The sequence below is a fragment of the Kitasatospora xanthocidica genome (genome assembly GCF_014656195.1).
GTDB classification, from domain to species: Bacteria; Actinomycetota; Actinomycetes; order Streptomycetales; family Streptomycetaceae; genus Kitasatospora; species Kitasatospora xanthocidica.
Window position 1 is genome coordinate 1 of record NZ_BNBY01000021.1, and the last position, 57671, is coordinate 57671.

Here is a 57671-nt window from a genome sequence, read left to right on the forward strand (position 1 = left end):
CCGGGCCCGGGGAGCGCTCCCCGGGCCCGGCCTCCGTTCGGTCAGCCGAGGGCGGGGATGTCGTGGGTGGCGCAGTGGATGCCGCCCCCACCGGCGGCGATCGCGTCGATCTTGACCGGGACGATCTCCCGGCCCGGGAAGTACTGCTTCATGATCTGCTGCGCCCGCTCGTCGGCCCGGGCGTCGCCGAACTTCGGCAGGTAGACGCCCTTGGTGCCGATGTAGAAGTTCATGTACGAGGAGACGAAGGCGTCACCGCGCCCGGTGATCCTGTCCGGGTCCGGCTGCTGGAGCTCCACCACCTGCAGCTTCCTGCCGGTCGCGTCGGTGGCGTCCTTCAGGACCGAGCGGGCCTGGTCGGCCGAGCGGGACCAGACGTCCGGCGGGGTGCCCGGGAAGGCCTGGTCGAGCAGCACCACGCCGGGGGCGACGAAGCGGGTCAGGCAGTCGACGTGGGCGTCGGTGATGTCCTTGCCCTTGACGCCCGCCAGCCAGATCACCTTGGTCACGCCGAGCACCTTCCTGAGCTCCGCCTCGACCTGGTCCCGGCTCATGCCCGGGTTGCGGTTGTCGTTGACGACCGAGCTCTCGGTCACCATCAGGGTGCCCTGGCCGTCGGTCTCGAAGGAGCCGCCCTCGGCGACCAGCCGGGTCTCGATCCGCTCCACGCCGTACTTCGCCAGCACCGTCCGGGCGACCTTGGAGTCGTTGCCGCGCTGCTGCTTGCCGCCCCAGCCGTTGAAGTTGAAGTCGACGCCCTTGACCTTGCCGCCTTCCTCGACGAAGACCGGCAGGGTGTCCCGGGCCCACAGGTCGTCGACGGCGATCGGCACGACCTCGACGGCCGAGCCGCAGGCCTTCTGCGCGGCGTCCTTCTGCTCGGGGCGGGCCATCAGGACGACCGGCTCGCGCGCCGCGATGGCCTGGGCCAGGCCGGCCACGTCCCGGCGGACGTCCGCGAGCTGGTCGCCCCAGACGGACTCGGAGGCGGGCCAGGACATCACCGTGCGCAGGTGCTTGTCCCACTCGGCGCCGAAGCGGCGCGGGCCGGGGGTGCCGCCGGGCTGGGGCGGCACGGCGCCCTCCGGGTCCTCGATGCCGGTCGGGTCGCAGGCGGTGAGGCCGAGGGTGAGGGCGCCGACACCGAGGCCGGCACCGGCGAGGGAGCGCAGCAGGGTACGGCGGGGCAGGGCGTTGGTCATCCGGGAACTCCAGCTGAGGGTCTGGGCGGTGGACAGGATGTGCGGGGTGTTCAGGGCAGCGGCTCGTGCATGGTCGAGCAGTGGATGCCGCCGCCCCCGGCCATCAGGCGGTCGACGTCGAGCTGCACCACCTCGCGGCCGGGGAACGCCGCGGCGAGCGCGTCCCGGGCCGCGGCGTCCTTGTGGGCGTCGCCGAACTGGGCGGTGATGACGCCGCCGTTGACGAGGTGGAAGTTGAGGTAGGAGTCGACGAACTTGGAGCTGCGGGAGCGGACGGTGTCCGGGCCGTGCACGGGGACGACCTGGAGCCTGCGCCCCCGGGCGTCGGTGGCGGCGGAGAGGATCGCGAACTGCTCGCGGGCGTCCCGCGCCCAGGCGTCGTTGCGGTCGGGCGGCGGCAGCTGCACCATCACCACGCCGGGGCGGATGAAGCGGGAGGTGACGTCCACGTGGTCGTCGGTGATGTCCTGGCCCTTGATGCCCGGCAGCCAGATCATGGTGTCGGCGCCGTAGGCCTCCAGGACGGCCTCCTCGATCTCGTCCCGGCTCATGCCGCGGTTGCGGTTCTTGTTGACCAGGCTGCTCTCGGTGGCCATCACCGTGCCGTCGCCGTCGGTCTCGATCGCGCCGCCCTCGCCGACGAAGTCCGCGTAGCTGTGGCGCAGGCCCCGCCGGGTGGCGATCAGCTCGGCGGCCCGGGCGTCGTCGTGGTGCACCTGCTTGTTGCCCCAGCCGTTGAAGTTGAGGACGACGGCGTCCAGGCCGCCGTAGCCGTCCCGGCGGAAGACCGGCGCGATGTCGCGCATCCAGAGGTCGTCGGTGGGGACGGCGGTGATCACCTCCACCCGGGGGCCGCACCGGTCCTGGGCCTTGCCCGCGGTCCAGTCGTCGGGGGCGCACATGACCACCGGCTCGAACTCGGCGATCGTCCGGGCGATCAGGGCGATGTCCTCCTGGACGCCGCCCAGCCGCAGGCCCCACACGCCCCGGCGGGAGGGCCAGGACATCCAGGTCCGCGCGTGCGGGACGTCGTCCGCCGGCACCCAGGGGTACGGCTCGGTGGAACGGTCATCGCGGTAGTGGGTCATGAGGGCCTCCAGATCGTGCGACGGTGCCGGGAGGGGTGCATGGCCGCCAGGTCCACTCTTCGCGCCGGGGCAGACCGGCGCACCACGGGGGAGGGACCGGCGGGAGCGCCCCGCCTGCCCGTTCAGGCTCGCACTGACTGAAAAGTCAGTCAAACTCGCGGGCGTGGCGTCACGCATCCTCGACCCCGAGGGTGCGGAGCGTGACGCCGACCGGCGCAAGCGTGGGGATTCCGTGCGGATTCCGCGTGACCGGGAACCGGTCCTGGCCGCCGAAAACGCGGGATCCGGCCCAGGAGGCGGACCCGGCTCAGGAGCCGAGCCGGGCCACCTCGGCGTCGATCGCGTCGGCCAGCAGCGTCCGGGCGTGCGCCAGCGGGAGGCTGCCGCTGAGCCAGCGGGTGCTCAGCCCCTCCAGCAGCGCGGTCAGCCGCTCCGCCGCACCGGCCAGCGCGACCGCCGAGGACATCGGCCGCACCACGCCGAGCAGTTCGGCGATCTCCTGCACCCAGATCCGGGTGGCCCGCGCCAGGTCCTCGCGCAGCGTCTCGTCGAACACCGCGCTCGCCCGCAGCTCACCCCAGGCGGTGCTGTTCTCCCGCACCTCGACGGTGTCCTGGAGCTCCAGCAGCAGCGTCTGCTCCAGCTCCTCACGCGGAGTCGGCGGCGGCGCGTCGGCGGGGCGCTCGGTCGTGTAGCGCTCCGCCCGGTCGTTGATGAACTCCAGGGTCTGACGGAGGATCCCCGTACGGTCCTTGAAGTGGTAGTAGATGAGCGCGGTCGACACACCCGCCTCGGCCGCGAGCTCTTCCACCCGCAGCCCGCGCACGCCGCGCCGGGCGATCACCCGTGCCGCTGCTTCCAGGATCGACGTTTTACGACTGGCCACGATCGACCACCTTACCCGGGCACCCCGGCACGATCGGCACCGCGTCTGAGGACCCGGTCAGCCGGGGCGCGTGGAGACGGCGGCCGGACGGGGTGTCGGTGGCCCGGCGGACGGGAAGATCCCCGCTGCCCGTACGGTGCCCCTGCCCCTGCCCCTGCTGCGATCGGATGCCCGGCCTTGGACTCCCTGCTGCTCTCCCGCCGCGACCTCGACTTCCTGCTGCACGACTGGCTGGACGTCACCGCGCTGACCAGGCGCGCCCGCTTCGCCGACCACGACCGGTCCACCTTCGACGCGGTGCTGGACCTCAGCGAGACCGTCGCGACCCGGCACTTCGCCCCGCACAACAAGAAGAACGACGCCGAGGAGCCGCGCTTCGACGGCGAGCGGGTGCACCTCGTCCCGGAGGTGGCGCAGGCCCTGGCGGTGCACGCCGAGGCCGGCTTCATCGGCGCGGCCATGGACGAGGAGATCGGCGGGCAGCAGCTGCCCCACGTGGTCGCCAACGCCTGCCGGGCCTGGTTCCAGGCCGCGAACATCGCCACCGCCTCGTACCCGCTGCTCACCGTCGGCAACGCCAACCTGCTGCTGGCGCACGGCAGCCGGGAGCAGGTCGACACCTATGTGCGGCCGATGGTCGAGGGCCGCTTCTTCGGCACCATGTGCCTGTCCGAGCCGCAGGCCGGCTCCTCGCTGGCGGACATCACCACCCGGGCGGTGCCGCAGCCGGACGGCGGCTTCCGGCTCTTCGGCACCAAGACCTGGATCTCCGGCGGCGACCACGAGCTCGGCGAGAACATCGTCCACCTGGTGCTGGCGAAGATCCCCGGCGGTCCGGCGGGGGTGAAGGGCATCTCGCTCTTCATCGTGCCCAAGTTCCTGGTCCGCCCGGACGGCACGGCGGGGGAGCGCAACGACGTGGTGCTCGCCGGCCTCAACCACAAGATGGGCTACCGCGGCACCACCAACGCCCTGCTCAACTTCGGCGAGGGCCGGCACACCCCCGGCGGCGCCCCGGGCGCGGTGGGCCACCTGGTCGGCGAGGCCCACCACGGGCTCGCGTACATGTTCCACATGATGAACGAGGCCCGGATCGGCGTCGGCCAGGGCGCCACCGCCCTCGGCTACACCGGCTACCTGCACGCCCTCGACTACGCCCGCACCCGCCCGCAGGGCCGCCCGCTCGGGGGCAAGGACCCGGCCGCGCCGCAGGTGCCGATCATCGAGCACCCGGACGTGCGCCGGATGCTGCTCGCGCAGAAGAGCTACGTGGAGGGCGCGCTCGCCCTCGGCCTGTACTGCAGCCGGCTGCTCGACGAGGAGGCCACCGCCGAGCGGGAGGACGACCGCGCCCGGGCCCACCTGCTGCTCGACGTCCTGACGCCGATCGCCAAGAGCTGGCCCTCGCAGTGGTGCCTGGCCGCCAACGACCTCGCCATCCAGGTCCACGGCGGCTACGGCTACACCCGGGAGTACGACGTCGAGCAGTTCTACCGCGACAACCGGCTCAACCCGATCCACGAGGGCACTCACGGCATCCACGGCCTCGACCTGCTCGGCCGCAAGGTCGTCATGGACGGTGGCGCCGGGCTGCGGCTGCTCCTCGACACCCTGGCGGAGACCACGCTGCGGGCCCGGGCCGCCGGGGGCGAGGCCGCCGGGCTCGCCGATCGGCTGGACGCGGCTGCGGCCCGGGTGGCCAGGACCACCGCCGTGCTCTGGTCCACCGGGGACCCGGCGACCGCGCTGGCCAACGCCACCGTCTACCTGGAGGCCGTCGGCCACGTGGTGCTGGCCTGGATCTGGCTGGAGCAGTACCTCGCCCTCGGCGGCGGCACGGACGCCTTCCGGGAGGGCAAGCGGCAGGCCGCCCGCTACTTCTTCACCGTCGAACTCCCGCGCACCGGGCCGCAGTTCGACCTGCTGGACAGTCTGGACCGGACCGCCGCGGAGTGCCGCCCCGAGTGGTTCTGAGGAACCGGTGCCCCACCCTGGCCGCCGCCTCCCCGGATCGGCGGCGGCCCCGGGTTGCCCTCAACGATGATCTTTGTACTGATCGTCATCACCACCGTGGTGGCGGCCTGGTCGCTGGTCGCCGGACGGCTGGAGACGTGGCACGTCCGGGCGCCGCTGGTACTGGTGCTCGCGGGGGTCCTCACCGGGGTGTTCACCCACAGCCACCTCGCCGCCACCATCAACTCCGAAGTCGCCCAGCACGTGGCCGAGGTCATCCTGGCCGTCCTGCTGTTCGTCGACGCCACCGAACTGCCCGGCGGACGGCTGTTCGGCAACGACCCCGCCTCGGTGGCCCGGGTGCTGCTGGTGGCGATGCCGCTGAGCCTGCTGGCGATGGTCCTGCTCGGCGCGCTGGGACCGCGCGGCACCACCTCCATCGTGTTCGGCCTGCTGGCCTTCAACGGCCTCCCGGACGGGCTCTACGCCGTCCTCGCCCTGGACACCATGACGCTCACGGTGGCCGGCAGCGTGGTGCTCCACGGGGCCGGCTGGGTGGCCATCGCCCGGCTCCTGCACGGCCCGGCCCCCGCCGCCGAGGCCGGCGGTGCCGCCGGGGCCGGTGCGGAGGCCGCGCCGGCCGCGGGCCGGGAAGACGGGAAGGGCGCCGGATGAGAGGCTCGTCCCCATGGAACAGCGTGTACTCGGCCGCACCGGACGGCCCGTATCGATCATCGGACTCGGCACCTGGCAGCTCGGCGCGGACTGGGGGGACGTCCGGGAGGAGGACGCCCTGGCCGTGCTGGAGGCCTCCGTGGCGGACGGCGTCACCCTCTTCGACACCGCCGACGTCTACGGCGACGGCCGCAGCGAGCGGCTGATCGGCCGCTTCCTCAAGGAACGCCCGGACGCGGAGGTGTTCGTCGCCACCAAGTTCGGACGCCGGGTCGAGCAGCGGCCCGAGCACTACCGCCTCGACAACTTCCGCGCCTGGGCCGACCGTTCCCGGGCCAACCTGGGCGTCGACCGGCTCGACCTGGTGCAGCTGCACTGCCCGCCGACGCCGGTCTACTCCTCGGACGAGGTGTTCGACGCCCTGGACACCCTGGTGGCCGAGGAACGGATCGCCGCGTACGGGGTGAGCGTGGAGACCTGCGCGGAGGCGCTGACCGCGATCGCCCGCCCGGGCGTCGCCAGCGTGCAGATCATCCTGAACGCCTTCCGCCTCAAGCCGCTGGAGCGGGTGCTGCCCGCCGCCGAGGCGGCCGGGGTCGGGATCCTGGCCCGGGTGCCGCTGGCCTCGGGGCTGCTCTCCGGCCGCTACAGCGAGCGCACCGTCTTCGCGCCCGACGACCACCGCAGCTACAACCGCCACGGCGAGGCCTTCGACCAGGGCGAGACCTTCTCCGGGGTGGACTTCGCGACCGGCGTCGAGGCGGCCGCGGAGTTCGCCGCCCTCGCCCCGGAGGGCGCCACCGCGGCGCAGACCGCGCTGCGCTGGATCGTCCAGCAGTCGGGGGTGACGACGGTGATCCCCGGCGCCCGCAACGTGGCGCAGGCCCGCGCCAACGCGGCCGCCGCCGAGCGGGCGCCGCTGCCGCCCGCCACCCTGGCGGCCGTGCGGGAGCTCTACGACCGCCGGATCCGGCCGCAGGTGCACGACCGCTGGTGACGGCGGTGCGCGTACGCCCGTGACGTCCCGGCGGCGCGGTGGTGCGGTGGCGCGGTGGCGCGGCGGCGTCAACCCGCGCCGCCGGGACGGGTGGTGAGGTCGAGGAAGCGGTCGCGGTCGGGCAGGGTGGCCGGCAGCGGGTAGTCCAGCAGGACGTGCAGGTTGCAGGCGGCGAGGACGTAGGAGTGCAGCAGCAGGTCCGCGGTGCGGTCGGCGCCGAGCTTGCGCAGCACGGTCGGGGTGGTGCGGCTCCTGGTCGCGAGCTCGTCCCAGCGGGCACGCCGGCCCGGGTCGTCGCCCAGCAGCTCCAGCACCTCCTTGGCCCGGGCGGCCCGGGCGGCCCGGTCCGCGTCGTCGGCCCCGGCACCCCCGCCGGCCGCGTCGGCCGCGCGCGCGTACGCGTCGGCCACCCGGTACGGCGACTGCGCGATGTGGACCAGCGCACCGGTCGGCCCGCCGGTCAGCCCGGCCCGGGCGGACCACCGGACCAGCTCACTGCGCCGCAGGCTGGTGCCGACGTCGTACATCACGCTCTTGATCCGGACCAGCGCGAGCAGTTCGCCGACCGCGGGGACCCACGAGGAGCGGAACGGCTTCCAGGTCATTCCGGCCGAGGCGTTGACCACGACGATCTCGTCCAGCTCGTAGTCGACCTGCGGGTGGTCGGGGCGCCGCACCCGCTCGGCCAGCCCCACCAGCCACTGGTCGGCCATGTTGTCGTACACCCCGCCGTCGGTGAGCACCAGGTCGGCGGCCGGCCCGGCGGGCCCGGCCGACGGCGGGAAGCGGTGGCGGGCCGTGGGGAGCCGGCGGACGGCGAAGGCGCCCGGCAGACAGGCCGAGGCCTGGACCGCCGTGGACAGCGGGAGACCGCCCGGCACGCCGGTGCCGAAGCGGAACCCGTAGACGAACCCGGGCGAGAAGTAGAAGTGGTCGCCGCTCTGCAGCTCGGTGGTGCAGAAGACGTGGTCGACGGAGCGTCGCACGGCGGAGAGCTCCGTCGGGCGGCCGTCGCGGTGGAAGAACGTCCCGGCCAGCGCCCGGTCCACGACGGCGCTGCGCCGCCCGAACACCGCCAGCGCCCCGACCAGGAGCAGCAGCCCCGCGCCCAGCAGCACACCGGCGAGCAGCCGCAGACCGTCCACGGCCGTGACCACGACCCCGGCGAGCAGGGTGGCCAGTGCCAGTGCGGCGAGGGCGAACAGCGAGCGCACGTACCGGTTGGTCGACGGCCCCCAGAAGAACAGGCCGGTACGGGCGCAGTGGTGCACCAGCGGGCGGACCCGCTCGGCGAACCCCTCGCCCGGGTCCTGCCGGTAGTCGGTCTCGTGGGCGACCACCCCGTTGGCGACCGAGCCGCCGGACACCGAGGAGATCGCCACCACGTCCTTGTTCCGGCCCTGGTCGGCGAGGTACAGCAGGGCGCCGAGGCCCCACATGGTGGCGCGGTAGCCACCGCCGGACAGGGCGACTCCGATGCGGGCCATGACTCAGACCTCCACGGTCGTGCCGACCGCCGACGTCGCCGGGTAGACCGCGGTGTAGCGGCGCTCCTGCTGGAGCGCGGCGTCGGCCCAGGGTTCCGTCGTCGGGCTGCGGTAGTTGAAGACGATCTCGGCGGCCCCGGCGCCGCGGCTCCCGGCCGTGATCATCCGGTCGACCGCCGCCTTGTCGGGGTGCTTGAAGACGGCGCCGTTGGTCGAGACGAGGAAGCGGCGGGTGTCCAGCCGGGACAGCAGGCCGTCGGTGTTGTTGGCCGCGCTGCCGTGGTGCGGGACCTTCAGGGCGTCGACCGTCACCGTGTCGCCGCCGCGCTGCGCCATCAGCCGGTCCAGACCTCGCCCGAGCACGTCCCCGTGGCTGTCGCCGGTGAGCAGCAGCCGGTGCCCGTCGTGCTCCAGCAGGAAGGCGATGCTGGAGCCGTTGGGGATCGAGGCGTCCGGCCGCTCGCCGCCGAGCAGGTCGTGGGCCAGGCCGCGCAGCCGTTTGCTCTCGGCCAGCAGGGCCAGGGCCTGGTCGGGGTTGCCGGGGGTCATGCCGAGGCCGCGCACCGTCTTTCCCCATTCCCCCATCAGCTTGTCCAGCTCGGGGCGACCGGGGGAGAGCAGGGTCGCCCGGGCGCCGCCGGGCAGTTCGGCGGTCGGCAGGTCCCCGGTAGCGGGGAGACAGAGGGCGTGCGGCGGGTCGCCGGGCGGGGACTTCCCGAAGGAGGCGTTCCAGGACAGCTGCTGGCGGTCGATCATCGCCTGGACCATCTCGCCCTGGGCGGGGCCGAGCAGGTCGGCCTCCTCGAAGATCTGCGGCCAGCCGTTGAACCACACGTCGTCGATGGCCAGGCCGAGTTTGGGGCGGTCCAGCAGGAGGCGCACGACGCCCTCGATGTGGTCGGCGTCCACATGGGTCACGACCAGGACGTCCAGGTGGCGGCTGCCGGCCGGCAGCGCCTTCACCTTCTCGAAGACCGCCCGGTAGACCGTGCTCGGGCCGCCGTCGACCAGCATCCGGTGGACGTCCGTACCGCTGCCGGGCCACTCGACCCACAGCGCGTCGCCGTGCGCGGCGGGCAGCATCTCGATGGTGATCACGGCGTGCCTCCCGGTGGAGTGTCGGTGACGGCCCCCCGGTTGCCGACCAGCCAGCGGGCGTCACCGAAGGCCACCACCGCCATGGCGAGCGTGCAGCCCCTGAGCAGCAGCTGCCGCCGGATGTCGCGTACCAGCTCGCCGATGCTCAGGTCCTGGCGGGTGTTCCCGGCGAGCATCCCGCCGGCGATGCTCGCCATCACCGTCGCCTGGCGGCCGAGAGTCGGGACGAGCGTCCCGACCACCACCGGGGCGCTCTTCTCCAGGAACCGCGCCGCCACGTTCTGCCAGCTGATGTCCTCCTGCGCGGTGTTGCAGCCGAGCAGCATGACCACCGGGCCGACCTCGTGGTCGTGCCGGTCGGAGACGATGTGCCGGCGGTCGATCAGGAGCGACGGCAGCTCGCTCTGCTTGCCGATCACCAGGACCGGGATGCCTCCGGCGTCATGGGTGTTGTGGGGAACGGCCAGCAGCAGCGGGGGGCCTTCCGCCTCGACCACCGTCAGCCAGTGCCGCCAGCTCTCGGCCCGGTGCAGGGCGGTGTCGCCGAGGGAGGCCAGCAGGGCTCCGACGGCCTGGTCCAGGTCGGGCTTACGGCACTTCCGGCTCGCCGCGAACAGGGCGCTGTCGACCGGGCGCAGGGTGCTGCGGGTGCCCTGCGGGGCCTGTTCCACCACGGTGCGGTCGAGCCCGGCGCGTTCCACCCGGCGCTCGATCACCATCCGCAGACCCCAGAAGCCGAGCGGGCAGATCGTCCGGTGGCCGTGCTCGGGACCGCCGTCGGACGCGCAGCAGGCGCAGGTGCCGGTCTCCAGGCCCTGCCGCCACCCGGCGCAGAGGGCAGCGGTGTCGAGGGGATAGCCGTGGTCGTAGACGAACTCCAGCGGCCAGAGCTCGGCCGCCTCGGTCGAGACCAGCTGCAGCGCGACGGCGTCCTTCAGGTCGCCGAACCCCGAGTCGTCCAGCTTGCGGTAGAGGGCGCTGCCCTGTTGGGCGAGGCCGAGGAGCAGCCGGAGCGGGGCTGGTGCGTCGGGCCCGACGGCGGCGGCGTCCTTGTTCACGGAGTCACCGAGCAGTTCCCGGACCCTGGCCCGGAACGTGCCGAGCTCCGAGATCCGCACCCGGTTGTTCTCCCCGACGCCGACCACCAGTTCGCTGTCGCTCTCGATCCGGATCGTCTCCGAGCGGGTCGCCGCGGCCTGGTCGGGCTGGGGCTGCGGCGCGGCGAGCACGTCGAAGGCCTCGGTGTTGACCGCGATCTCCCGTCCGTCGACCGCCTCGTCGGACGTGGCGACGGGGCCGGTGATCACCAGCCGCTGCAGCTGGCGCTTGCGGTAGAAGACGCGGGCCGTGCAGCGGATCGTCCGCTCCCGCGCGCGGACCTCGACCGGGAAGACGGCCTCGCTGGACGCGCCGCGCGGCGGCAGGAAGATCTTCACCGGATCGTGGAGGGAGGCCTCGTCCCGCTCCTCGTCGAAGGTGACCGTGAGCCGCGCCGCCCCGCCCTTGAACTCCAGGCCCTGCTCGGGAAAGGCAGCCGTCGTCCGCCGCCACTCGGCGCTCTCCGGCCCCACCCGGATATGGATGTCGTTGGTCGCGTCGGGACGGAAGGCGTGCCGACGTGGGGTGCCCGTACCTCCGTCGGTGACGGACGCCTGGAGGTAGCGGTCCTCGGCGGGGGCGGTCGCCGCCTGGGCACTGCGGACCTTCCGGCCGGCGGCCGTCTTCTCGCTGAGCCTCGGCCGGGCGGACCGGACGGCGGCGCCGAGGCGGCTCCCGGCCTGGCTGAGGACCCTGGCGGCGCCCCGCAGCCGGCCGGAGGGCCTGGAGAAGCCGGACCCCTCCCCGCCGAGGTAGGCATCCGATGGCGCCGGAGGGAGGTTCGGCAGCGGGGGATTCGCGGTCCCACCGGCCGGTGTGTCCCTGAGCGCCGCGTGGAACTCCATTTCGTAGGGGTGGACCACCGTCAGCCAGGAGCCCGCGTGGTCGGCCGCCTCGTCGAGGGCGGGGTTCTCGCTGAGACTGCGGACGAACCGGGCGAGCCAGTCGGCGGCGTCGGTGTCCGAGAGGTCCGCGACGACCCAGCCGGTGGCGTCGAGGTGGCGCGCGGTCACCGCGAGTCGGGCCAGTTGGTGCGGATCGGGCAGCTGGGGGGCGCACCAGACCAGACCGGTGACACTGAGGCCGCTGTCGGTCGACAGCGTGTCGAGGTCGGCGGTGTCGGAGACGGCCAGGAGGTCGCAGTCCTCGTCCGGTTCGCCGAGGGGGTGCGCGTCGATCCCTCGCGCGACTTCCTGGGCAAGGCCGCCGAACAGCTCCTCGGCGGCCTGCGGGGTGACGGCGCGGACCCGCAGCGGCCACTGCCAGTTCGGCTCCGGCCGCAGGGTGTGGTCCGCGATGACGATTGCGCCGATCTCGGGGCGCGCCTGCGCCAACCGCGTCATCAGCACGTGCCGCTTCGTGCGCGGCACCCCGTACAGGGCCAGCCGCACCGGATCGGGGTCGCGCTCCGCGGCCTCGACCCAGCTCCGGCTCAGGTCCGTCTGCAATGCGGCGTCCGCGGTGAGCCGGGCCAGGAGATCAGGAGACCAGCGCCAACGCCAGGGCCGCCCCGCATCCGGCGGCTCGATCGAGTCGCGCCCGCCTCCGACCCGCCGGTCCAGCACGCCCGCCGCCGCGAGGGCCTCCGGGGCGATGGAGCGGAGGTCGTACTGCTGTGCCATGGGAGACCTCGGCAAGGACTCCGGGGGAGGTCGGCCACCGCTCAGGTCGCTCTCCCGGCCCCTCCACTCTGCCACGGATCGGGCGCAGCGGGGAGGGCGACCGGCTGGTGCTGTGACCACGAACGTTCACGGTGGCGGCTGCCACGCCATGGGCCGTTCCGGGCGCACGGCGTGGAGCATCCGCAGGCTCCGTTTCAGGCGCCCAGCTCGACCGCGCGGTGTACGTCGGCGGCGTAAGCCTCGGGCTGTTCCCAGGCTGCGAAGTGGCCGCCGGCACGGTGTTCCACGTAGTCGCAGACGTTCAGGAACGCCTCGGCGTAGCTGCGCGGCTCCGGCTTGGTGTCGCGCGGGAACACGGAGAGCACGGTCGGAGTGTCGATCCGGTCAGGGAGGACGGCCGGTTCGACATAGGTGGTGAAGGATGTGCCGATCGTGCCGGTGACCCAGTAGGCGGTGACCCAGGTGAGAAGGTCGTCCGGCGTGAAGGCCGACTCGTCGGACCAGGACTCCAGTTTCTCGATGATCCAGGCCGCGAGGCCGACGGGTGAGTCGCCGAGGGCGACGGCGAGTGTGTTCGGCCGCGTGGACTGCTCCGCGATGTACCCGCCCTCGGTCCGGAACCACTGCGCCGACCGGCGGAGGTAGGCCGCCGCGTCGGGCGCGAGCTTCGCCGGGTCCGCCGTGAGCGCACGCTGCGGGGCGATGTTCGTGAGGTGCAGGGCGGCCACCCGGTCCGGGTGTTCGGCCGCGAGGAGTTCCGCGACGGTGCCACCCACATCGCCGCCGGACACCGTGTACCGCGAGTAACCGAGTTCGTCCAGAGCGTCCGCGACGATCCCGGCGATCCGGTTGACGGACATGCCGGGAGTGGTGAGCGGGGGCGCGAACGGGAAGCCCGGCAGTGCGGGAACCACCACGTGCATGTCCGCGAGCAAGGGCAGGACACGCTCGAACCGCAACACCGAGTCCGGCCAGCCATGGAGCAGCACGACAACCGGAGCACCGGGACTCGCGGACCTCTGGTGGATCACCCGCAGGTCGGTGTCGCCTGCCCGCACCGTCGCCCAGGGGAACTCGCTGATGCGGCGCTCGTGCACGCCCCAGTCGTACCCGTTCACCCAGCGTTCGAGCAGTTCGTCGAGGTGGGTGCCGCCGATGCCGCGCGTCCCGTCGTCACTCCACGGGGTCGCGACACGCCGCGTTCGCCGGAGTCGTTCCCGCATCTCGTCATTCATGTGTATCAGCGTACACATGATGTGTATGCTCGTACACATGAATTCGCGCAATGCTGCCGCCACCAGGCAGCGGATCCTGGAACACGCGCAACGCCAGTTCGCCCAGCACGGGTACGCGGCGATCACGGTCAAAGGCGTGGCCGACGCGGCCGGGGTGTCGCCCAACCTCATCACGCGCTACTTCGGCGGCAAGGACGGCCTTTTCCTGGCGGCAGCCCGGGTGGAGATCCCGGTCTCCACCTCCTTCGACGGCGACCGTTCCGCGCTGGGTTCGCGCCTTGCGGCGAGCATCGTCCAGCGCTGGTTCGGCGCACCCGGAGAGGATCCACTGCTCGTGCTGCACCGCGCGTCCGGCGAACGCCCGGAGGCAGCGGAGGCGCTGGCCGCCTTCCTCGACACGCACTCACTGGAGCCGCTGCACCGCTACCTGCGCGACAGCGGCCTGGACGACGCGGACGCCCGCAGCCGAGCCGCAGCGATCGACGCCTTCGTGCTCGGCGTCTCGACCCGCCGCCGGGTCCTACGTTCCGAACTCGGCGACCCCGCCGATCTCCAAGCCTGGCTGAGCGCCACCATCCAACGCCTCGCCGACGGGTGAGCACGACAGCAAGAAGTACTGGGACTCCGCTTCCGGTCAGCACCTGCGGTGCGGTCGTCGGCGTCTGTCCGACCATCGCGGTCACGGTACTGGCAGGCTGAAGGTCGAACGGTCGACCACCGTCGGCCAGGGGCCGCCGGGGGCCGGCCGGTTCGCCGTGAGGCCGTGGCGTTCGGCCAGTACGCCCGCCTGGAAGCGGCTCTCGGCGCCCAGCGCGCTGTACAGGCCGGCGATGTGGCGGCGGCAGTTGCGCAGGGAGAGGCCGAGCCGGCGGGCGATGACCTCGTCCTTCAGCCCGTCGGCCAGCAGCCGCAGGATGGTGGTGCGCAGTTCGTCGGAGACGGCGCGGGCGGCGGCCGGTCCGCTGCGGAAGGCGGCGCCCTGGTGCCAGAGCGTCTCGAAGGAGTCGGCGAGGTGGGCCACCACGGAGGGCTGGGTCACCAGGACCAGTCCGGCGGCCCGTTCACGCTCCGGCAGGAAGACGCACTCCCGGTCGACGACCAGCATGGCGCCGCAGCTCTCCCCGGTGGTCCGTACCTCGGCGCCGACGCCCGCGGCGGTCCGGGCCTGGTGCTGGGTGGTGAGGTGGAACCGGGCGGGGTGCTGGTGGACGATCCGGGTGCGTGAGGCGGGCCGGCCGCGGGGGAGTCCGGTGAGCACCAGCTCGGCCAGCGCCGCGCCGGTCGGGTCGCCGCCGGGGCAGCAGAGCGAGACTTCGCGGGCTCGCGCCAGCCGCTCGCGGACCGCCGTGCGCGCCGCCGTCGGATCGAGGGCGTCGTGGTGGATCCTGGGGGCGGGGGCGGTCTCCGGGGCGGGGTCGATGGAGAACCGGGTGTCCATTCCGTGGCTCCCTTGGTGGGGGTCGGGGGACGGCTCCCGCTGGGTGGGGGAGCTCGGGGAGTGCCGGTGGCCGGGCCGGGCGCGGTGAACGCGGCGCGGACCCTTCTCCGTTCTTTCCTGGCACCCCTCGTGACAGCCGGGGCGATCCGCACCGTGTCCGGTGTTCGGTGCGATGTCCTGGCGGCTGTTCGATAGTCGCCACCGCGGGCGGCGGACGCCAAGGGCCGGAGGGTGACAGGAAGATGTTGGCCGACTGAGGAGGGGTGGATGAATCCGACCAATGCGGGCACGGTTCGGCCGTCGGGGCGTGCGGCGCTGCTCGATCACGAGGCCCGGCTGGTCTACGAGTGGGCGGTGCGGCACCGGGGGTTCGAGCCCGCCGACCGGGGGCGGATCGCCGACGAGCTCGGGCTCACCGAGGCGCAGTGCCGGCGGGCCGTCGACCTGCTGGTGGCGCTCTGCCTGCTGGTCCAGCGTCCGGGGGAGGGGCCCGGCCGCCTCGCGGCGGTCGGCCCGGAGGCGGCCGCGGCGCGGCTGACCGGGCAGGCGGAGGCCCGGTTGCGGGTCGAGGAGGCCGAGTTGGGCCGCCGCCAGGCCGAACTGGCCAGGCTGCGCGCCGAGGTGGCCTCGCTGGAACCGGTGTACCACTCGCAGGGCGGCGGCTCGGACGGCTCGGTCCGGCTGCTGGAGGACCGGCACGTGGTCCGTTCGGCCCTCGACTCGGTGCTGGGCGCCGCGCGGGAGGAGGTGCTGGCGGTCCAGCCGGGCGGCGGGCATCCGAGAGCGGCCCTGGTGGAGGCGCTGCCCCGGGACCTGGACATGCTGGAGCGGGGCGTCCGGCTGCGGTGCGTCCACCAGCACCTGACCCGCTTCGACCACCCGACCCGCTCCTACACGGAACTGGTCATCGCCGCGGGGGCGGAGATCCGGACCAGGGCCGAGGTGCCGGGCCGGCTGGTCGTGGTGGACCGGACGACGGCCCTCGTACCGGCCCGGCCGGCCGGCGGCGCGGCGCTGCTGGTCCGGGAGCCGTCCCTGGTGGCGTACTTCGTCCGGCTCTTCGAGCACGAGTGGAGCCAGGCCGTTCCGTACGACACCGCGCAGACCGCGGTCCGTACGGTGTCCCGCGACGTGGAGGACGTGATCGCCGTGCTCCTCGCGGCGGGGGAGAAGGACGACACGATCGCGCGCCGGCTGGGCATGTCGACCCGCACCTGCCGGCGCCACATCGCCGAGCTGCTGCAGCGGCTCGGCGCGCAGAGCCGGTTCCAGGCCGGGGTGCTGGCCGAGCGGGAGGGGCTGACCTTCCCGGCGGACGTCACGGCGCCCTGCTGACACCGGCGGGCGCGCGGGGCGGGGGATGAGCCGGGACGGGCGGCTGCCCGCCGGGTGGGGCCGGCGGGCAGCGACGTCGTCGACCGGGCGGTCGGTCCCGGGCGCCGTCAGGGCCGGGGGAAGTCCGTGAGGCCGGGCAGCGGCACCGGGCCGAGCACCGCCTCGTGCAGGGCGGTCAGGATCCCGGCGGCGCCGGTGGCGAGGTCCGCCGGGAGCCGCATCGAGCGGCGGCCCGGGGATGCCGGGCCACCCCGGTGGTTCATCACCTGCGACTCCAGCAGGCGCAGCTGGCGGTCGGCCTCGGCCGGGTGCCCGGTCCGCAGCAGGTGCAGCAGCAGCCCGGCCCGGCCCTCGAACAGGCCGGGCGCGGCGACAAGGTCGGGCGCGGTGACCGGGTCGGGCCGGCAGGAGAGTGCGGCGGCCGCCAGCGCCTCGGCTAACCGGGCGGGCAGCCGGTCCGGGCCGGTGCGCAGGGCCAGTTCGGCGATCAGGCCCGCGGTGCCGACACCGCCCGCCGCCAGGTACGGGAGCTTGCGGTGGTAGCGGTCCTCGACCAGGACGAGCATCCCGTCGCTGAGGCCGGCGCCGTTGTCGACGCCGTCGAGTTCGCGGCCCAGCGCCGTCTCGGCCGCCGTGAGCCAGCCCGGGTCGCCGGTGTGCCCGTGCAGCCGCAGGAACAGCGCGGCCTGCCCGCTCCAGCCGTCCAGCAGGCCGCGCAGCCGCGGCGCGGGCTCCTCCCGGGCCAGCTCGTGCCCGAGCGCCAGTGCCCAGGTGGCGAGGCCGCGCCGGCCGACCGCCTCGGCCAGGTCGAGCAGTCCGAGCGCGAGGCCGGCCCGTCCGGAGCCGAGCCCGGGGTCGGTCGGCGGTTCGGCGGCGATCACCCGCTCGATCAGTGCGCAGGCCGCCGCCCGCCGGCCCAGCCGGGCGAGCGCCCAGGCGATGCCGGTCAGTCCGTCGTACAGTCCGGGCGGCAGGTCCGGCGCGGCGGCGGCGCGGGCCACCAGCCAGTCGACGTGCTCGGCCGGGGCTGGGCGGCCGCAGGCGTGCAGCGCGTACAGCACGCCGGCCGCGCCGTAGGCGAGGCCGAGTCCGCCGTGGCCGGGGTCGAACTGCTGGACGTCATTTGGGAAGAGACGGTCCGTCCGGTCGGGCGTGGCCGTCGCCAGGATGCCGTCCGCCAGCGAGTCCAGTACCGGGCGCCAGGCCTCGGTGTCCGACGCCGGGGCCTTCGGCCAACTCTCGTGCGGAGGTGTGGAGTTGCGCTCGGCGGCGGCGGTGAACCGTCCGTCCGGGCGCTCGGCGCGGGCGGGGGCGTGGTGGCGCGGCGGGTCGGTGAGGCGGTGGCGCTCGGAGCGGTCGTCCACGGTGCCCGCCTCAGCCCGCGGTCCGCGGCCGGGGGCCGCCCGCGCCCGGTCCGGCGGCCGCCCGGGTGTCGGATGTCGTCGTCATGGGTGCCCCCCTGCTTGCAGTGGATCCCGCCGGTCGCGGGCTGCTTCCGACCCTGCCACCCGCCGTCCGCGGGGTCGACGGCCCCGATCCGCCACCTTCGTGCCAAGGGGGGTGGGGGATGTGCCGGTCGTCGGCGCGCCCCTTCGGCTCGCGGGCCGGGCGTGGGGCCGGGGCAAAGGTTTGGCGGGCGGGCCGGGGAATCTTGTATGGTTCCTGGCGAATCATCCAGAGGGGTGGAGGGACCGGCCCTACGAAGCCCCGGCAACTCCCCGTTCGACCCGGCGTCCGAAGTACGCGCCGTGCCGTCCGGGTCAGTGCCAACTCCGGCCTGTCGCCACTGTGGCGCGGGAAAGATGAGGAGACACGGTGCTCTCTGTGCTGTCCTTCGCCCGGGCGCTTCCCGCCCCGGCCCTTTCGCGTACCCGTCTCGTGCCCGGCGCAGGCTCTCGGCCGACTTCCCCGGCCCGTCCGCGCTGACCACCCCCCAGGCTCCCCGCGTGGAGCCTCCGTGAGCCGGACCCACCCGCCGCTCACGGGACTTGAGACGGAGTACCCATCCCATGCAGAACACGAGTGGCGTCGGCGTGCTCGACAAGGTCACCTCGATCCTCGGCACCCTGGAGGCCGGTCCCGCGACCCTGGCCGGGCTCGTCGCCGCCACCGGCCTGGCCCGGCCCACCGCCCACCGGCTCGCGGTCGCGCTCGAACACCACCGGCTGGTCTCCCGGGACCTGCAGGGACGCTTCGTCCTCGGCCCCCGGCTCTCCGAACTCTCGGCGGCCGCCGGCGAGGACCGGCTGCTGGCCGCCGCCGGCTCGGTCCTGACCCACCTGCGGGACGTCACCGGGGAGAGTGCCCAGCTCTACCGGCGGCAGGGCGAGGTCCGGATCTGCGTGGCCGCCGCCGAGCGGCTTTCTGGTCTGCGGGACACCGTCCCGGTGGGCATCACTTTCCCGATGAAGGTCGGCTCGGCCGCCCAGGTGCTGCTGGCCTGGGAGGAGCCGGAGCGGCTCCACCGGGGCCTCCAGGGCGCCCGTTTCACCGCCACCGCGTTGAGCGGCGTCCGGCGGCGCGGCTGGGCGCAGTCGATCGGCGAGCGCGAGCTCGGGGTGGCCTCGGTCTCCGCGCCGGTCCGGGGCCCGTCCAACCGGGTGGTGGCCGCGGTCTCGGTGTCCGGCCCGATCGAACGGCTCACCCGCCACCCCGGCGCCCAGCTGTCCCAGGCCGTCATGGAGGCGGCCACCCGGCTCACCGAGGCGCTGCGCCACCCCTGACCGGCCCCGCCCCCTCCCCGCCCCCGCCCGAAACTCGCCGTCGCGCCGCCCGGTTCAGGTCCGGGGCCGGGCGACGGCGAAGGAGGGGCGGGGGATCCGGCTGACCACGGCGCCGATCAGGGTGCCGATCGACACCCCGAACACCGCCGAGACGGCCGCCAGCACCGACTGGGCGCCGTTCCCGACCTCGATCTGCGCGGTGTTCAGCAGGCCGAAGGAGCCCGGCACCACGATCCAGAACGCCGGCAGGTAGAGCACCTGCCAGAGCGGGCCGCCGGGCAGCCAGTGCACCAGGGTCGCCGCGACCGCCGCCGAGACCGCCCCGGCCAGGCCGCCGATGGCCGCGCCGTGCACCGATCCCACAACCACCTGGACGGTCACGCTCACCGCGATCACCACGACGATCCACGGGACGGCCGCGGGCGGGGCGTGGACGTTGACCACCACTCCGGCCACCGCGACCGCCAGCCCCAGCCCGATCACCCACCAGCTCGGTTTCGCCACCTGGACGTTGGCCAGCGCGGCGGCCGGCAGGCCGATCGCCGTCGCGGCCGCCGCCACCCCGGCCAGGAAGAGCGCCAGTTGCACCGCGCCGGACACCAGCCGGGCGGTCCCCGCGCTGGCCGCGCCCGCGGCGATCTCCGACAGGCCGGTGACCAGCAGCCCGCCCGGCAGCAGGATCGCCAGGGTGGCCACGATCGTCCGCAGGGGGCCGTCCAGCAGGGAGGCGCGGGCCAGCGACAGGACCAGCAGCGCCACCAGGAACCCGGCGGTGACGGGCAGCAGCGGCCGCAGGTACGGCAGGCGCCGCGCGAGCACGGTCAGCCCCACCACGATCAGCGAGCCGAGCCCGGCCGCCAGCACGTTGGCCGCCGCCGGCTGCAGGAACAGGCAGACCCCGACCCCGACGGGCAGCGCCCCGAGGTCCGCCACCCAGCCGGGCCAGCGGGCCGGCGCCCGCCGGATCCGGTCCAGTTCGGCGAGCGCCCGGGGTCCGTCCAGCTCGCCCGCCCGCAGCCGGTGCACCAGGTGCAGGACGTCCGCCGTCTGCTCGAACCGCAGCGCGGCGCCCACCGGCTGGAACCGGGTGCCCTCGTCGGCGGTCAGCGCGACGAACAGGCCGTTGGTCAGCGCGGCGACCCGTACCTCCGGCGCCCCCAGCGCCCGGCCCAGTCCGCGGAGTTCCTCCTCCACCTCGTGGACGGGCAGACCACCGCCGAGCAGGGCTTCCCCCAGGTCGAGCAGCAGACGGCGGAGCGGATCGGGCGGGGCGGCGGCGTCCCGGACCGGCGGAGACTTTCTGGACATGGCAGGTATCGTCCCACCCCGCCCGCTTCGGTCCGCCTGTGCCCCGGTCCGTCCGCTTCCCTCCCGGCCGTGCCCCCGTTTCCGGAGGGCCCCGCGCGGGATGTGGGGCAGGCGTGAAGGTCGCGGGTGGGGCCGGTGATCGGCCGTTGATCGCGCGTAGACGCCGAGCCTGGAGCATCGGGAACCGGAGGGAACCGGTTCGGAGGCCACAGCCTGACCACCGGGTCCCGTACGGCCGGACCACGGGCCGTACGGGTGCCCGGTGCTCACGCCGCCGGACCGGGCCTCCAGTGAGTGTCCGAACCACGGAAGGGCAGACGAGGCATGGACAGCGGGCAGTCGGTGCAAGCGGTGAGGACGGCGGCGGGCTTCGGAGAGCTGCTGCGGGTACGGCGCGAGCGGATCGGGCTGACCCAGCAGTGCCTGGCCGACCACGCCACCCTGAGCGTGCGGGCGATCCGGGACATGGAGGCCGGCCGGGTCCGCCGGCCCCGCAACGAGACCGTGCGGCTGCTGGCGGACGCGCTGCGGCTGGAGGGCCGCAGCCGGACGGACTTCGAGGAGTCCGCCCGCCGGCACCCGCTCGGCGACGATCCGGTGGCGCTGCCGGTGCCGGCCGCCCCGCCGGTGGCGCGCGGGGCGATCGTCGGCCGGGAGATGGAGACCGAGGTCCTGGTCGACGCCTTCGCCGTGCACGGGGACCGGCTGGTCTCGCTGGTGGGCCTCGGCGGGGTGGGCAAGACCCGGCTCGCCCTGGAGGTGGCCCGGCGGGTGCACCTGGCCGCCCGCTGGTCGGTGCGGTGGGTGGAGTGCGGCGGCGGCGCGCACCCCTGGCGCGGCCGGGCGGACGAGCTCGTCCGGGAGATCGGCGACCGCCCCGCCCTGCTGGTGCTGGACGGCGCCGACGGCGGAGTGGACGCCGGACAGCTGGACGCGCTGTTCCACCACTGCCCCGGGCTGCGGGTGCTGATCACCGCCCGGGAGGCCCGGCCGCTGCCCGGCTGCCAGGTCATCCCGCTCGCGCCGCTGCCCGTCCCGGCGCCCGAACTCGACGCCGATCCGGAGGCGCTGGCGCAGGTCGGAGCCGTCCGGCTGCTGCTCTCGCACCTGTGCCGGCTGCGCCCCGGCTACACCCTGGAGCGCTCCGAGGCGCCCGCCGTCGCGGAGCTCTGCCGCCACCTCGACGGCCTGCCGGGCGCGCTGGAGCGCGCGGCGGGCTGGGCGCTGGTGCAGTCCCCCGGCCAGCTGGTGGACCGGCTGGCGGCCGTCCCGTTCACCCTGGCGGCGCCGCCGCTGGTGTACGGCGCGCGCGGTGACGTCCGGGACGAGGTGGAGCCGGCGATCCGCCGGCTGACGGAACGCCAGCGCGCCCTGCTGGAGGTCCTGGTGGACGAACCGGGGGACTGGTCCGGGGAGGACGCGGTGGTCCGCAGCGGCTGGGCCCTGCAGACCTGCCTCGCGACGGTGCACGAGCTGCTGTCGCGCGGACTGATCCGCAGCGTGCCCGCCCGGGACGGCGTGCGGTTCACGGTGCTCAACCTCTGCCGGCGCCTCGTCCGGGAGGAGCCGGGGCTGCGGCTGGCCGCGGCCGGGGACGTGCCGCTGCTGGCGGTCGCGGGCTGATGCGGGCCGACCCGGCGGCAGCGCCTCCGGCGGCTGTGCCTTCGGTGGTCGTGCCTTCGGCGGCCGTACCTCCGGCGGCAGTGCCTCCGGTGGGCGCCGATTCTGCCGCATTGTGCCGCTGGAGCTGCCGCTCACCGGGCCCGATCGTTCCTAACGTTCTCCGTGGGGCTGGGCCGTCGCGGAACGCGCGCCGGAGTTCCCGGACCGCCGGCCCGGGCGTCGGCGGAATTCCATCGACGATCTCTACCGATGAGGGCTGAGTTGTGGAGCACGGAAATGCCGAAGACGGCGGGCTGGACGTCGTCGTGACGACGCTGGCCTCGGATTCGCACACCTGGAACCTGGTCTTCCTGCAGCTGCTGCTGGAGGAGATGGGCCACCGGGTGACGAACCTGGGCGCCTGCGTCCCGGACGCGCTGCTGCTCGCCGAATGCCGCCGGATCGTGCCGGACCTGATCGTCATCAGCAGCGTCAACGGGCACGGCCACCAGGAGGGCCTGCGGGTCATCCCGGCCCTGCGGGCCTGCCCGGAACTGCGGCGCACGCCGACCGTCATCGGCGGAAAGCTCGGCATCGCCGGGGCCGACGACCCCGACCGCGAACGGACCCTGCTGTCGGCCGGCTTCGACGCCGTCTTCGAGGAGGGCGGCTCGGTCGCCCCGTTCCGCGAGTTCGTCGACGGGCTGCGCTCCCGGGTCCTGCTGTGACCGGCTTCGGCGCGTTCGTGGCGCAGGCCGCCGACGCCGGGGCCCTGGTGGTCCAGCCCCGGATGGGCATGGCGGAGGCGGCCCGGATGCGGGACGGCCTGCTCGCCACCCGGGGAGCGGCCGCCGTCACCGTCGGCACCATCACCCTGGACAGTTACACCCGTACCGGCGACCTCGACGCCGCGCGGCGCGCCCTGGCCCTCGGGGCTGGCCTCAACGGCTACCCGATCGCCACCCACCCGGTCGACGTCACCCGGGCGGTGCTGCACGGCGTCGCCGACGCGGGCTTTCCCGTGCAGGTCCGGCACGGCTCGGCCGCGCCGGAGCGGATCTTCGAGGCGCTGCTGGCGGCCGGCCTGGACGCAACCGAGGGCGGACCGGTCTCCTACTGCCTGCCGTACGGCCGCACCCCGCTCCACGAGGCGGTGGCCTGCTGGCGGCGCAGCTGCGAACTCCTCGCCTCCATCCGGGAGTTCGGAGCGGAACCGCACCTGGAGACGTTCGGCGGCTGCATGATGGGCCAGCTCTGCCCGCCCTCGCTGCTGATCGCGATCAGCGTGCTGGAGGCGCTGTTCTTCCGCCAGCACGGACTGCGCAGCATCTCGCTCAGCTACGCCCAGCAGACCAACGCCCGGCAGGACGAGGAGGCGCTGGCCGCGCTCGGTCGGATCGCGGACGAGCTGCTCGCGGACGTCGACCGGCACCTCGTGGTGTACGCCTACATGGGCGTCTACCCGCGCTCGCCCGGTGGCGCGCGGCTGCTGCTGGAGGACGCGGCGCGGCTCGCCGTGCGCGGCGGCGCGGCCCGGCTGATCGTCAAGACCACGGCCGAGGCGCACCGCATCCCGACCGTCGCCGAGAACGTCCGGGCGCTGGAGGCCGCCGCCGCGGCCGCCACGGCGGAGCGCACCCGCCCGCGGCCCGCCGCGCCGCCGGACACCGGGATCGAGGCCGAGGCCAGGGCGCTGATCGGTGCCGTGCTCGACCTGGACGCCGACCTCGGGCGGGCCCTGGTCCGGGCGTTCGCGGCCGGCTACCTGGACGTGCCCTACTGCCTGCACCCCGACAACGCCGGGCGGACCCGCAGTTCGCTCGGCCCCGACGGGCGGCTGTACTGGTCGGCCGTCGGCTCGATGCCGATCGCCGGGCTGGTCGAGGGCGGCCGCCCGCCGATCCTCGGCTCGGCCGGGCTGCTGTCCGCCCTCTCCCACGTTCAGCGGCGCTACGACGGCCGGGCCCCCCGGCCGGCCGCCGCGCCGCCCGTACCCCGGGGCCTTCCGGCCGCGCGCTGAGCCGACCGCCCGCTGAGGCAACCCGAGACCCCCGCTTTCCGAGCACAGACCCGCCCCGAGAGATGAGGACCCGACCATGCCCGACGCCACGCCCCTGCCCCCGACCGACCCGGGCCGGCACCTGACCGCGCCGGCCACCCGCAGCGCGCTCCGCGTCCAGCAGCAACTGCTGACCGCCGCCCGCGAGTTCCTGTGCGGCCGGGGCTTCACCGAGCTGCTGCCGCCGATCATCGGCCCGGTCACCGACCCCGGCGCGCGCGGCTCCAAGCAGGTGGACATCGACTTCTACGGCCACCGCTACAAGCTGATGACCAGCGCGATCCTGTACAAGCAGGCCTCGCTGCTCGCCTTCGACAAGATCTTCTGCATCGCCCCGAACGTCCGCCTGGAGCCCCTGGAGACCGCCGGGACCAACCGGCACCTGGCCGAGTTCCACCAGCTGGACGTGGAGGTCGCCGGCGCGAGCCGCGACGAGGTCGTCCAGCTGGCCGAGGAGCTGGTGGTGCACATGGTCGACAGCGCGGTGCGCGAGCTGCCCAAGGAGTTCGCCGAACTCGGCCGGGACCCGCAGGCGTTCGCCGAACTGCTGAAGGGATCCTTCGGGCGCATCCGGCACGCCGAGGCGGTCACCGAGCTCCAGGGCATCGGGCACCCGCAGAGCGCCGACGCCGAACTCGACTGGGAGGGCGAGGCGTTGCTGTCGGCCCGGCGCGACCGGCCGTTCTTCGTCACCGACTACCCGAAGGGCTCGCGCGGCTTCTACGACCGCGAGCACCCCGACGACCCGGGCCTGCTGCGCAACTTCGACCTGCTCGCGCCCGAGGGCTACGGCGAGCTGTGCAGCGGCAGCCAGCGCACCAACGACTACGCGGAGATCGTCACCCGGATGCGGGAGACCGGCGAGAACCCGCAGAAGTACCGCTGGTACCTGGACCTGGTGCGCGAGGGCGTGCCGGCCAGCGCGGGCTTCGGCATCGGGGTCGAGCGGCTCACCCGCTACGTCTCCGGGCTGGACGCCGTCTGGCAGGCCAGTGCCTTCCCGAAGCTCGCCGGGGTGGTGTCGCCTTGAGCGATCTCAGCGCACCCGGTTTCCCGGAGGAGGAGGTCCGGCGGCGGGCCCGGGCCGGGGCGGCGGCCGCGTTCCCGCCCGCCGAGGAGTACGGCCACGTGCTGTTCGGTGCGGGCGGGCCCGACACGGCCGACCGGTTCGTCCGGCCGGACGCGCTGGACGCCCTGCGGATCGTCCCGCCGCTGTTCCTGCCGCAGCGGCTCGCCAAACTGATCGACCTGGGCCGCGAGCCCGACTACCGGGACGTCGAACTCACCACCACCATCGGCGGGTTCACCTCCGCGCTGCCGGTGTACGTGTCCGCGACCGGCTCCACCCGGGCGGCCGGCGGGGACCTGGGGCTGGCCCTGAGCCGGCAGGCCGGCGCGCTCGGGATCCCGATGGTGATCGGCGAGAACGTGGTGCCGGTGAACGGCTACGGCCGGCTCGGCGAGGCGGCCGACCGCACCCTGCTCGGCCGGCTGCGCGCCTACGGCGAGGAACTCCCGGACGGGCTGGGCGGCGTGGCCGTCCAGCAGAGCACCGAGGACGCCGACGCCGAGGTGTGGAACCTCGTCCACAGTGACCCGGCCGCCCTGCCGCTGCTCGAATCCGGGCGGCTGGCCTTCGAGTTGAAGGTCGGCCAGGGCGCCAAGCCGGGCCTGGGCGGGATGACCGTGCTGGAGGCCGAGGCCGCCGCCGCGCTGGGCGACCGCTTCGGGCTGGACCCGCTGTTCGGCGACGGCCGGGTGCTGCGCGCCGCGACCCCGGGCACCTTCACCGCGGAGATCCTGCGCCAGCAGATCCGGCTGATGCGCAACAACTACCCGAGGGTACGGATCTGGGTGAAGCTCTACCCCGGCCGGGACGTGGCCGAGGCGGCCCGGGTGGCGCACGAGGCCGGCGCGGACGCCGTCGTGGTGGACGGCGCCGAGGGCGGCACCGGCTGGGCGCCCGGGGTGTTCCTGCCGCACGTCGGACTGCCGCTGGCGGAGTGCCTGCGACGGCTGGCGGCCGACCCGCCGCCGAGCCTGCTGGTCTCCGGGCGGATCTGGGAGGGGGCCAGGGCGGTCAAGAGCCTGGCGCTGGGCGCCCGCGCGGTGGGCCTCGGACGGGCCGCGCTGCTGGCCGTCGCGGAGGACCGGGAATCCGGGCTGCGCCGTTTCGCGGAATGCCTGGCGCTGGAACTCCGACTGCTGATCAGTGCGCTCGGAAAATATGCGCCGGACGCCCTCGACCGGGCTGACGTCTGGTCTTCCGAGGAATTCTGAACCACCCCGGCCGGTAGCCCTGGCCTGCTCGGAAAGCGGCATGATGAAACTGCCGATTTCCTTCCGCTCGTTCTGCCGATAGGGCCTTCGAATTCCCCCTATCGTTGATTTCGTCGCCGATTTCTCTCACGATCTGGGGTTGGATGATGTCCTCTCGCGGTTTCCCCGTCGAATTCACGGCGCCCGAATTCGGGCCGTTCGCCGCCGCCGTCCGCCGCTTTCCGGAGCGGCCGGCCGTCCGGTCCGGCGGCCGGACCGTCAGCTACCGGGAGCTGGACGGCCTGACCGCCGCCCTCGCCGCCCGGATCGCCCCCGGGCGGACGGTGGCCGTCACCGGCCGCGACCGGCTGGACCACGTGGTCGCGCTGCTGGCGGTGCTGCGGGCGGGCGCCACCTATCTGCCGCTGGACCGGGAGGCCCCCGAGGACCGCAACCGCTGGATCGCCGAGGACGCCGGGGCCTCCCTCGCCCTCGCCGGCGAGACGCTCACCGAGCTGACCGCACAGGCGGATTCCGCCGCCGGCTACGTCATCTACACCTCCGGCACCACCGGCCGCCCCAAGGGCGTGCACGTGCCGCTCGCCGCGCTCACCGGCCACCTGGCCGCGGTGGTGGAGACCTTCGGCCTCACCGAGCGGGACGTGGTGCTGCAGTTCGCCCGTCCGACCGTGGACGTGGCGGTGGAGCAGGTGCTCGGCGCCCTCGCCGCCGGGGCCTGCCTGGTCCTGCCGGAGCAGCAACTCCTGGCCCCGGCCGAGCTGCTGGACCTGCTGGACACCGAGGGCGTCACCGTCGCCAACCTGGCGGCCGGCTACTTCCAGGACGTGGTGGCGGCCCTCGGCGGCCGGGTACCGCGCACCCTGCGGCTGATGGTCTCCGGCAGCGACAAGCTGGAGCCGGCCACCGCCGCCGCCTGGTGGGCGGCGACCGGGGTGCCGCTGCTGAACGCGTACGGTCCGACCGAGACCGTGGTCACCGCCACCACCCACCGGCTGGCCGGTGAGCAGCCGGCCGCCCGGGTGCCGATCGGCACCGCGCTGGGCGCCCGGCGGCTCTACGTCCTGGACGAGCGGCTGCGGCCGGTGCCGCCCGGCGAGTCCGGCGAACTGTACGTCGGCGGGCCGCTGTTGGCCTCCGGCTACCTGGGCCGTCCCGGCCTCACCGCCGACCGCTTCGTCGCGGACCCGTTCGCGGACCCCGGCGCGGACCCGTTCGCGGCCGGGCCCGACGGTCAACAGGAACAACCAGGCGGCGCGCGGATGTACCGCACCGGCGACGTGGTGCGCCGCACGGCCGAGGACGGCCCGCTGGAGTTCCTGGGCCGTAGCGACCACCAGGTGAAGATCCGGGGCTTCCGGGTCGAGCCCGGGGAGATCGAGCAGGTGCTGGCCGGCCACCCCGGCGTCACCGGCTGCGTCGTGGTGGCGTACGAGGGCCGGCTGGCCGCGTACGTGACGGGCGCCGTGCCCGGGTACGCCGAGGTCCGGCCGTGGCTGGCCGAGCGGCTGCCGGAGCACATGGTCCCGGCGACGCTGACCGCCCTGGAGGCCTTCCCGCTGACCGCGGGCGGCAAGGTGGACCGGGCCGCGCTGCCCGAGCCGCAGGCCGCCGCCGAGGGCAGGCCGGCCGGCCGTCCGCCGCGCACCCCCGCCGAGCAGCTGATCGCGGCGGTCTGGGCGGACGTGCTCGGGGTGCCGGAGGTCAGCGCCGACGACAACTTCTTCCACCTGGGCGGCGATTCGCTGACCGCCGTACGGGTGGTGGGCCGGGTCTTCGACGTCTTCGGCATGGTGTCGCCGTACACCATCTTCGACGCGCCGACGCTGGCCGAGTTCGCCGCCGCGGTGAGCTCCGCGACCGGGGGCGAGCGCCCGGAGCTGGTCCGGTCGGGCGCCACCGAGGCCCCGCTGTCCAAGTTCCAGCGCGGCCTCTGGTTCCTCGACCAGTGGAACCCGGACGCGCCGACCTACGTGGTGCCCTGGGTGTTCCGCTTCGCCGGGCCGGTCGACCCGGAACTGCTGCGGCGGGCGCTGGCGGGGGTGGTGGAGCGGCACGAGAGCCTGCGGACGACCTTCGAGCTCGCCGAGGACGGTCCGCGCCAGGTCGTCCACCCGTCGGTGGAGCTGCCGTTCACGCTCACCGAGACCACCGCCGACCGGGTGGACGAGCTGGTCGCCGAGGCCGCGCTGGTCCCCTTCGACCTGGAGCGGGGGCCGCTGGTGCGCGCCCGGGTCTTCCGGGCCGACGGGGCGACCACGCTGCTGCTGCTCTTCCACCACATCGTCTGGGACGAGGGCTCGCTGGCGGTGCTGGAGGGCGAACTCCAGGAGCTGTACGCCGCGGCGGCCGAGGGCCGTCCGGCCGAGCTGCCGGAACTCGCCGTCCAGTACGGCGACTACGCCGCCTGGCAGTACCGGGACGACACCGCCGAGCAACAACTCGACTACTGGCGTGAGCAGTTGCGCGACGCCCCGACGGAGCCGGCGCTGGCCACGGAACACCCCAGGCCCGAGGAGCAGGCCTTCCGCGGCGCCTTCCACCGCTTCGCGATGCCGGACCCGGTGGCCGAGGCCGTCCGGGCGCTGGCCCGCAGCGAGGACGCCACCCCGTTCATGGTGCTGCTGGCCGGGCTGGCGCTCACCCTGCACCGCCGCTCCGGGCAGCGCGACCTGGTGCTCGGCTCGCCGGTGAACGTCCGGGGCCGGGCCGAACTCGACGGCCTGATCGGCTACTTCGTCAACCTGCTGCCGCTGCGGCTGAAGCTGGAGGAGGGGGCGTCCTTCCGCGAGCTGGTCCGGCACGTGCGCGAGGTGTCGATCGGCGGCTACCGCCACCAGGAGGTGCCCTTCGACGACATCGCGAACGCCGTCCTGGAGGAGCGCCCCGAGGACCGCAACCCGCTCTGCCAGGTGCTGCTGGAGCTGCACCCGCTGGACACCCGGCCGTTGACGGTCGGCGGCCACCAGGTGACCCGCGCCCTGCACTCCAACCCGGTCTCCCGCTTCGACCTCTCCGTCTCGGTGGACGACCTCGGCACCGGCTTCACCGGCCGCTTCGAGTACGACAGCGACCTCTTCGGCCCGGCCGCCATGGCCGGCCTGTGCGAGGAGTGGCTGGGCACCCTGGCCGCCGCCGTCGAGGTGCCGGTGCACGCCCTGTTCGAGGCGCGGGCCGCCGGCGCCCCGCACGCCACCGCCCTGGTCTCCGGCGAACGGACCGTCGGCTACGGCGAGTTGAACGCCGACGCGAACCGGCTCGCCCGCCACCTGGCGGGCCTGGGCATCGGCCGCGGCGACACCGTCGCGGTGCTGGCCGAGCGCGGCCCCGAGCTGGTCACCGCGCTGCTGGCGGCCCTCAAGACCGGCGCCGCCTACACCCTGCTGGACCCGGACTTCCCGGCCGAGCGGCTGGCCGGCGCGGTCGCCGAGACCGACGCCGCCACGGTGGTCACCCACCGGCGCGCCACGGTGCCGTTCGCCCTCCCGGAGCGGGTGGGCCAGGTGGACCTGGACGCCTCGGCCGCCGAACTCGCCACGTACCCGGCGCACGACCTCGGCCTGCCGGTCAGCGGCGCCGACCTCGCCTGCGTGATGTTCACCTCCGGCTCCACCGGCCGCCCCAAGGGCGTGGCCGTCCCGCACCGGGCGCTCACCAGCACCTACCTCGGCCAGGACTACGCCCGCTTCGGCCCGGAGGAGGTCTGGCTGCAGTGCTCGCCGGTCTCCTGGGACGCCTTCGCGCTGGAGCTCTACGGCGCCCTCTGCTTCGGCGGCAGCTGCGTCCTGCAGCCCGGCCAGCGGCCGGACCCGCAGACCATCGCCGAGCTGACCCGCCGCCACGGCGTCACCCAGCTCCAGCTCTCCGCGAGCCTGTTCAACTTCCTGCTGGAGGAGTTCCCGGAGACCTACGACGGCCTCAAGCTCGCCTTCACCGCCGGTGAACGGGCCTCCGTCACCCATGTGGCGAAGGCCCTGGAGAACCACCCCGGCCTGGCGGTCGCCAACGGCTACGGCCCGGTCGAGAGCCTCGGGCTGACCACCTGCCACCGGGTCGCCCCCGCCGACCTGGCCGGCGGCTCGGTGCCGATCGGCACCGCGCTGAACGGCAAGGGCGTCCACGTCCTGGACGAGCTGCTGCGCCCGGTCGAGCCCGGCGTCACGGGCGAGCTGTACGCCGCCGGCGGCGGCCTCGCCCACGGCTACCTCGGCCGGCCCGCGCTGACCGCCGAACGCTTCGTCGCCTCCCCGTTCAGCGAGTCCGGCGAGCGGCTCTACCGCACCGGCGACCTCGGCTTCGTCAACGCCGAGGGGCTGCTGGAGGTCACCGGCCGGATCGACGACCAGGTCAAGGTCCGCGGCTTCCGGGTCGAGCCCGGCGAGATCGAGGACGCGCTCACCCGCCACCCGGCCGTCCAGGAGGCGGTGGTCACCGTGCACGAGCCCGCCCCGGGCGACCGCCGGCTCGCCGCCTACGTCACCGTCGGCGCCGGGGCCCCCGAGCCGGACGCCCTGCTCGACCACCTGGCCGCCCTGCTGCCCGAGCACATGGTGCCCGCCACCCTGGACGTCCTGGACGCGCTGCCGCTCAACCACAACGGCAAGGTCGACCGCCGGGCGCTGCCCGCCCCCGTGGGCCGCCGGGCCGCCGCGCCCGACCCGCTGACCGAGGCCGAGCGGCTGGTCGCCGACGCGATGCGCGAGGTGCTCGACCTCGCCGAGGTCGGCCGCGAGGACAACTTCTTCCGGATCGGCGGCAACTCGCTGGCCGCCGTCCGGGTCGCGATGCGACTGTCCCGGGAGACCGGTACCCGCGTCCCCCCGCAACTGGTGTTCCGGGCCCGGACCGTGAGCGCCATCGCCGAACGGCTGGCCGCCCGATGACGGGCCGTACCGCACAGGAAGGGAACGAGCCCGTGGGCCCGTCACAGGAAGGGAACGAGGCCGTGCGCCCGTCCGACCACCCGGCGCGCACCGCGCCCGTCTCGGGGCTGCAGCGCGGCCTCTGGTTCCTCGACCGCCTCGACCCGAAGGCCGTCACCTACTGCACCCCCTGGACCGTCGAGGTCACCGGCCCGCTCGACCTCGGACTGCTCCAGGGCGCGCTGGACGCCGTGACGGCCCGGCACGAGGTGCTGCGCACCACCTTCGCCCTGCACCCGGACGGCCCCCGCCAGGAGGTGCACCACGCCCTGCGGGTGCCGCTCGCGGTGACCGACCTGCGCCCGTCGGCCGGCCCCGAGCAGCCCGGCCCCGGCCCGGACGAGCGCCCGGAAGAGCGCCCGGACGAGCGCCTGGAAGAGCGGCTGGAGGAGCTGCTGGCGGCCCGCTGCGCCGAGCCCTTCGACCTGGCCACCGGCCCGCTGCTGCGGGCCGAGGCCTTCCGGCTGGCGGACGAGCGCACCACGGTGCTGTTCACCGTCCACCACATCGTCTGGGACGGCTGGTCCGCCGAGGTCTTCGGCCGCGAACTCGCCGAACTGTACGGCGCCGCGGTGGCGGGCCGGGAGGCCGTGCTGCCGGAGCTGACCGTGCAGTACGCCGATGACGTGCGGGAGCGGCTCGGCACCTCCTACGAGGACCACCTGACCTACTGGAAGGAGCAGCTGGACGGCGCGCCCGGCCTGCTGGAGCTGCCCACCGACCGGCCCCGGCCCGCCGAGCGCGGCGCGGCCGGCGGCACCGAGGGCTTCGGCCTCGCCCCCGGGACGGCGGCCCGGGTCCGCGACCTGGCCGAGGCGGAGGGCGTCACCCCGTTCACCGTCCAGCTGGCGGCCTTCGCCCTGCTGCTGAACCGCTGGACCGGCGCCGACGACCTGGTGATCGGCACCCCGGTCACCACCCGCGACCGCCCCGAACTGGAGCACCTGCTCGGCTACTTCGTCAATCTGCTGCCGCTGCGGCTGCGGCTCTCGCCGACCCAGACCTTCCGGGGCCTGCTGGAGCACGTCCAGGACGTCGCCTTCGACGCCTACGGCTACCTCGACGTGCCCTTCGACCAGCTGGTCGACCACCTCGGCGCCGCCCGTACCGCGCAGCACCCGCCGCTGGTCCAGGTGGTGTTCGGGGCTCACGGCGAGGACCGCACCCCGTTCGCGCTCGGCGCGGCCACCGCCGAGAGCCGGGTCCGCTCCAACGGCACCAGCAAGTTCGACCTCACCTGGTCCCTCTTCGACGGCGGTGACGGCGGCGAGCTGCGCGGCGAGGCCGAGTACCGCAGCGAGCTGTTCGACCCGGGGACCGTCCGGCGCCTCGCCGCCGAGTTCGACGCCCTGCTCGGCGCGGCCCTGGCCGAGCCCGACGCCACCGTGCTGCGGCTGACCACCAGGAGCGACGACGCGCCGCGCGCCACCGACACCCCCGGCCACTGCCTGCACCACCTGTTCGAGCGGGCCGCCGACGCCCACCCGGACCGGCCCGCGGTCAGCGACCAGGACCGCACCCTGAGCTACGCCGAACTCGACCGCCGGGCCAACCGCCTCGCGCACGCCCTGCGGGCCCGCGGCGCCGGCCCCGGCGACCGGATCGGCATGCTGCTGGACCGCACCGCCGACGTCCTGGTCACCGTCCTCGGCGTGCTCAAGACCGGCGCCGCGTACGTGCCCGTCGACCTGGCCGCCCCCGCCGACCGCGCCGCGCTCGTCTTCGGCGACACGGACGTCACCCTGGTGGTCACCGACCGCGCCGACCGGGTGCCCGAAGGCCCCTGGCAGGCCTACGACCTGGGCGCCGAGGCCGCCGACCTGGCCGCCCGGCCGGACACCCGCCCGCCCGCCGCCGGCCGCCCCGGCGACGTCGCCTACGTCATCTTCACCTCCGGCTCCACCGGCCGACCCAAGGGCGTCGCCGTCGCCCACGAGCACGTCAGCCGGCTCATGGCGGACGGCGAGCGGCACTTCGGCTTCGGCCCGGAGGAGACCTGGACGCTCTTCCACAGCTACGCCTTCGACTGGACGGTCTGGGAGATGTGGGGCGCGCTGCTGCACGGCGCCCGGCTGGTCGTCGTCCCGTACGTGACCAGCCGCTCGCCGGAGGAGTTCGCCCAGCTGCTGGAGGAGGAGCGGGTCTCCTATCTCTGCCTCACCCCCTCGGCGCTGCGCCAGCTGGAGCCCGTGCTGCGCCGCAGCCCGCGCGCCCTGCCCGCGCTGAAGTGGATCATGCTCGGCGGGGAGGCGCTGGACCCGGCCGTCGTCCAGCGCTGGTTCGAGCTCGACCCGCCGCCCCCGGCCCGGCTCTGCAACCTGTACGGCATCACCGAGACCACCGTCCACGTCACCACCCACGACCTGGCCGGCAGCGAGGGCTTCGAACGCAGCCTGATCGGCGCGCCCATGCCGCACCTGACCGCGCAGGTCCTCGACGACTGGCTGCGGCCCTGCCCGCCCGGTGCGGCCGGCGAGCTGTACATCGGCGGCGGCAGCCTCGCCCACGGCTACTGGGGCCGCCCCGGCCTCACCGCCGGCCGCTTCGTCGCCGACCCCTACGGCCCGCCCGGGTCCCGGCTCTACCGCACCGGCGACGTCGCCCGCCGGCTGCCCGGCGGCGGACTGGAGTACATCGGCCGCGCCGACTTCCAGGTCAAGCTGCGCGGCTTCCGGATCGAGCTCGGCGAGATCGAGAACGCCCTCGCCGCCCACCCGGACGTGGACGCCTGCGTGGTCACCGTGCACGAGGACCGCCTCGCCGCGTACGTCACCGGGCGCGAACCCGCCGACGTCCGCGCCTTCCTCGGCCGCTCGCTGCCCCCGTACATGGTCCCGGCCAGCTACACCGTGCTGGAGTCGCTGCCGCTGACCGTCAACGGCAAGGTGGACCGGGCCGCGCTGCCCGCCCCCGGCCAGCGCAGCACGGCCACCGGCGGCCGCCACGTCGAGCCGCGCACCCCGGAGGAGGAGGCCTTCGCCGCCGTCTGGACGGAGGTCCTCGGGGTGGACGGCATCGGCGTCCACGACGACTTCTTCCACCTCGGCGGGGACTCCATCCGGGCCGTCCAGCTGGCCGGCGCGCTGCACGAGCGCGGCTGGGGGGTGAGCCTGCGGGACGTCTTCGACGCCCCCACCGTCGCCGCCCTGCTGCCGCTGGCCAAACCCGTCGCCGGGGGAGCGGAGGCCCGCGAGCCCTTCGCCCTGATCACCCCGGAGGACCGCGCCGACCTGCCGCCCGGCCTCGCCGACGCCTACCCGATGGTGTCCATGCAGCTCTCCATGGTCTTCCACATGGAGATCGCCGGCGGCACCGACAGCTACCACAACGTCAACTCCTACCGGATCTCCGGCGACCTCGACGAGCCGGCCTTCCGCCGCTCCGTCGCCGAGGCGATGGACCGGCACGCGGTGCTGCGCACCGGCCTCGACCTGTCCGGCTACGGCGAACCGCTGCAGCTCGTCCACGGCCGGCTGCCCGCCCCCGTCGAGTTCGCCGACCTGCGCGGCGAACCGGACCAGGACACGGCCGTCCGGGAGGTCTTCGACGCCCACCGGCTGACCCCCTTCGACCTCACCGCGCCGCCGCTGTTCCGGATCACCGTGCAGCGCCTCGCCGACGACGTCTTCCAGCTCACCGTCTCCGAGCACCACGCGATCCTGGACGGCTGGAGCTTCACCTCGCTGCTCACCGAGATCCTGGAACGCCACACCGCCCTCGCCGCCGACCCGCTCGGCGCCCCCACCCCGCCGCCGCGCACCGCCTTCCGCGACTTCGTGGCCGTCGAGCGGGAGGCCGCCCGGGACGAGCGCTCGCTGGCGTACTGGCGCGAGCGGCTGTCCGGCGCCAGCGGCCAGCTGTTCCCCGGCAGTGAGGACGTGCACGAGCTGTCGCGCACCGTCGAGCGGGTGCTGCCCGAGGCGCCCGGACAGCTGCGGCTGGTCGCCGAGGCGCTCGCCGTCCCGGTCAAGTCGGTCGCGCTCGCCGCCCACCTGCACGCCCTCGCCGCGATCACCGGGCGCTCCCGGGTCACCACCGGCCTGGCCGTCAACGGCCGGCTGGAACGGCTCGGCGGCACCGAGGTGTACGGGCTGTTCCTCAACACCGTCCCGCTGAGCTGCGAGCCCACCGACGACCTGCTGGCGCTGGCCCGCGAGGTGCACCGGGAGGAGCTCGACATGCTGCCGCACCGCAGGGTGCCCTTCGCCCGCCTCGCCCGGCTGATGACCGACACCGCGCTGGACACCCAGTTCGGCTTCCTGCGCTTCCACGCCCTGGGCCGGCTCAGCTCGGCCCGCATCGTGGACGGCCGGATCGGCTGCGAGCCGACCCTGCGCCACGAACCCAACAGCTTCGCCTTCGGCGCCTCGCTGATCCAGGACCCGGTCTCGCAGCGCGTGCTGCTCGCCGTGGACCACCAGCGCTCCCTGGTCACCGACCGCACCGCCGAACAGTTCATCGACACCTACACGGCCGCCCTGCACGCCATGGCCGCCGCCGCCCGAGACCTCTGAGGACCCGCCATGACCGACCTGCTGCAGCGCCTGCGCGACACCGTCGCCGCCCACCCCGAGCGCACCGCCGTCCTCGCCGGCGCCGACCGCCTCGACTTCGCCGCCCTCGACCGCCGCACCGCCGCCCTGGCCCGCGCCCTGCGCGCCCTCGGCGTCGGCCGCGGCGACCGGGTCGGCGTCCACCTCGGCCGCACCGCCGACCTGCCGGTCGCCCTGCTCGCCGTCTGGCGGGCCGGCGCCGCCTACGTCCCGCTCGACCCGGCCTACCCCGCCGAGCGGCTCGCCTTCATGGCCTCCGACGCCCGCCTCACCGCCCTGATCAGCGCCGACGGCCTGCCGGCCGCCGAGGGCGTGCCGGTGCTGCGCCCGGACGCCGCCGCCGACGGGCCCGAGCTGCCCGAGCGGACGGACCCGCTCGACCCGGCCTACGTCATCTACACCTCCGGCTCCACCGGCCGCCCCAAGGGCGTCGAGGTGCCGCGCGGCGCCGTCGCCGGACTGATCGAGGGGCTGGAGGCCACCGGCGCCTTCCGCGCCGAGCCCGGCGTGGTCGGCTGGAACGCCAGCATCTCCTTCGACGCCTCCGTCCCGCAGTGGACCAGGATCTGCCGCGGCGACACCGTCCTGGTCATCGGCGACGAGCACCGCGCCGACCCGGCACGGCTGGCCGCCCTGCTGACCGAACACGCCGTCACCGACTTCGACCTGACCCCCTCGCACTGGGAGCTGCTGCGCGAGCCGCTGGCCGGCGCCCGGGTGCCCCGGCTCTTCATGGGCGGCGAGGCCGTCCCCGAGCGCACCTGGCGGGAACTGGCCGACGGCGGCATCGACGCCCTCAACCTGTACGGGCCCACCGAGTGCACCGTCGAGGCCGTCACCGCGCCGATCAGCGGCCCCGGGCCGCACCTGGGCGCGCCGATGCCCGGCGTGGTCCTCCACCTGCTCGACGAGAAGCTCGCCCCGGTCCCCGACGGCGTGGTCGGCGAGCTGTACCTGGCCGGGCCCGGGCTCGCCCACGGCTACGTCGGCCGGCCCGGACTGACCGCCGAACGCTTCGTCGCCGACCCGTCCGGCGGGCCGGGCGCCCGGATGTACCGCACCGGCGACCAGGCCCGGCGCGGCCAGGGCGGCCTGCTGGAGTACGTCGGCCGGGTGGACCGCCAGGTCAAGCTGCGCGGCTTCCGGATCGAGCTCGGCGAGGTCGAGCACGCGCTGGGCCGGCTGGACGGCGTCCAGGCCGCCGCCGTCACCGTGTACGAGCCGGCCCCTGGCGACCGCAGGCTGGCCGGCTACGTCACCGGCGCCGTCACCCCCGCCGAGCTGACCGAGCGGCTGCGGGCCACCGTGCCCGCCCACCTGGTGCCCTCGGTGATCACCGTGCTGGACGCCATGCCGCTCACCCCCAACGGCAAGGTCGACCTGGCGGCGCTGCCCGTCCCGGCCGCCGCCGAGGAGGCGGAGCCGCAGGAGGCCACCGGCCTGGCCGGCCAGGTCGCCGAGGTCTGGAGCACCGTCCTCGGCGTGTCCGGCCTGGTGCCCACCGACGACTTCTTCTCGCTCGGCGGCCACTCCCTCGCCGCCCTGCGGGTCGTCCACCTGCTGCGCCGCCGCCTCGGCATCGAGCTGCAGCTGCGCCACCTGCTCGACTCGGCCGACCTGGCCGCCTTCACCGCCACCGTCGAGGGGGCCACCCGGGCCGGCACCGCCGCCCCCCGGCCCGCCCTGACCGCCCGGGCCCGGTGAGCGGCGGATGACCACCGCCACCCGGGTCCGGCCCCGGGTCGAGGGGGACTGGCTGTTCGTCCCCGTGCCCCAACCGCACCGCCCGTTCCGGCTGTTCTGCTTCCCGCACGCCGGGGGCGACGCCACCGCCTACACCCCGCTGGCCCGCGCCCTCGCCCCCGCCGCCGAGGTCTGGGCGGTGCGCCCGCCCGCCCGCGGCGGCCGCCTCGCCCACCCGATGCCCGCGAGCTTCGACCTGCTGGTCGACGCCGTCGTGGAAGCCCTCACCCCGCACCTGACCGGGCGGTTCGGCTTCTACGGGCAGAGCTTCGGCGCCCTGCTGGCCTACGAGGCCGCCCGGGCCCTGCCCGCCGAGCGGCGGCCCGAACTGGTCGTCGCCGCCTCCGCCTCGCCGCCGGCCGCCTGGGCCGGGCGGGACCGCCCCCGGCACACCGCCGACGACCTGCTGCGCCTGGCCGGCATGGGCGAACTCGTCGAGGGCGAGGCGGACCTGAAGGAACACGCGCTGCGCGGCATCCGCACCGACCTGGACGTGGTCGCCACCTACCGGCCGCGCCCCCACCCGCCGATCGGCTCCCGCCTGCACACCGTCGTCGGCGTCGAGGACCCGCTCCTCGCCGCCGGCGGGCTCGAAGGCTGGGCCGTCCACACCCGCGGCGACTCCGGCCACCACGTCGTCCCCGGCGGCCACCTGCTCGCCACCGTCGACGGGCCCGGCCCGGTCGACCTCCTGACCTCGCTCATCGCGCGGCCCGGCGCCGCCACCCAGTCCACGACGGAGTTCTCATGCTGACCACCACCGCGGTCGACCTCACCGACCCCGACCTGTGGGCCCGCCCCGACACCCCCGGCCTGATCGCCGAACTGCGCCGGGAGGCCGCCGTCCACCGCACCGACACCGTCGACGACGGGCCGGTCTGGTCGGTGCTCTCCTACCGCCACTCCGCGCAGGTGCTGCGCGACGCCGCCCTCTACAGCTCCGAGCAGGGCTCGCTGCTCGGCGCCGGCGAGGGCAACGTCCCGGTCGGCTCCGGCCGGATGATGGCCCTCACCGACCCGCCCCGGCACCGCGAACTCCGCGCCCCCGCCAACCCGTTCTTCGCCCCCGGCCCGGTCCGCGGCGCCGCCCGCGGCATCACCGACCTGGCCGCCTCGATCGTCGGGAAGGCCGTCGAACTGGGCGAGGTCAACCTCGTCGACGCCGTCTCCGCCCTCCCGCTGTCCGTCATGTGCGACCTCCTGGACGTCCCCGAGCAGGACCGCGAGATGGTCGAACGGGTCTGCGACGTCGCGTTCCTCGGCAACACCCCCGAGGAGCGCCGGGCCGGCCACCAGCAGCTCATCCCGTACCTGCTGCACCAGGTGATGCTGCGCCGGATGAACCCGAAGGACGACCTGATCAGCAAGATGGCGACCTACCGGGTCGGCGGCAAGCTGCTGCCGGTCGAGGACGTCGTGCTCAACCTGGACAACATCGTGGTCGGCGGCGTCCAGACGGTCCGCCACACCGCCGCCATGGGCCTCTACACCCTCACCCAGAACCCGGAACTGTGGCGGAAGCTGCAGCGGGGCGAAGTCGGCATGGACTCGGCCCTGGACGAACTCCTGCGCTGGACCTCGGTCGGGCTGCACACCCTGCGCACCGCGAGCCGGGACACCGAACTCGACGGCCACACCATCCGGCGCGGCGACCGGGTCGCCGTCTGGGTGTGGTCCGCCAACCGGGACCCGGAGGCCTTCGACCGGCCCGAGGAGATCCTGCTCGACCGCAGCCCCAACAAGCACCTCGCCCTCGGCCTCGGCGCCCACTACTGCATCGGCGCACCGCTGGCCAAGGCCGAACTCGGCGCCCTGTTCACGGCGATGCTGGAACGCGTCGACACGATCGAGCCGACCGGCCCGGTCACCCACAACCGCTCGATCATCAACTTCGGCCTGGACCACTTCCCGGTCCGCCTGCTCCCGCGCTGACCGCCCGACGCGCTGACCGCCCGACGCGCTGACCGCCCCCCGACGGCGGCAGTCGCCCGCACCTTAACTGCCGCGTACCTGCCTCGCCTCCTGCCGTTACGGGCCCCGGGCCGCCCGTACCTTCGAATCAACCCAAGGAGGACACCATGAGCAACCCGTTCGAGGACGACAACGCCGGCTACCTGGTGCTGGCCAACGACGAGAACCAGCACTCCCTCTGGCCCGTCTGGATCGACGTGCCGGCCGGCTGGACCACCGTCCACGGCGAGGACACCCGCCAGGGCTGCCTCGACTACATCGAGGCCAACTGGACCGACATCAGGCCCGCGAGCCTGGTCGCCTCCCTCGCCCACCAGTGAGCGCCGCCATGCCGACCTGGGAACTGAACCCCGGCCGACCGGCCCTCGCCCACGCCCCGCGCACCGCCGACCTCGGCGAGGCCTGCGACTGGCTGCGGGAGAACGAGGCCGAGCTCACCGACGCCCTGCACCGCCACGGCACGATCTTCCTGCGCGGCCTGCCGGTCGCCAGCACCGAGGACGTCGCGGCCGTGCGCGACGTGCTCATCCCCGAGCGCACCCCCTACCGCGAGAAGGCCACCCCGCGCAGCGACTACGGCAACGGGGTCTTCTCCTCGACCGACCTCCCGCCGGCCCAGCCGATCCGGATGCACAACGAGAACAGCTACACCCTCACGTTCCCCGGCCGGCTGCTCTTCGCCTGCCTCACCGCCCCCGAGGAGGGCGGGGCCACCCCGACCGCCGACTGCCGCAAGGTGCTCGACCACCTGCCGGCGCACCTGGTCGAGCGGGGGCGGACCTCCGGCTGGACGCTCACCCGCAACTACTCGGACTACGTCTCCCTCGGCTGGCGCACCGCCTTCGCCACCGAGGACCGGGCCGAGGTCGAGGCCTACTGCCGGGAGAACGGCATCACCTGCGAGTGGCGCCCCGACGGCAACCTGCGCACCAGCCAGCTGCGCCCCGCCACGATCCACCACCCGCGCACGGGTGAGGAGGTCTGGTTCAACCACCTCGCGTTCTGGAACGAGTGGTCGCTCGACCCCGACATCCACGAGGCGATGACCGAGGAGTTCGGCCCGGACGGCCTGCCGTTCAACACCGGATTCGGTGACGCCGAACCGCTCGGACGCGCCGACGTCGACGCCCTCAACGAGGCGTACCACACCGCGACCGTCCGCGAGCGGTGGCAGGTCGGCGACGTGATGCTGGTCGACAACGTGCTCTGCGCGCACGGCCGGGACCCGTACCGCGGCGACCGCAGGATCGCCGTCTCGATGGGACAGCCGGTCGACGTCCTGGACTGCCGGCCCAGCGTCCGGCCGGACCTGGCCGCCGTCTGACGGCCGTCCGCGAGACCAGCCCCCACCACCCCGTGCCGTGTCGTGTCGTGAGTAGAGGAAGCACCGTGATCCCGGTTTCGTACGCCCAACAGCGTCTCTGGCTGATCGACCAGATCGAGGGGCCGACCGCGCTGTACAACCTGCCGTTCGCCCTGCGCCTGCGCGGCGAGCTCGACACCGCCGCGCTGCGCGCCGCGACGGTGGACGTGGTCGCCCGGCACGAGGCCCTCCGCACGGTGTTCCCGGTGGTCGGGGGAGTCCCGGTGCAGCGGATCCTGCCCGCCGAGGAAGCGCGGCCGCGCTTCCAGGTGGTGGACCGCGCACCGGCCGACTACCCCGCCCACCGGGACGCGGCCGCCGCCGAGACCTTCGACCTGAGCCGCGAACTGCCCATCCGGGTCACGGTGTTCACCCTCTCCCCGACCGAGCACGTACTGCTGGTCGTGCTGCACCACATCGCCGGTGACGGCTGGTCGCTCGGCCCGCTGCTGCGCGACCTCGCCACCGCCTACCGGGCCCGGCTCACCGGCCGCGCCCCCGACTGGGAACCCCTGCCCGTCCAGTACGCCGACTACGCGCTCTGGCAGCGCGACCTGCTCGGCGACGAACACGACCCCGAGTCCCTGCTCGCCCGCCAACTCGACCACTGGCGCACCGCCCTGGCCGGCCTGCCGGAAGAACTGGAGCTGCCCACCGACCGACCCCGACCGCCCGCCCCCACCGGCGCCGCCGACTCCGTGGACCTGGCCTGGGGCACCGACCTGCACACCGCCCTGCTCGACCTCGCCCGCACCCACCGCACCACCCTGTTCACCGTCCTCCAGGCCGGCCTGGCCGCGCTGTTCACCCGGCTCGGCGCCGGCACCGACATCCCGCTCGGCACCGGCCTCGCCGGCCGCTCCGACGAGGCCCTGGACGACCTGGTCGGCTTCTTCGTGAATTCGCTGGTGCTGCGGGCCGACACGTCCGGAGACCCGAGCTTCGCCGAGCTGCTCGGCCGGGTCCGGGAAGCCCAGCTCGACGCCTTCGCCCACCAGGACATCCCCTTCGAGCGCCTGGTGGAGGAGCTCAACCCGCCCCGCGCGCTCGGCCGCCACCCGCTGTTCCAGACCCTGCTGGTCCTGCAGAACCACGGGCAGGACGCCGAACTCGACCTGCCCGGGCTGGAGTCCGCCACCGAGCCGATCGGCCTGCGGGTCGCCAAGTTCGACCTCAACATCGGCATCGCCGAACACCACGCCCCCGACGGCGCCCCCGCCGGGCTCACCGGCTCGATCGAGTACGCCGCCGACCTCTACGACCGCACCACCGTCGCCGCCCTGGCCGACCGGCTGGGCCGGCTGCTGGCCGGCGCCGCCGCCGCCCCGCACGCCCCGATCGGCACCCTCGACGTCCTCGCCCCCGAGGAGCGCACCCGCGTCCTCGTCGAGTGGAACGCCACCGAGGCCCCCCGCCGGACCGGCACCCTCGCCGAGTCCTTCGAGCGCCAGGCCGACCGCACCCCGGACGCCGTCGCCCTCGCCCACGACGGCGGCACCGTCTCCTACGCGGAACTCGACGCCCGCGCCAACCGCCTCGCCCACCACCTGACCACCCTCGGCGTCGGCACCGAGACCCCCGTCGCGATGCTGATGGAACGCTCCGTCGACGTCGTCGTCGCCACCCTGGCGATCCTCAAGGCCGGCGGCTGGTACGTCCCCATGCACCCCGGCCTGCCGCCCGAGCGGATGGCCGACGTGCTCGCCGACACCGGCGCCCCCGTCCTGCTCACCGACCGGGCCGACCCCGGCTTCCCGCACGCGGCGGCCGTGGTCCGCCCCGGCGACGAGGCCGGCGCCCCCGGCCACCGCCCCGGCCTGCCCGTCCACCCGGACCAGCTCGCCTACGCGATGTTCACCTCCGGCTCCACCGGGCGCCCCAAGGGCGTCGCCGTGCGCCACCGCGACGTCCTCGACCTCGCCGCCGACCGGCGCTGGCAGGACGGCCGCCACCGGCGGGTCCTGCTGCACTCCCCGCACGCCTTCGACGCCGCCACCTACGAGATCTGGACGCCCCTGCTGGCCGGCGGCACCGTCGTGGTCGCCCCGCCCGGGGCCCTCGACGCCGCCGCCCTGCACGCCGTCACCACCCGGCACGAGGTCACCGCGGTCTTCCTCACCAAGGCCCTGTTCGACCTCGTCGCCGAGCAGGCCCCGGAGACCTTCGCCGCCCTGCGGACCGTCTGCACCGGCGGCGAGGCCGCCTCCGGCGTGCTGCTGCGCCGCGTCCTGGACGCCTGCCCCGACCTGCTGCTCGCCCACGTCTACGGCCCCACCGAGACCACCACCTTCGCCACCCACCACCCGCTCACCGCCGCCGACCTGGCGGGCCCCCGGGTCCCGATCGGCGGCCCGCTCGACAACATGCGCAGCCACGTCCTGGACGCCCGGCTGCGGCCCGTTCCGCCCGGGGTGCCCGGCGAGCTGTACATCGCCGGGGCCGGCCTGGCCCGCGGCTACCTCAACCGGCCCGGCCTGACCGCCGAGCGCTTCGTCGCCTGCCCGTACGCGCCCGGCGAGCGGATGTACCGCACCGGGGACCTGGTACGGCTGCGCGCCGACGGCGCGGTGGAGTTCCTCGGCCGGATCGACGGCCAGGTCAAACTGCGCGGCTTCCGGATCGAACTCGGCGAGATCGAGGCGGCGCTCTCCCGCCACCCCGCCGTCCGCCAGGTCATCGTGATCGCCCGCGAGGACCGGCCCGGCGACCTCCGGCTGGTCGCCTACTGCACCGCCGACCCCTCGCTCACCGCGGACGGGCTGCGCTCCTTCGCCGGCACCACCCTGCCCGGCTACATGGTCCCCGCCGCCGTCGTCCTCCTCGACGCGCTGCCGCTCAACAACAACGGCAAGGTCGACCGCCGGGCCCTGCCCGCCCCCGACCTCGCCGCCGACGGCGACGGCCGCGCCCCGCGGGACGAGCGCGAACGCGCCCTGTGCGAGCTGTTCGGCGAACTGCTCGGCATCGACGACATCACCATCGACGACGACTTCTTCGCGCTCGGCGGCCACTCCCTGCTCGCCACCCGGCTCACCGGGCGGGCCCGCACCGACCTCGGCGTCGAACTCTCCATCGGCGACCTCTTCCAGGCGCCGACCGTCGCCGGACTGGTCGAGCGGATCGCCGACCGCGACCCCGGCGCCACCGGCCCGGCCCGCCCGGCGCTGCGGCCCGCCACCCGGCCCGAGCGGGTGCCGCTCTCCTTCGCCCAGCGCCGGCTCTGGTTCCTCGACCGGGCCGACGGCCCCTCGGCCACCTACAACGTCACCCTCGCCCTGCGGCTGACCGGCCCGCTCGACGCCACCGCCCTGGCGGCCGCCCTCGGCGACGTCGTGCACCGGCACGAGGCGCTGCGCACCGTCTTCGGCGAGCAGGACGGCACCCCGTACCAGCGCGTCCTGGACGCCCCCGACGGCGGCCTGCTCACCGTCACCGACCGGCCCACGGACGAACTCGCCGGCCACACCTTCGACCTCGCCGCGGACCTCCCGGTCCACGCCTACCTGCGGCCCGAGGACGCCGAGGAGCACGTGCTGGTCCTGGTGGTCCACCACATCGCCGGGGACGGCGCCTCACTGGGCCCGCTCTACCGCGACCTCGCCGAGGCCTACGCGGCCCGCCGCGACGGCGCGGCCCCGCAGTGGGAGCCGCTGCCCGTCCAGTACGCCGACTACGCGCTCTGGCAGCACGAGCTGCTCGGCGACGAGGACGACCCGGAGAGCCCGCTCGCCCGCCAGCTCGACCACTGGCGCCAGGCGCTGGCCGGCGCCCCCGAGGAGCTGCCGCTGCCGGTCGACCGCCCCCGCCCGCCGGTCGCCTCGCACCGCGGCGCGATCGTCCCGCTGGAGTTCGACGCGGACCTGCACACCCGGCTGACCGCGCTCGCCGCCGAGCACGGCGTCACCCTCTTCATGGTCCTGCGGGCCGCGTACGCCACCCTGCTGCACCGCTTCGGCGCGGGCACCGACCTGCCCATCGGCACCCCGCTGGCCGGCCGCCTCGACGAGGCGACGCACGAGCTGGTCGGCTTCTTCGCCAACACCCTGGTGCTGCGCACCGACCTGTCCGGCCGCCCCGGCTTCGCCGAACTGCTGGGCCGGATCCGGGAGAGCGACCCGGCCGCCCACGCCCACCAGGACGTGCCCTTCGAGCGGCTGGTCGAGGAGCTGAACCCGACCCGGTCGACCGCCTGCACCCCGCTGTTCCAGGTGATGATCGCCTTCGCGGGCGCCGCCGAGGACGGCCCGGCCTTCCCCGGGGTGACGGTGACGGAGGAGCCGGTCGACTTCGGCACCGCGACCTTCGACCTGACGCTGCGGCTGGTCGAGCGCCAGGGCGAGGACGGCGCCGCCGCGGGGCTGGCCGGAGTCCTGGAGTACGCCACCGACCTCTTCGACCGGGAGACCGGCGAACGGCTGGCCGCCGCCCTGGAGTCGATCCTGCGCCAGGTCGCGGACGACCCCGCCCGGCCGGTCGCCGAGCTGGACGTGCTGTCGGCGCGGGAGCGGGCCGAGGCCGCGGGCGGCCACACCCCGCTGCCGGAGGAGGTGCCGCTGGTGCCGGCCGCGTTCGAGGCGCAGGCCGCCGAGACTCCGGACGCCGTGGCCCTGGTCTGCGGTGAACTCTCCCTGACGTATGCGGAGTTGAACGTCCGGGCGAACCGGCTGGCGCACCGGCTGATCGCGGGGGGTGTCGGCCCCGAGTCCGTGGTGGCGCTGGCCCTGCCGCGCTCGGCGGAGACGGTGGTGGCGATCCTGGCGGTGCTCAAGGCCGGCGGCGCCTACCTGCCGCTGGACGCCGAGTACCCGGCCGACCGCACCGCCGACACCCTGGCGCAGGCGGGCCCGGCGCTGGTGCTGACCGACGGGCGCTGGCCGCTGCCCGAGGTCCTCGACGGGCACCCGGTGCTCGACCTCGCCGAGGGCGGGGCCTTCGCGGAGACGGACCCGGCCCCGCGGGCCACGGCGGCCGACGCCGCGTACGTGATCTTCACTTCCGGTTCGACCGGCCGTCCCAAGGGTGTGGTGGTCCAGCACGGCAGTATCGCCGCGCTGCTCGCCGCTCACCGGACGGGTGTGATGGCCGGTGTCTCCCGGCAGCGGGTGGCGCTCACCGCCTCGCTCTGCTTCGACGCCTCCTGGGACGGTCTGCTCTGGCTGGTGGCCGGGCACGAGCTGCACCTGATCGGCGGTGAGACCCGGCGCGACGCCCGGGCGCTGGTCGGTCATGTGCGGGAGCGCGGGATCGGTGTGCTGGAGGTGACGCCTTCCTACGCCGAGCAGTTGATCGAGGAGGGCCTGCTGGAGGAGCCCGCGCCCGCCCTGGTGCTGCTCGGTGGCGAGGCCGTCGGCCAGGCGCTCTGGACCCGGCTGCGCGAGGCGCCGGCCACCGCGGCCCACAACCTGTACGGCCCGACCGAGTGCACCGTCGACGCCCTGACCCACCCGCTGGCGGCCACCGAGCGGCCGGTTCTGGGTCGTACGGTCGCGGGCACCCGGGGCTACGTGCTGGACGAGTACCTCAACCCGGTCCCGGTCGGGGTGCCGGGGGAGCTGTACCTGGCGGGTGCCGGTCTGGCCCGCGGCTACCTGGCCCGACCGGCCCTGACCGCCGAGCGCTTCCTCGCCTGCCCCTTCGAGCCCGGGGCGCGGATGTACCGCACCGGGGACCTGGTCCGCCGTACCCGTGACGGGGGGCTGGAGTACCTGGGCCGCACCGACCACCAGGTCAAGATCCGCGGCTTCCGGATCGAACTCGGCGAGATCGAGCGCGCCCTGACCGCGCACCCGCGGGTCCTCCAGGCCGCCGTCCTGCCCGACGGGGACGGGCTGCGCCTGGTCGCCTACGTGGTCACCGACGGCCCGCTCGACCCGGCGGAGGCCCGGGCCACCGCCGCCCGGACACTGCCCGGCTACATGCTGCCCGCCGCGATCGTGGTACTGGACGCCCTGCCGCTGAACGCCAACGGCAAACTCGACCGGACCGCCCTCCCGGCACCGGACTTCGGCGCCCTCGCGGCGGGCCGGGCGGCGCGCACGCCGCAGGAGGAGATCCTCTGCGGGCTGTTCGCGGAGGTCCTCGGCCTCGACGGGATCGGCATCGACGACGACTTCTTCGACCTCGGCGGGCACTCGCTGCTGGCCACCAAGCTGCTCAGCCGGATCAGGGCGGCGCTCGGCGCCGAGCCGGGCATCCGGGACGTCTTCGAGGCGCCCACCGTGGCCGGACTGGCCGCCCGGCTGGACACCGGCTCGGACCGCCCGGCGCTGACCGCGGCCGGTGACCGGCCGGAGCGGGTGCCGCTCTCCTTCGCCCAGCAGCGGCTCTGGCTGATCGACCGGATGGAAGGCCCCAGCGCCCTCTACAACGCGCCGCTGGCGCTGCGCCTGGCCGGCGAACTGGACACCGCCGCCCTGGAGCTCGCCCTCGGCGACCTGCTCGCCCGGCACGAGAGCCTGCGCACCCTGATCGCCGAGGAGGACGGCACCCCGTACCAGCGGATACTGCCCGCCGACGAGGCCGCGCTCCCGTTCGACACCCTGGACCGCCCGGCCGCCGAGGTGGCTGCCACGGTCGCCGGACTGTGCCGCCGCGCCTTCGACCTGCGCACCGAACTCCCGGTCCGTGCCGCCCTGTTGACGGTCTCGCCGGAGGAGCACGTACTGGTCCTGGCGCTGCACCACATCGCCAGCGACGGCTGGTCCCTCGGCCCGCTGGTCCGCGACCTCACCTCCGCGTACGCGGCCCGCACCGGCGGCGCCGCCCCCGGCTGGGCGCCGCTGCCCGTCCAGTACGCCGACTACGCGCTCTGGCAGCGCGAACTGCTCGGCGAGGAGACCGATCCGGAGAGCCTGGCCGCCCGCCAGCTCGCCTACTGGCGCGAGACCCTGGCGGACCTCCCGGAGGAGGCCACGCTGCCGCTGGACCGCCCCCGCCCGCCGGTCGCCTCCCACCGCGGCGACCGGGTCGCGCTCAGCCTCGGCGCCGAGTGCCACCGCGAGCTGCTCGGGCTGTCCCGGGCCCACCGGGTGACGATGTTCATGACGCTGCAGGCGGCCCTCGCCACGCTGCTGACCCGGCTCGGCGCGGGCACCGACGTCCCGATCGGCTCGGTGGTGGCCGGGCGCTCCGACGAAGCCCTGGACGACCTGGTCGGCTTCTTCGTCAACACCCTGGTGCTGCGCACCGACACCTCGGGCAACCCGAGCTTCGCCGACCTGCTCGGCCGGGCCCGGGAGACCGCCCTCGGCGCCTACGCCCACCAGGACGTGCCCTTCGAACGGCTGGTGGAGGAGGTCAGGCCGACCCGCTCGCTGGCCCGCCACCCGCTGTTCCAGATCATGCTGGTGCTCCAGAGCAACGAGCAGGCCGAACCGTCGACGGCCGGCCTGCGGGTCGAGCCCCTGGCGGCGGCCACCGGCTCCGCCAAGTTCGACCTCAGCCTGATCGCCGAGGAGTCCTTCGGCCCCGACGGCGAGCCCGCCGGGATCGACTGCGCCCTCGACTACGCCGTCGACCTGTTCGACCGGGAGACCGTCGAGGCGATCGCGGCCCGGCTCGGCCGGCTGCTGGCCGCGGTGGCCGAGCGGCCCGAGCTGCCGATCGGCCGGATCGAACTGCTCCCCGCCGAGGAGCGGGCCGCGCTGCCCGCCGCAGGGCCCGCCCTGCCCGCCGGACTCCCGCTGCTGCCCGCCGCCTTCGCCGCCCGGGCGGCCGAGACCCCGGAGGCCGTCGCCCTGGTCTGCGGCTCCACCTCGCTCACCTTCGCCGAACTGAACGCCCGCGCCAACCGGCTCGCCCACCGCCTGCTGGCCGCCGGCGCGGGCCGGGAGTCGGTGGTCGCCCTCGCCCTGCCGCGCTCGGCGGAGACGGTGGTCGCCATGCTGGCCGTGCTCAAGGCCGGCGGCGCCTACCTGCCGCTGGACGCCGAGTACCCGGCCGAGCGCACCGCCCACATGCTGGCGGACGCCCGCCCGGCGCTCGCCCTCACCGACGGCCGCTGGCCGCTGCCCGAGGTGCTGGACGGACTGCGCACCCTGGACGTCACCGAGCCCTCCTCGGAGAGTTCCACCGACCCGCAGCGCTCCACCGACCCGCGGTGCGCCGTCGACCCGGGCGACGCCGCCTACGTCATCTACACCTCCGGCTCCACCGGCCGCCCCAAGGGCGTGGTCGTCCCGCACGGCGCCGTCGCCGCCCTGCTCGCCGCCCACCGGGCCGCCCTGATCCGGGGCACCGAGCAGGCCCACGGCCGGCAGCGGATCGCGCTCACCGCCTCGCTCTGCTTCGACGCCTCCCTGGAGCCCGTGCTCTGGATGTACGCCGGGCACGAGCTGCACCTGATCGGCGACGAGCTGCGCCGCGACCCGGCCGCCCTCGTGCGCCACACCGCCGCGGCGGGCATCGACGCCCTGCACCTCACCCCCTCCTACGCCGAGCAGCTGATCGAGGAGGGCCTGCTGGACGCACCCGCGCCGCGCCTGCTGCTGCTCGGCGGCGAGGCCGTCGGCCAGGCCCTGTGGCAGCGGCTGCGGGAGCACCCGGACACCGCCGGCCACAACTTCTACGGCCCGACCGAGGCCACCGTGTACGCGCTCACCCAGCCGCTCCACGCGGCGCGGCGCCCGGGGCTCGGCGGCCCGATCGCCGGCGTCGAGGCCCACGTCCTGGACGGGTACCTCAACCCGGTCCCGGTCGGGGTGCCGGGGGAGCTGTACCTGGCGGGCGCCGGTCTGGCCCGCGGCTACCTGGCGCGGCCGGGCCTGACGGCGGAGCGCTTCGTCGCCTCGCCCTTCGAGCCCGGCGCGCGGATGTACCGCACCGGCGACCTCGCCCGGCGCACCCGGGAGGGCGGCGTGGAGTACCTGGGCCGCGCCGACCACCAGGTGAAGATCCGCGGCTTCCGGGTCGAACTCGGCGAGATCGAGCAGGTGGTGGCGCGCCACCCCGCCGTCCGCCAGTGCGTGGTCACCGTACGGGAGAGCGACAGCGGCGACCGCCGGCTGGTCGGCTACTGCACGGTGGACCGGGAATCGCCCGAACTCGCCGCCGAGCTGCGCCGGTTCGCCGCCGAGTCGCTGCCCGGCTACATGGTGCCGGCCGCCGTCGTCCTGCTGGCCGCGCTGCCGCTGACCGGCAGCGGCAAGGTGGACCACCGGGCGCTGCCCGCACCGGACTTCGGCGCGCTCGCGGCGGGCCGGGCGGCGCGGACGCCGCAGGAGGAGATCCTCTGCGGGCTGTTCGCGGAGGTGCTCGGACTGGAGGGCGTCGGCATCGACGACGACTTCTTCGACCTGGGCGGGCACTCGCTGCTGGCCACCAAGCTGCTCAGCCGGGTGAGGTCCGTGCTGGGCGCGGAGCTCGGCATCCGGGACGTCTTCGAGGCGCCGACGGTGGAGGGGCTGACCGCCCGGCTGGGCAGCGGCCCCGAGCGCCTGGCGCTGACCGCGGCCGGTGAGCGGCCGGAGCGGGTGCCGCTCTCCTTCGCCCAGCAGCGGCTCTGGCTGATCGACCGGATGGAGGGCCCCAGCGCCCTCTACAACCTGCCGCTCGTCCTGGGGGTGGCGGGGGAGCTGGACACCGCGGCGCTGGAGTCGGCGCTCGGCGACGTGGTGGCCCGGCACGAGAGCCTGCGCACCCTGATCGCCGAGGAGGACGGCACCCCGTACCAGCGGATCCTGCCCGCCGGGCAGGCCCGCGTCCGCGTCGAGCTGCTGCCGCCCGGCACCGCGCCGGCGAGCTGCACGGCCCGGCCCTTCGACCTGGCCGCCGACCTCCCGGTCCGCGCCCACGTCATCCCGGCCCCGCCCGGCGAGCACCTGCTCGTCCTGGTCCTGCACCACATCGCCGGTGACGGCTGGTCGATGGGCCCGCTGCTGCGCGACCTCGCCGAGGCCTACGCGGCCCGCCGGGACGGCGCGGCCCCGCAGTGGGAGCCGCTGCCCGTCCAGTACGCCGACTACGCGCTCTGGCAGCGCGAGCTGCTCGGCGAGGAGAGCGACCCGGAGAGCCTGCTCGCCCGCCAGCTCGACCACTGGCGCCAGGCCCTGGCCGGTCTGCCCGAGGAACTGTCGCTGCCCGTCGACCGGCCGCGCCGCGCGGCCGCCAGCCACCGGGGCGAGCGGGTCGTCGTCCCGTACGGCGCCGAACTCCACCGCGCGATAGCCGAGTTGTCGCGCGAGCACCGGGTGACGATGTTCATGACCGTCCAGGCCGCGCTCGCCGCGCTGCTCACCCGGCTCGGCGCGGGCACCGACGTCCCGATCGGCTCGGTGGTGGCCGGGCGCTCCGACGAGGCCCTGGACGACCTGGTCGGCTTCTTCGTCAACACCGTGGTGCTGCGCACCGACACCTCCGGGAACCCGAGCTTCAGCGAGCTGCTGGCCCGCGTCCGGGAGACCCAGCTCGACGCCCACGCCCACCAGGACGTGCCCTTCGAGCGGCTGGTCGAGGAGCTGAACCCGGCCCGCTCGCTGGCCCGTCACCCGCTCTTCCAGGTGATGCTGCTGCTGGAGGGCCGGGGGGAGTCGGCACCGCTGGCCCCGGCCGGTCTGGACGCCCGGGTCGAGTCCTCCGACGGGACGGTCGCCAAGTTCGACCTGAGCGTCGGCCTCGGCGAGTCCTTCGACGCGGACGGCGCGCCCGCCGGCCTGGAGTGCGCGATCGACTTCGCGACGGACCTCTTCGACCGGGAGACCGTCGAGGCGATCGCCGTCCGGCTCGGCCGGCTGCTGGCGGCGGTGGCCGCCCGGCCGGAGCTGCCGATCGGCCGCATCGAACTCCTCTCGGCACAGGAGTCCGTCACGCTGCCCGCGGCCAGGGCCGCCCTGCCGGAGCGGGTGCCGCTGGTGCCGGCCGCGTTCGAGGCGCAGGCCGCCGAGACTCCGGACGCCGTGGCCCTGGTCTGCGGCGAACTCTCCTTGACGTATGCGGAGTTGAACGTCCGGGCGAACCGGCTGGCGCACCGGCTGATCGCGGGGGGTGTCGGCCCCGAGTCCGTGGTGGCGCTGGCCCTGCCGCGCTCGGCGGAGTCGGTGATGGCGATCCTGGCGGTGCTCAAGGCGGGCGGCGCCTACCTGCCGCTGGACGCCGACCACCCGGCCGACCGCACCGCCCGCACCCTCGCCGACGCGGCCCCCGCCCTCGTCCTCACCGGGGACGACTGGCCGCACCCCGAGGCGCTGGCCGGACTGCCCGCCCTGGCGGTCGCCGGGGCGAGCGGCCCGGAGACGAACCCGACGGCGCGTGCCTCCGCCGAGGACGCCGCGTACGTGATCTTCACTTCCGGGTCGACCGGCCGTCCCAAGGGTGTGGTGGTCCAGCACGGCAGTATCGCCGCGCTGTTGGCCGCTCACCGGACGGGTGTGATGGCCGGTGTCTCCCGGCAGCGGGTGGCGTTGACGGCTTCGCTCTGCTTCGACGCCTCCTGGGACGGTCTGCTCTGGCTGGTGGCCGGGCACGAGCTGCACCTGATCGGCGGTGAGACCCGGCGCGACGCCCGGGCGCTGGTCGGCCACGTACGGGAGCGCGGGATCGGTGTGCTGGAGGTGACGCCGTCGTACGCCGAGCAGTTGATCGAGGAGGGGTTGCTGGAGGAGCCCGCGCCCGCCCTGGTGCTGCTCGGCGGCGAGGCCGTCGGCCAGGCGCTGTGGCAGCGATTGCGCGAGGCGCCGGCTACCGCCGCCCACAACCTGTACGGCCCGACCGAGTGCACCGTCGACGCGCTGACCCACCCGCTGGACGCGACCGAGCGGCCGGTTCTGGGTCGTACGGTCGCGGGCACCCGGGGCTACGTGCTGGACGGGTACCTCAACCCGGTCCCGGTCGGGGTACCGGGGGAGTTGTACCTGGCGGGTGCCGGTCTGGCCCGCGGCTACCTGGCCCGGCCGGGCCTGACGGCGGAGCGGTTCCTGGCCTGCCCCTTCGAGCCCGGGGCGCGGATGTACCGCACCGGGGACCTGGTGCGCCGTACCCGTGACGGGGGGCTGGAGTACCTGGGCCGCACCGACCACCAGGTCAAGATCCGCGGCTTCCGGATCGAACTCGGCGAGATCGAACACGTGCTGACGCTCCACCCGGAGGTGACCGCCGCCGCCGTCCTGCCCGACGGGGACGGGCTGCGCCTGGTCGCGTACGTGGTCACCGACGGCCCGCTCGACCCGGTCGAGCTGCGCGCCTTCGCCGCCGGCCACCTGCCCGGCTACATGCTGCCCGCCGCCGTCGTCCCGCTGGCCGCGCTGCCGCTCACCGGCAGCGGGAAGCTGGACCGCGCGGCGCTGCCCGCACCGGACTTCGGGCAGCTCAGCGGCGGCCGCGCCGCCCGCACCCCGCGGGAGGAGATCCTCTGCGCGCTGTTCGCGGAGGTCCTCGGCCTGGAGACCGTCGGCATCGACGACGACTTCTTCGACCTCGGCGGCCACTCCCTGCTCGCCATGAAGCTGCTCGCCCGCATCCGCGCCACCCTCGGCGCGGACCCGGGCATGCGGGCCCTGTTCGAGGCGCCCACCGTGGCCGGGCTGGCCCGCCTGCTCGACCGGGGCCCGGCCGCCGACGCCCTGGACGTCCTGCTGCCGCTGCGCACCGGCGGCGACCGGGCCCCGCTGTTCTGCGTCCACCCGGCGGCCGGCATCAGCTGGGTCTACTCCGGGCTGCTGCGCCACCTCGGCCCCGATCAGCCGGTGTACGGCCTCCAGGCCCGCGGCCTGCGCGGCGGCGCCCCGGCGAGCGTCGCCGAGATCGCCGAGGACTACGTGCGGCAGATCCGCGCCGTGCGCCCCGACGGCCCGTACCACCTGCTGGGCTGGTCCTTCGGGGCCGTGGTCGCCCAGGAGATGGCGGTGCGGCTGCGCGCCGAGGGCGCCGAGGTCGGCCTGCTGGCCCTGCTGGACGGCGCCCCGGCGGTCCGTACCGCCGCCGCCCCGATCGTCGAACCCGCCGACACCCTGGACGAGTTGCTGCGCTCGCTCGGCCACGACCCGGCCGACGACCGCGGCCTGGCGAGCCTGAAGGCCGTGCTCGGCGAGGCCGTGGCGGTGCTGCCCGAGGTCTTCGACCGGCACCGCAAGCTGATGGCCGAACACGTGCCGGACCGCTACCGGGGGGACGCCGTCTTCTTCGGGGCGACCACCGGCAAGCCGGCGGACTGGCCGTACGAACAGGCCTGGCGCCCTTACCTGGACGGCCCGGTCGAGACCCACCGCCTCGCCTGCGCCCACGGTGAGCTGACCCAGCCGGAACCCCTCGCACGGATCGCCGCCGTGCTGACCGAGAAGCTCGGAGCGTGACCGCGATGACCACCACCGTCCCGATCGAATCCCCGGCGCCGCCGGAGCGGCCGCGCGGCCGCTGGGGCCTGTGGGCCCAGGGGGACTTCCGCCGGCTCTGGCTCGGCGAGACCACCAGCACCCTCGGCACGGCGGTCGGCAGCGTGGCGCTGTCCCTGGTGGCCGTCGTCACCCTGGGCGCCGGCCCGCTCGCGGTCGGCGTGGTCAACGCCGCCGCCTGGCTGCCCTGGCTGTTCCTCGGCCTGCCGGCCGGCGCCTGGGTGGACCGCTGGCCCCGGCTGCGGGTGATGCTGGTCTGCGACCTGCTGCTGCTGGCGTTCTTCGGCAGCGTCCCGGTGGCCGGCTGGCTGGGGGTGCTCTCCCTCGCCCAGCTGGTCGTGGTGGCCCTGCTGACCGGCGCGGTGAAGGTGTTCTTCTCCACCGCGTACGGCGCGGTGCTGCCCACCCTGGTGGCCAAGGCCGACCTGCTGGAGGCCAACGTCAAACTGCGCTCCGGGGCCTCGGCGGCGGACATCGCCGGCCCGGGCGTGGCCGGTCTGCTCTCCCAGGCCTTCGGCGCCGCCAGCGGGATGCTCGTCGACTCGCTCACCTACCTGGTGTCGGCGGTCTGCCTGCGGCGGATCAGGACCGAGGAGCACCCCCCGCCGGTGTCCGAGCGGCGCGGCATCCAGCGCGAGATCGGCGAGGGCGTCCGCTTCCTGCTGCGCGACCCGTACCTGCGCACCTTCGCCTGCTTCGCCGCGATCGGCAACCTCGGGCTGAACGGCATCCAGGCGGTGCAGACCGTCTTCCTGGTGCGCACCGTGGGGATCGAACCCGGCGCGGTGGGCGGGGTGTTCGCCCTGGTGAGCGTCGGCGGCCTGGCCGGGGCGATGCTGGCCGGGCGGATCGCCCGCCGGCTGGGCACCGCCCGCGCCCTGCTGGTCTGCGAGCTGGTGGTCGCCCCCTTCATCCTGCTGCTGCCGCTGGCGGGCGAACGGCTGCCGCTCCTGGTCTCCGCGCTCGCCTGGGCCGTCGCGGTCTGCGGCGTGGTGGCGGGCAACGTGCTGGCCGGCAGCTTCTCCCAGGCCTACTGCCCGCCGGAGCTGATCGGCCGGATCCGGGCCAGCTCCGCGACCGTCAACTACAGCGCGATCCCGGTGGGCGCCCTGCTCGGCGGCTGGCTCGGCGAGGTGATCGGCGCCCGCGCCACCATCTGGCTGATGGCGGGCGTGCTGCTCTCGGCCGGCCTGCTGCTGCTGGCCAGCCCGCTGCGCGGCCTGCGCGACTTCCCCACCCGGCCGTCCACCCCGGCCGCCTGACCCCGTCCTTGTGCACGTCCGCTTCCCGCACCGCCGCTTCCCGCACCGCCCCGACTTGGAGGACCCGATGACTCGCACCGCCCGTCCGCGCCGCTACCTGATGTGCCGTCCGGACCACTTCGACGTCACCTACGCGATCAACCCCTGGATGGACCCGGCCAAGCCGGTCGACACCGACCTGGCCGTCGCCCAGTGGGAGCGGCTGTACGCCCTGTACGCCGAACTCGGCCACCAGGTCGAGCTGATCGAGCCGCTGCCCGGCCTGCCCGACATGGTCTACGCGGCCAACGGCGCCACCGTGGTGGACGGCCGGGTGCTCGGGGCGCGCTTCCGCAACGCCGAGCGGGCCGCCGAGGGCCCCGCCTACCTGGAGTGGTTCCGCGACCGGGGCTTCGCGACGCACGACCCGGAGTTCGTCAACGAGGGCGAGGGGGACCTGCTGCTGACCGCGAGCTTCGTGCTGGCCGGCCGGGGCTTCCGCAGCGTGGCCGAAGGGCACGCCGAGGCGCAGGAGTTCTTCGGCCGCCCGGTGGTCGGGCTGGAGCTGGTCGACCCGCGCTTCTACCACCTGGACACCGCGCTGTCGGTGCTCGACGGCGACGAGATCATGTACTACCCGGAGGCCTTCTCGCCCGGCAGCCGGACGGTGCTGCGCCGGCTCTTCCCGGACGCCCTGCTGGTGGACGAGGCGGACGCCGAGGTGTTCGGGCTCAACGCGGTGAGCGACGGCCTGCACGTGGTGCTGCCGGAGGCGGCCGTGGGCCTGGCGGCGCGGCTGCGGGAGCGCGGGTTCCGGCCGATCGGGATGGACCTGAGCGAGCTGCTCAAGGGCGGGGGCAGCGTCAAGTGCTGCACCCTGGAGATCCGCGGGGCGGCCTGATCACCGCCCGGTGATCAGCGGTGCTCCGCCGTAGATCGGCCGTTGACCGGCCCCCGCAAGACTGGTGCCACACCACGAAGGACACCTTCCCTCCACAGGGAAGCCACCGAAGGAGCACCAGAGATGACGCAGCGTCCGGCCACCGCCTCCGCCCGCCTCCGGCTGTTCACCGTCGGCCTCGGGGTGGTCGTCGCCCTGGGCGCCGGCCTCTCCGTCACGGCCGCGGTGGCGGGGACGGCCGGCGGCGGGACGGCGACTGTGGTGGTCGGCGACGCGACGCCGACGCCCACCCCCGTCACCCCCGCCCCGACCGCCACCACCGGGCACGGCAGCTCCGGTGACTGGAACAGCACCGGCTCCTGAGCGGCCGGGCTGTCGCAGGATCGATTCCTCCCGGCCGGTGATCAGGCCGTGAACCCCGTCGGTCAGCCGTAGTCAGCTCTGTAGCCAGCAGTAGGGCCGCAGTGCGAGGCCGGAGCGCGTCAGCGCCGACCGGTCACCGGCACCCCGGCCGCCTCCCGGCCCGCCGACCGCCCGTCCCGCGCCGACGGGACGCCGTCCCGCCCCCGGGCCAGCAGCCCCGCCACCTCCTGGGCGTCCGGCAGCCCCAGCCGGACGAAGATCGCGTGAGCCTCCCGCCACCGGTCCCACGCCTCGGCCTCGCGCCCGAGGTCCGCCAGCGTCCGGCCCAGCACCACCAGCGCCTGCGCGTGGTCCCGCTCCGCCCCCAGCTCCTCGCACAGGGCCAGCGCCTGGCCGGCGTGCTCCAGCGCCTCCTCGGTCCGGCCCAGCGACCGCAGACTGTCCGCCAGCCGGTAGCGGGCGTGCGCGGCCCGGGCCTGCAGACCGGCCGCCGTGGCCACCGCGAGGCACTCGCCGAACCAGGTCACCGCCTCCTCGTGCCGCTCCAGCCCGTGCAGCGCCAGCCCCAGCACGTACAGGGTGTACGCCCGGCCGGGATCGTCGTTGCGGGTGCGCAGGTCGGCCAGCGCCGCGTGGCAGATCGCCACCGCCTCGGCGGCCCGGCCGCTGCGGACCCGGGCCAGCGCGGCGTTCACCGTCGTCACCAGCTCCCCCGAGCGGTGGCCGAGCCGGCGGGCCAGCAGCAGGGCCTCGTCGTACAGCTCGACGGCCTCGTCGTAGCGGCTGAGGAACTGGCAGACCAGGCCGAGGTCGTTGAGCGCCTGGCGCAGGATCACCGTGTCGCCGGCCGACCGGGAGGCGGCCACGGCCAGGCGGGCGGCCGCCTCGGCCTCCTCCAGCCGGGTGGCGGCCAGCGCGACGTTGCCGCGCAGGAAGTGCGCGCGACCGGCTGCCCGGTGGTCGGCGCGGTGGGTGGCCGCGGCCGCCAGGGACTCCGCCGTGGCGGCGAGTTGGCGACCGGGCGGGGCGAGGGTGAAGGGGGTGAGCGCGATCAGCAGGTCGATCGCGGCGCGCAGCGGGTCCGGCGGGGCGTCCTGGCCGTCCGGAGACGCGGGGGAGTCGCCCGCGGCGGCTGCGGCTGCGGCTGCGGGGGCCTCGGCCATCGTCCAGGCGGCGACCTGGGCGGCCAGCGCGATCGCCCCGGTGGAC

The 57671-nt window shown here is 75.0% G+C and carries 33 protein-coding genes and 1 riboswitch (1 of these 34 running past the window's edge); of the genes, 22 read left to right on the forward strand and 11 right to left on the reverse strand.

Translation table 11 applies throughout. The annotated features are described in order from the left end of the window. Window positions 1-41 precede the first annotated feature (41 nt). The 3 genes from IE332_RS28960 to IE332_RS28970 all read right to left on the reverse strand — a co-directional run bounded on the left by IE332_RS28960 (window position 42) and on the right by IE332_RS28970 (window position 3176). The gene (locus IE332_RS28960) at window positions 42-1202 is read right to left on the reverse strand and encodes an agmatine deiminase family protein (RefSeq protein WP_189922040.1); all 1161 of its coding nucleotides are present in this window, start codon (window positions 1200-1202) and stop codon (window positions 42-44) included. A gap of 50 nt (window positions 1203-1252) precedes the next feature. After that, window positions 1253-2290 carry an agmatine deiminase family protein gene (locus tag IE332_RS28965; protein WP_189922042.1) on the reverse strand — a complete coding sequence of 346 codons (1038 nt, stop codon included), beginning with the start codon at window positions 2288-2290 and terminating at the stop codon, window positions 1253-1255. Between the two features lie 307 nt (window positions 2291-2597). After that, window positions 2598-3176 carry a TetR/AcrR family transcriptional regulator gene (locus IE332_RS28970; RefSeq protein ID WP_189922044.1) on the reverse strand — a complete coding sequence of 193 codons (579 nt, stop codon included), beginning with the start codon at window positions 3174-3176 and terminating at the stop codon, window positions 2598-2600. A gap of 177 nt (window positions 3177-3353) precedes the next feature. On the opposite strand from IE332_RS28970, the gene IE332_RS28975 reads away from it, so the two are divergent. From IE332_RS28975 to IE332_RS28985, 3 genes are all read left to right on the forward strand, one after another. After that, window positions 3354-5150 (forward strand): acyl-CoA dehydrogenase, encoded by a 1797-nt coding sequence (locus IE332_RS28975; protein ID WP_189922046.1) that lies wholly within the window; start codon window positions 3354-3356, stop codon window positions 5148-5150. A gap of 66 nt (window positions 5151-5216) precedes the next feature. Continuing rightward, complete coding sequence (locus tag IE332_RS28980; RefSeq protein WP_189922048.1) at window positions 5217-5804, forward strand: hypothetical protein; 588 nt, start codon at window positions 5217-5219, stop codon at window positions 5802-5804. 13 nt (window positions 5805-5817) lie between these two features. After that, window positions 5818-6801, forward strand: a complete 984-nt coding sequence (locus tag IE332_RS28985; RefSeq protein WP_189922050.1) for an aldo/keto reductase — start codon at window positions 5818-5820, stop codon at window positions 6799-6801. Between the two features lie 68 nt (window positions 6802-6869). Here IE332_RS28985 and IE332_RS28990 read toward each other — a convergent pair whose 3' ends face one another. The 4 genes from IE332_RS28990 to IE332_RS29005 form a co-directional block, all read right to left on the reverse strand. Next, window positions 6870-8288, reverse strand: coding sequence for a patatin-like phospholipase family protein (locus IE332_RS28990; protein WP_189922052.1), 1419 nt, complete (start codon window positions 8286-8288; stop codon window positions 6870-6872). A 3-nt stretch (window positions 8289-8291) separates the two neighbouring features. Further along, on the reverse strand, window positions 8292-9386 hold the full coding sequence (locus IE332_RS28995) for a ComEC/Rec2 family competence protein (protein WP_189922054.1): 1095 nt from the start codon (window positions 9384-9386) through the stop codon (window positions 8292-8294). Continuing rightward, window positions 9383-12106, reverse strand: coding sequence for a hypothetical protein (locus IE332_RS29000; protein ID WP_189922056.1), 2724 nt, complete (start codon window positions 12104-12106; stop codon window positions 9383-9385). Before IE332_RS29000 ends, IE332_RS28995 begins: the two co-directional genes overlap by 4 nt. 194 nt (window positions 12107-12300) lie before the next feature. Continuing rightward, complete coding sequence (locus IE332_RS29005; RefSeq protein ID WP_189922058.1) at window positions 12301-13341, reverse strand: epoxide hydrolase family protein; 1041 nt, start codon at window positions 13339-13341, stop codon at window positions 12301-12303. Window positions 13342-13378: 37 nt separating this feature from the next. On the opposite strand from IE332_RS29005, the gene IE332_RS29010 reads away from it, so the two are divergent. Next, the gene (locus IE332_RS29010) at window positions 13379-13939 is read left to right on the forward strand and encodes a TetR/AcrR family transcriptional regulator (protein ID WP_189922060.1); all 561 of its coding nucleotides are present in this window, start codon (window positions 13379-13381) and stop codon (window positions 13937-13939) included. Window positions 13940-14020: 81 nt separating this feature from the next. On the opposite strand, the gene IE332_RS29015 is transcribed toward IE332_RS29010, so the two are convergent. Further along, window positions 14021-14779 (reverse strand): helix-turn-helix transcriptional regulator, encoded by a 759-nt coding sequence (locus tag IE332_RS29015; RefSeq protein WP_189922062.1) that lies wholly within the window; start codon window positions 14777-14779, stop codon window positions 14021-14023. Between the two features lie 267 nt (window positions 14780-15046). Between IE332_RS29015 and IE332_RS42015 the strand changes: the two genes are divergently transcribed. After that, complete coding sequence (locus IE332_RS42015) at window positions 15047-16114, forward strand: LuxR C-terminal-related transcriptional regulator (protein ID WP_189922064.1); 1068 nt, start codon at window positions 15047-15049, stop codon at window positions 16112-16114. 107 nt (window positions 16115-16221) lie between these two features. Here the strand turns inward: IE332_RS42015 and IE332_RS29025 are convergent, their stop codons facing one another. Continuing rightward, a complete protein-coding gene (locus IE332_RS29025; protein WP_189922067.1) occupies window positions 16222-17478 on the reverse strand; it encodes a lanthionine synthetase C family protein in 1257 nt (418 codons plus the stop codon). A 303-nt stretch (window positions 17479-17781) separates the two neighbouring features. After that, a riboswitch (SAM riboswitch) is annotated at window positions 17782-17923 on the forward strand. 200 nt (window positions 17924-18123) lie between these two features. Here IE332_RS29025 and IE332_RS29030 point away from each other — a divergent pair. Then, window positions 18124-18837 carry an IclR family transcriptional regulator gene (locus IE332_RS29030; RefSeq protein WP_189922069.1) on the forward strand — a complete coding sequence of 238 codons (714 nt, stop codon included), beginning with the start codon at window positions 18124-18126 and terminating at the stop codon, window positions 18835-18837. Between the two features lie 54 nt (window positions 18838-18891). Here IE332_RS29030 and IE332_RS29035 read toward each other — a convergent pair whose 3' ends face one another. Beyond that, the gene (locus tag IE332_RS29035) at window positions 18892-20145 is read right to left on the reverse strand and encodes a threonine/serine exporter family protein (protein ID WP_189922071.1); all 1254 of its coding nucleotides are present in this window, start codon (window positions 20143-20145) and stop codon (window positions 18892-18894) included. Window positions 20146-20469: 324 nt separating this feature from the next. On the opposite strand from IE332_RS29035, the gene IE332_RS29040 reads away from it, so the two are divergent. The 16 genes from IE332_RS29040 (at window position 20470) to IE332_RS29115 (ending at window position 56462) form a co-directional block, all read left to right on the forward strand. Next, complete coding sequence (locus tag IE332_RS29040; RefSeq protein WP_189922073.1) at window positions 20470-21768, forward strand: helix-turn-helix domain-containing protein; 1299 nt, start codon at window positions 20470-20472, stop codon at window positions 21766-21768. 263 nt (window positions 21769-22031) lie between these two features. After that, window positions 22032-22475 carry a cobalamin B12-binding domain-containing protein gene (locus tag IE332_RS29045; RefSeq protein ID WP_189922075.1) on the forward strand — a complete coding sequence of 148 codons (444 nt, stop codon included), beginning with the start codon at window positions 22032-22034 and terminating at the stop codon, window positions 22473-22475. Further along, a complete protein-coding gene (locus IE332_RS29050) occupies window positions 22472-23767 on the forward strand; it encodes a methylaspartate mutase (RefSeq protein WP_189922077.1) in 1296 nt (431 codons plus the stop codon). Before IE332_RS29045 ends, IE332_RS29050 begins: the two co-directional genes overlap by 4 nt. 76 nt (window positions 23768-23843) lie before the next feature. After that, window positions 23844-24836 carry an asparagine synthetase A gene (locus IE332_RS29055; RefSeq protein WP_189922079.1) on the forward strand — a complete coding sequence of 331 codons (993 nt, stop codon included), beginning with the start codon at window positions 23844-23846 and terminating at the stop codon, window positions 24834-24836. Continuing rightward, on the forward strand, window positions 24833-26086 hold the full coding sequence (locus IE332_RS29060) for a glutamate synthase-related protein (protein WP_189922081.1): 1254 nt from the start codon (window positions 24833-24835) through the stop codon (window positions 26084-26086). Before IE332_RS29055 ends, IE332_RS29060 begins: the two co-directional genes overlap by 4 nt. A gap of 143 nt (window positions 26087-26229) precedes the next feature. Further along, window positions 26230-30966 carry a non-ribosomal peptide synthetase gene (locus IE332_RS29065; RefSeq protein WP_229929002.1) on the forward strand — a complete coding sequence of 1579 codons (4737 nt, stop codon included), beginning with the start codon at window positions 26230-26232 and terminating at the stop codon, window positions 30964-30966. Window positions 30967-31028: 62 nt separating this feature from the next. After that, entirely contained in the window at window positions 31029-35519 is a 4491-nt protein-coding gene (locus tag IE332_RS29070) for a non-ribosomal peptide synthetase (protein WP_229929003.1), read from the forward strand. 9 nt (window positions 35520-35528) lie between these two features. Continuing rightward, window positions 35529-37262 carry a non-ribosomal peptide synthetase gene (locus IE332_RS29075; protein ID WP_189922085.1) on the forward strand — a complete coding sequence of 578 codons (1734 nt, stop codon included), beginning with the start codon at window positions 35529-35531 and terminating at the stop codon, window positions 37260-37262. Window positions 37263-37269: 7 nt separating this feature from the next. Next, window positions 37270-38055 (forward strand): thioesterase II family protein, encoded by a 786-nt coding sequence (locus IE332_RS29080; RefSeq protein WP_229929004.1) that lies wholly within the window; start codon window positions 37270-37272, stop codon window positions 38053-38055. Continuing rightward, the gene (locus IE332_RS29085; RefSeq protein ID WP_229929005.1) at window positions 38049-39233 is read left to right on the forward strand and encodes a cytochrome P450; all 1185 of its coding nucleotides are present in this window, start codon (window positions 38049-38051) and stop codon (window positions 39231-39233) included. The genes IE332_RS29080 and IE332_RS29085 overlap by 7 nt, the downstream gene beginning before the upstream one ends. 146 nt (window positions 39234-39379) lie before the next feature. Then, the gene (locus IE332_RS29090) at window positions 39380-39592 is read left to right on the forward strand and encodes an MbtH family protein (RefSeq protein ID WP_189922088.1); all 213 of its coding nucleotides are present in this window, start codon (window positions 39380-39382) and stop codon (window positions 39590-39592) included. Between the two features lie 8 nt (window positions 39593-39600). Further along, window positions 39601-40596, forward strand: coding sequence for a TauD/TfdA family dioxygenase (locus tag IE332_RS29095; RefSeq protein ID WP_189922090.1), 996 nt, complete (start codon window positions 39601-39603; stop codon window positions 40594-40596). 65 nt (window positions 40597-40661) lie between these two features. Continuing rightward, window positions 40662-53918: a non-ribosomal peptide synthetase gene (locus IE332_RS29100; RefSeq protein ID WP_189922092.1), complete on the forward strand. Its 13257-nt coding sequence runs from the start codon at window positions 40662-40664 to the stop codon at window positions 53916-53918. Between the two features lie 5 nt (window positions 53919-53923). Continuing rightward, the gene (locus IE332_RS29105; RefSeq protein ID WP_189922094.1) at window positions 53924-55219 is read left to right on the forward strand and encodes an MFS transporter; all 1296 of its coding nucleotides are present in this window, start codon (window positions 53924-53926) and stop codon (window positions 55217-55219) included. A gap of 67 nt (window positions 55220-55286) precedes the next feature. Further along, window positions 55287-56099: a dimethylargininase gene (ddaH, locus tag IE332_RS29110; protein WP_189922096.1), complete on the forward strand. Its 813-nt coding sequence runs from the start codon at window positions 55287-55289 to the stop codon at window positions 56097-56099. Between the two features lie 123 nt (window positions 56100-56222). Next, complete coding sequence (locus IE332_RS29115) at window positions 56223-56462, forward strand: hypothetical protein (protein WP_189922098.1); 240 nt, start codon at window positions 56223-56225, stop codon at window positions 56460-56462. Window positions 56463-56581: 119 nt separating this feature from the next. On the opposite strand, the gene IE332_RS29120 is transcribed toward IE332_RS29115, so the two are convergent. After that, window positions 56582-57671 carry the end of an AfsR/SARP family transcriptional regulator gene (locus IE332_RS29120; RefSeq protein WP_229929006.1) on the reverse strand. Its footprint extends 2048 nt past the window's final position, so only the last 1090 of its 3138 coding nucleotides appear in the window; the start codon falls outside the window, past its right edge; its stop codon occupies window positions 56582-56584.

What these genes read in the sequence shown, in the direction of transcription:
- IE332_RS28960 (WP_189922040.1), bottom strand. Translation starts at nt 1,202, where the DNA reads ATGACCAACGCCCTGCCCCGCCGTACCCTGCTGCGCTCCCTCGCCGGT.
- IE332_RS28965 (WP_189922042.1), bottom strand. Translation starts at nt 2,290, where the DNA reads ATGACCCACTACCGCGATGACCGTTCCACCGAGCCGTACCCCTGGGTG.
- IE332_RS28980 (WP_189922048.1), top strand. Translation starts at nt 5,217, where the DNA reads ATGATCTTTGTACTGATCGTCATCACCACCGTGGTGGCGGCCTGGTCG.
- IE332_RS28985 (WP_189922050.1), top strand. Translation starts at nt 5,818, where the DNA reads ATGGAACAGCGTGTACTCGGCCGCACCGGACGGCCCGTATCGATCATC.
- IE332_RS28990 (WP_189922052.1), bottom strand. Translation starts at nt 8,288, where the DNA reads ATGGCCCGCATCGGAGTCGCCCTGTCCGGCGGTGGCTACCGCGCCACC.
- IE332_RS29000 (WP_189922056.1), bottom strand. Translation starts at nt 12,106, where the DNA reads ATGGCACAGCAGTACGACCTCCGCTCCATCGCCCCGGAGGCCCTCGCG.
- IE332_RS29005 (WP_189922058.1), bottom strand. Translation starts at nt 13,341, where the DNA reads ATGAATGACGAGATGCGGGAACGACTCCGGCGAACGCGGCGTGTCGCG.
- IE332_RS29010 (WP_189922060.1), top strand. Translation starts at nt 13,379, where the DNA reads ATGAATTCGCGCAATGCTGCCGCCACCAGGCAGCGGATCCTGGAACAC.
- IE332_RS29015 (WP_189922062.1), bottom strand. Translation starts at nt 14,779, where the DNA reads ATGGACACCCGGTTCTCCATCGACCCCGCCCCGGAGACCGCCCCCGCC.
- IE332_RS42015 (WP_189922064.1), top strand. Translation starts at nt 15,047, where the DNA reads ATGAATCCGACCAATGCGGGCACGGTTCGGCCGTCGGGGCGTGCGGCG.
- IE332_RS29030 (WP_189922069.1), top strand. Translation starts at nt 18,124, where the DNA reads ATGCAGAACACGAGTGGCGTCGGCGTGCTCGACAAGGTCACCTCGATC.
- IE332_RS29035 (WP_189922071.1), bottom strand. Translation starts at nt 20,145, where the DNA reads ATGTCCAGAAAGTCTCCGCCGGTCCGGGACGCCGCCGCCCCGCCCGAT.
- IE332_RS29040 (WP_189922073.1), top strand. Translation starts at nt 20,470, where the DNA reads ATGGACAGCGGGCAGTCGGTGCAAGCGGTGAGGACGGCGGCGGGCTTC.
- IE332_RS29055 (WP_189922079.1), top strand. Translation starts at nt 23,844, where the DNA reads ATGCCCGACGCCACGCCCCTGCCCCCGACCGACCCGGGCCGGCACCTG.
- IE332_RS29065 (WP_229929002.1), top strand. Translation starts at nt 26,230, where the DNA reads ATGATGTCCTCTCGCGGTTTCCCCGTCGAATTCACGGCGCCCGAATTC.
- IE332_RS29075 (WP_189922085.1), top strand. Translation starts at nt 35,529, where the DNA reads ATGACCGACCTGCTGCAGCGCCTGCGCGACACCGTCGCCGCCCACCCC.
- IE332_RS29080 (WP_229929004.1), top strand. Translation starts at nt 37,270, where the DNA reads ATGACCACCGCCACCCGGGTCCGGCCCCGGGTCGAGGGGGACTGGCTG.
- IE332_RS29085 (WP_229929005.1), top strand. Translation starts at nt 38,049, where the DNA reads ATGCTGACCACCACCGCGGTCGACCTCACCGACCCCGACCTGTGGGCC.
- IE332_RS29090 (WP_189922088.1), top strand. Translation starts at nt 39,380, where the DNA reads ATGAGCAACCCGTTCGAGGACGACAACGCCGGCTACCTGGTGCTGGCC.
- IE332_RS29095 (WP_189922090.1), top strand. Translation starts at nt 39,601, where the DNA reads ATGCCGACCTGGGAACTGAACCCCGGCCGACCGGCCCTCGCCCACGCC.
- IE332_RS29105 (WP_189922094.1), top strand. Translation starts at nt 53,924, where the DNA reads ATGACCACCACCGTCCCGATCGAATCCCCGGCGCCGCCGGAGCGGCCG.
- ddaH (WP_189922096.1), top strand. Translation starts at nt 55,287, where the DNA reads ATGACTCGCACCGCCCGTCCGCGCCGCTACCTGATGTGCCGTCCGGAC.
- IE332_RS29115 (WP_189922098.1), top strand. Translation starts at nt 56,223, where the DNA reads ATGACGCAGCGTCCGGCCACCGCCTCCGCCCGCCTCCGGCTGTTCACC.